General features: G+C 71.3%; 48 protein-coding genes, 3 tRNA genes and 1 pseudogene (2 of these 52 running past the window's edge). 17 read left to right on the forward strand and 35 right to left on the reverse strand.

Going from position 1 to position 55,578, the window contains the following annotated elements; genetic code table 11:
- From ACZ7M3_RS12730 to ACZ7M3_RS12755, 6 genes are all read right to left on the reverse strand, one after another.
- A protein-coding gene (locus ACZ7M3_RS12730; RefSeq protein ID WP_472062893.1) for an ABC transporter permease crosses the window boundary here: on the reverse strand, window positions 1-271 show its 5' portion. 659 nt of this gene lie to the left of the window's left edge; 271 of the gene's 930 nt are visible here — the first part of the coding sequence; its start codon is at window positions 269-271; its stop codon lies beyond the left edge, outside the window.
- A 122-nt stretch (window positions 272-393) separates the two neighbouring features.
- Window positions 394-1,266 carry a glycosyltransferase family 2 protein gene (locus ACZ7M3_RS12735; RefSeq protein ID WP_472063124.1) on the reverse strand — a complete coding sequence of 291 codons (873 nt, stop codon included), beginning with the start codon at window positions 1,264-1,266 and terminating at the stop codon, window positions 394-396.
- An 8-nt stretch (window positions 1,267-1,274) separates the two neighbouring features.
- On the reverse strand, window positions 1,275-2,054 hold the full coding sequence (locus tag ACZ7M3_RS12740; protein ID WP_472062895.1) for a CDP-alcohol phosphatidyltransferase family protein: 780 nt from the start codon (window positions 2,052-2,054) through the stop codon (window positions 1,275-1,277).
- On the reverse strand, window positions 2,032-3,093 hold the full coding sequence (locus ACZ7M3_RS12745) for an iron-containing alcohol dehydrogenase family protein (RefSeq protein ID WP_355614980.1): 1,062 nt from the start codon (window positions 3,091-3,093) through the stop codon (window positions 2,032-2,034). Before ACZ7M3_RS12745 ends, ACZ7M3_RS12740 begins: the two co-directional genes overlap by 23 nt.
- Window positions 3,081-3,833 (reverse strand): phosphocholine cytidylyltransferase family protein, encoded by a 753-nt coding sequence (locus tag ACZ7M3_RS12750; protein WP_095851348.1) that lies wholly within the window; start codon window positions 3,831-3,833, stop codon window positions 3,081-3,083. The genes ACZ7M3_RS12745 and ACZ7M3_RS12750 overlap by 13 nt, the downstream gene beginning before the upstream one ends.
- On the reverse strand, window positions 3,830-5,635 hold the full coding sequence (locus tag ACZ7M3_RS12755) for a DUF5941 domain-containing protein (protein ID WP_472063126.1): 1,806 nt from the start codon (window positions 5,633-5,635) through the stop codon (window positions 3,830-3,832). Before ACZ7M3_RS12755 ends, ACZ7M3_RS12750 begins: the two co-directional genes overlap by 4 nt.
- Before the next feature lie 360 nt (window positions 5,636-5,995).
- Between ACZ7M3_RS12755 and galE the strand changes: the two genes are divergently transcribed.
- The 4 genes and pseudogenes from galE (at window position 5,996) to idi (ending at window position 9,985) form a co-directional block, all read left to right on the forward strand.
- A complete protein-coding gene (gene galE / locus ACZ7M3_RS12760) occupies window positions 5,996-6,982 on the forward strand; it encodes a UDP-glucose 4-epimerase GalE (RefSeq protein WP_472062897.1) in 987 nt (328 codons plus the stop codon).
- Between the two features lie 128 nt (window positions 6,983-7,110).
- The gene (locus tag ACZ7M3_RS12765; protein ID WP_472062899.1) at window positions 7,111-8,049 is read left to right on the forward strand and encodes a cation diffusion facilitator family transporter; all 939 of its coding nucleotides are present in this window, start codon (window positions 7,111-7,113) and stop codon (window positions 8,047-8,049) included.
- 216 nt (window positions 8,050-8,265) lie between these two features.
- Window positions 8,266-9,018, forward strand: a pseudogene (locus tag ACZ7M3_RS12770) (methyltransferase domain-containing protein); the annotation flags it as partial.
- Between the two features lie 373 nt (window positions 9,019-9,391).
- The gene (gene idi, locus ACZ7M3_RS12775) at window positions 9,392-9,985 is read left to right on the forward strand and encodes an isopentenyl-diphosphate Delta-isomerase (RefSeq protein ID WP_472062901.1); all 594 of its coding nucleotides are present in this window, start codon (window positions 9,392-9,394) and stop codon (window positions 9,983-9,985) included.
- 40 nt (window positions 9,986-10,025) lie between these two features.
- Here the strand turns inward: idi and ACZ7M3_RS12780 are convergent, their stop codons facing one another.
- Both ACZ7M3_RS12780 and ACZ7M3_RS12785 read right to left on the reverse strand, forming a co-directional pair.
- Complete coding sequence (locus ACZ7M3_RS12780; RefSeq protein WP_351299540.1) at window positions 10,026-10,532, reverse strand: ATP-binding protein; 507 nt, start codon at window positions 10,530-10,532, stop codon at window positions 10,026-10,028.
- A 221-nt stretch (window positions 10,533-10,753) separates the two neighbouring features.
- A complete protein-coding gene (locus ACZ7M3_RS12785) occupies window positions 10,754-11,338 on the reverse strand; it encodes an HdeD family acid-resistance protein (RefSeq protein WP_358730835.1) in 585 nt (194 codons plus the stop codon).
- A gap of 66 nt (window positions 11,339-11,404) precedes the next feature.
- Between ACZ7M3_RS12785 and ACZ7M3_RS12790 the strand changes: the two genes are divergently transcribed.
- Window positions 11,405-12,193, forward strand: a complete 789-nt coding sequence (locus tag ACZ7M3_RS12790) for an enoyl-CoA hydratase/isomerase family protein (protein ID WP_472062903.1) — start codon at window positions 11,405-11,407, stop codon at window positions 12,191-12,193.
- On the opposite strand, the gene ACZ7M3_RS12795 is transcribed toward ACZ7M3_RS12790, so the two are convergent.
- Entirely contained in the window at window positions 12,183-12,818 is a 636-nt protein-coding gene (locus ACZ7M3_RS12795) for a DJ-1/PfpI family protein (protein ID WP_472062904.1), read from the reverse strand. The two genes, ACZ7M3_RS12790 and ACZ7M3_RS12795, sit on opposite strands and share 11 nt — an antisense overlap.
- 68 nt (window positions 12,819-12,886) lie before the next feature.
- The gene (locus ACZ7M3_RS12800; RefSeq protein ID WP_472062905.1) at window positions 12,887-13,840 is read right to left on the reverse strand and encodes a GlxA family transcriptional regulator; all 954 of its coding nucleotides are present in this window, start codon (window positions 13,838-13,840) and stop codon (window positions 12,887-12,889) included.
- Between the two features lie 111 nt (window positions 13,841-13,951).
- Between ACZ7M3_RS12800 and ACZ7M3_RS12805 the strand changes: the two genes are divergently transcribed.
- Both ACZ7M3_RS12805 and ACZ7M3_RS12810 read left to right on the forward strand, forming a co-directional pair.
- Window positions 13,952-14,818: an SCO6745 family protein gene (locus ACZ7M3_RS12805; protein ID WP_472062907.1), complete on the forward strand. Its 867-nt coding sequence runs from the start codon at window positions 13,952-13,954 to the stop codon at window positions 14,816-14,818.
- An 88-nt stretch (window positions 14,819-14,906) separates the two neighbouring features.
- Entirely contained in the window at window positions 14,907-17,306 is a 2,400-nt protein-coding gene (locus tag ACZ7M3_RS12810; protein ID WP_472062908.1) for a Tex family protein, read from the forward strand.
- A gap of 193 nt (window positions 17,307-17,499) precedes the next feature.
- Here the strand turns inward: ACZ7M3_RS12810 and ACZ7M3_RS12815 are convergent, their stop codons facing one another.
- Together ACZ7M3_RS12815 and ACZ7M3_RS12820 are read right to left on the reverse strand one after the other, a co-directional pair.
- Window positions 17,500-19,140 carry an ABC-F family ATP-binding cassette domain-containing protein gene (locus tag ACZ7M3_RS12815; RefSeq protein ID WP_472062910.1) on the reverse strand — a complete coding sequence of 547 codons (1,641 nt, stop codon included), beginning with the start codon at window positions 19,138-19,140 and terminating at the stop codon, window positions 17,500-17,502.
- 108 nt (window positions 19,141-19,248) lie between these two features.
- Window positions 19,249-20,274 (reverse strand): oxidoreductase, encoded by a 1,026-nt coding sequence (locus ACZ7M3_RS12820; RefSeq protein ID WP_095851359.1) that lies wholly within the window; start codon window positions 20,272-20,274, stop codon window positions 19,249-19,251.
- A 66-nt stretch (window positions 20,275-20,340) separates the two neighbouring features.
- On the opposite strand from ACZ7M3_RS12820, the gene ACZ7M3_RS12825 reads away from it, so the two are divergent.
- Window positions 20,341-21,315, forward strand: a complete 975-nt coding sequence (locus ACZ7M3_RS12825) for an FAD-dependent oxidoreductase (protein WP_472062912.1) — start codon at window positions 20,341-20,343, stop codon at window positions 21,313-21,315.
- Between the two features lie 13 nt (window positions 21,316-21,328).
- Here the strand turns inward: ACZ7M3_RS12825 and ACZ7M3_RS12830 are convergent, their stop codons facing one another.
- Window positions 21,329-23,290: a Xaa-Pro dipeptidyl-peptidase gene (locus ACZ7M3_RS12830; RefSeq protein ID WP_472062914.1), complete on the reverse strand. Its 1,962-nt coding sequence runs from the start codon at window positions 23,288-23,290 to the stop codon at window positions 21,329-21,331.
- A gap of 180 nt (window positions 23,291-23,470) precedes the next feature.
- Between ACZ7M3_RS12830 and ACZ7M3_RS12835 the strand changes: the two genes are divergently transcribed.
- Window positions 23,471-24,970 (forward strand): M1 family metallopeptidase, encoded by a 1,500-nt coding sequence (locus ACZ7M3_RS12835; RefSeq protein WP_472062916.1) that lies wholly within the window; start codon window positions 23,471-23,473, stop codon window positions 24,968-24,970.
- A gap of 95 nt (window positions 24,971-25,065) precedes the next feature.
- Here the strand turns inward: ACZ7M3_RS12835 and ACZ7M3_RS12840 are convergent, their stop codons facing one another.
- The 3 genes from ACZ7M3_RS12840 to ACZ7M3_RS12850 all read right to left on the reverse strand — a co-directional run bounded on the left by ACZ7M3_RS12840 (window position 25,066) and on the right by ACZ7M3_RS12850 (window position 27,666).
- A complete protein-coding gene (locus ACZ7M3_RS12840; protein WP_472062918.1) occupies window positions 25,066-25,542 on the reverse strand; it encodes a F0F1 ATP synthase subunit B family protein in 477 nt (158 codons plus the stop codon).
- Between the two features lie 134 nt (window positions 25,543-25,676).
- On the reverse strand, window positions 25,677-26,156 hold the full coding sequence (locus ACZ7M3_RS12845) for a macro domain-containing protein (RefSeq protein WP_472062920.1): 480 nt from the start codon (window positions 26,154-26,156) through the stop codon (window positions 25,677-25,679).
- 43 nt (window positions 26,157-26,199) lie between these two features.
- The gene (locus tag ACZ7M3_RS12850; protein WP_472062922.1) at window positions 26,200-27,666 is read right to left on the reverse strand and encodes an amino acid permease; all 1,467 of its coding nucleotides are present in this window, start codon (window positions 27,664-27,666) and stop codon (window positions 26,200-26,202) included.
- Window positions 27,667-27,932: 266 nt separating this feature from the next.
- On the opposite strand from ACZ7M3_RS12850, the gene ACZ7M3_RS12855 reads away from it, so the two are divergent.
- The gene (locus ACZ7M3_RS12855) at window positions 27,933-28,676 is read left to right on the forward strand and encodes a MerR family transcriptional regulator (RefSeq protein WP_472062924.1); all 744 of its coding nucleotides are present in this window, start codon (window positions 27,933-27,935) and stop codon (window positions 28,674-28,676) included.
- A gap of 52 nt (window positions 28,677-28,728) precedes the next feature.
- Here ACZ7M3_RS12855 and ACZ7M3_RS12860 read toward each other — a convergent pair whose 3' ends face one another.
- Genes ACZ7M3_RS12860 through ACZ7M3_RS12880 form a run of 5 tightly spaced genes read right to left on the reverse strand, consistent with a single transcriptional unit; the run spans window position 28,729 to window position 35,543 of the window.
- A complete protein-coding gene (locus ACZ7M3_RS12860; RefSeq protein WP_472062926.1) occupies window positions 28,729-30,903 on the reverse strand; it encodes a 3-hydroxyacyl-CoA dehydrogenase NAD-binding domain-containing protein in 2,175 nt (724 codons plus the stop codon).
- A 58-nt stretch (window positions 30,904-30,961) separates the two neighbouring features.
- Window positions 30,962-32,176 (reverse strand): acetyl-CoA C-acetyltransferase, encoded by a 1,215-nt coding sequence (locus ACZ7M3_RS12865; RefSeq protein WP_351298897.1) that lies wholly within the window; start codon window positions 32,174-32,176, stop codon window positions 30,962-30,964.
- A gap of 30 nt (window positions 32,177-32,206) precedes the next feature.
- Window positions 32,207-33,349 carry an acyl-CoA dehydrogenase family protein gene (locus ACZ7M3_RS12870; RefSeq protein WP_388526724.1) on the reverse strand — a complete coding sequence of 381 codons (1,143 nt, stop codon included), beginning with the start codon at window positions 33,347-33,349 and terminating at the stop codon, window positions 32,207-32,209.
- A 14-nt stretch (window positions 33,350-33,363) separates the two neighbouring features.
- Window positions 33,364-34,377: an LLM class F420-dependent oxidoreductase gene (locus tag ACZ7M3_RS12875; protein WP_472062929.1), complete on the reverse strand. Its 1,014-nt coding sequence runs from the start codon at window positions 34,375-34,377 to the stop codon at window positions 33,364-33,366.
- Window positions 34,377-35,543: a CaiB/BaiF CoA transferase family protein gene (locus ACZ7M3_RS12880; RefSeq protein WP_472062931.1), complete on the reverse strand. Its 1,167-nt coding sequence runs from the start codon at window positions 35,541-35,543 to the stop codon at window positions 34,377-34,379. The genes ACZ7M3_RS12875 and ACZ7M3_RS12880 overlap by 1 nt, the downstream gene beginning before the upstream one ends.
- A gap of 296 nt (window positions 35,544-35,839) precedes the next feature.
- Here ACZ7M3_RS12880 and ACZ7M3_RS12885 point away from each other — a divergent pair, with 296 nt between their 5' ends.
- A complete protein-coding gene (locus tag ACZ7M3_RS12885; protein ID WP_452975063.1) occupies window positions 35,840-37,012 on the forward strand; it encodes a saccharopine dehydrogenase family protein in 1,173 nt (390 codons plus the stop codon).
- Window positions 37,013-37,054: 42 nt separating this feature from the next.
- Here ACZ7M3_RS12885 and mmpA read toward each other — a convergent pair whose 3' ends face one another.
- The 4 genes from mmpA to ACZ7M3_RS12905 all read right to left on the reverse strand — a co-directional run bounded on the left by mmpA (window position 37,055) and on the right by ACZ7M3_RS12905 (window position 39,748).
- Window positions 37,055-37,201 (reverse strand): morphogenic membrane protein MmpA, encoded by a 147-nt coding sequence (mmpA, locus tag ACZ7M3_RS12890; protein ID WP_162489330.1) that lies wholly within the window; start codon window positions 37,199-37,201, stop codon window positions 37,055-37,057.
- A 75-nt stretch (window positions 37,202-37,276) separates the two neighbouring features.
- Entirely contained in the window at window positions 37,277-38,011 is a 735-nt protein-coding gene (locus tag ACZ7M3_RS12895; RefSeq protein ID WP_472062934.1) for an endonuclease V, read from the reverse strand.
- A gap of 235 nt (window positions 38,012-38,246) precedes the next feature.
- Window positions 38,247-38,573, reverse strand: a complete 327-nt coding sequence (locus ACZ7M3_RS12900; protein WP_067361390.1) for a plasmid stabilization protein — start codon at window positions 38,571-38,573, stop codon at window positions 38,247-38,249.
- 86 nt (window positions 38,574-38,659) lie between these two features.
- Window positions 38,660-39,748 (reverse strand): WD40/YVTN/BNR-like repeat-containing protein, encoded by a 1,089-nt coding sequence (locus ACZ7M3_RS12905; RefSeq protein ID WP_472062936.1) that lies wholly within the window; start codon window positions 39,746-39,748, stop codon window positions 38,660-38,662.
- Between the two features lie 258 nt (window positions 39,749-40,006).
- Between ACZ7M3_RS12905 and ssgD the strand changes: the two genes are divergently transcribed.
- Window positions 40,007-40,423, forward strand: a complete 417-nt coding sequence (gene ssgD / locus ACZ7M3_RS12910; protein WP_067361393.1) for a spore wall synthesis regulator SsgD — start codon at window positions 40,007-40,009, stop codon at window positions 40,421-40,423.
- A gap of 15 nt (window positions 40,424-40,438) precedes the next feature.
- Here the strand turns inward: ssgD and ACZ7M3_RS12915 are convergent, their stop codons facing one another.
- On the reverse strand, window positions 40,439-41,305 hold the full coding sequence (locus ACZ7M3_RS12915) for an isocitrate lyase/PEP mutase family protein (protein ID WP_472062938.1): 867 nt from the start codon (window positions 41,303-41,305) through the stop codon (window positions 40,439-40,441).
- A gap of 135 nt (window positions 41,306-41,440) precedes the next feature.
- Complete coding sequence (locus tag ACZ7M3_RS12920; protein ID WP_472062940.1) at window positions 41,441-42,121, reverse strand: GOLPH3/VPS74 family protein; 681 nt, start codon at window positions 42,119-42,121, stop codon at window positions 41,441-41,443.
- 389 nt (window positions 42,122-42,510) lie between these two features.
- Between ACZ7M3_RS12920 and ACZ7M3_RS12925 the strand changes: the two genes are divergently transcribed.
- From ACZ7M3_RS12925 to ACZ7M3_RS12935, 3 genes are all read left to right on the forward strand, one after another.
- A complete protein-coding gene (locus ACZ7M3_RS12925; RefSeq protein ID WP_472062942.1) occupies window positions 42,511-44,145 on the forward strand; it encodes an ABC-F family ATP-binding cassette domain-containing protein in 1,635 nt (544 codons plus the stop codon).
- Window positions 44,146-44,303: 158 nt separating this feature from the next.
- A complete protein-coding gene (gene ddaH, locus ACZ7M3_RS12930; RefSeq protein ID WP_470047770.1) occupies window positions 44,304-45,080 on the forward strand; it encodes a dimethylargininase in 777 nt (258 codons plus the stop codon).
- Window positions 45,081-45,281: 201 nt separating this feature from the next.
- On the forward strand, window positions 45,282-46,259 hold the full coding sequence (locus tag ACZ7M3_RS12935; RefSeq protein ID WP_472062944.1) for an acyl-ACP desaturase: 978 nt from the start codon (window positions 45,282-45,284) through the stop codon (window positions 46,257-46,259).
- A gap of 22 nt (window positions 46,260-46,281) precedes the next feature.
- On the opposite strand, the gene ACZ7M3_RS12940 is transcribed toward ACZ7M3_RS12935, so the two are convergent.
- The 7 genes from ACZ7M3_RS12940 to ACZ7M3_RS12970 all read right to left on the reverse strand — a co-directional run bounded on the left by ACZ7M3_RS12940 (window position 46,282) and on the right by ACZ7M3_RS12970 (window position 52,994).
- Window positions 46,282-49,650 (reverse strand): hypothetical protein, encoded by a 3,369-nt coding sequence (locus ACZ7M3_RS12940; RefSeq protein ID WP_472062946.1) that lies wholly within the window; start codon window positions 49,648-49,650, stop codon window positions 46,282-46,284.
- 98 nt (window positions 49,651-49,748) lie between these two features.
- Window positions 49,749-49,825: transfer RNA gene (locus tag ACZ7M3_RS12945), tRNA-Trp, on the reverse strand.
- The gene (locus tag ACZ7M3_RS12950) at window positions 49,814-51,037 is read right to left on the reverse strand and encodes a leucine-rich repeat domain-containing protein (RefSeq protein WP_472062948.1); all 1,224 of its coding nucleotides are present in this window, start codon (window positions 51,035-51,037) and stop codon (window positions 49,814-49,816) included. The genes ACZ7M3_RS12945 and ACZ7M3_RS12950 overlap by 12 nt, the downstream gene beginning before the upstream one ends.
- Window positions 51,031-52,368, reverse strand: a complete 1,338-nt coding sequence (locus ACZ7M3_RS12955) for an SDR family NAD(P)-dependent oxidoreductase (RefSeq protein ID WP_472062950.1) — start codon at window positions 52,366-52,368, stop codon at window positions 51,031-51,033. Before ACZ7M3_RS12955 ends, ACZ7M3_RS12950 begins: the two co-directional genes overlap by 7 nt.
- 28 nt (window positions 52,369-52,396) lie before the next feature.
- Window positions 52,397-52,468, reverse strand: a tRNA-Gly gene (locus ACZ7M3_RS12960).
- A 31-nt stretch (window positions 52,469-52,499) separates the two neighbouring features.
- A tRNA-Glu gene (locus tag ACZ7M3_RS12965) sits at window positions 52,500-52,571 on the reverse strand.
- A gap of 174 nt (window positions 52,572-52,745) precedes the next feature.
- Entirely contained in the window at window positions 52,746-52,994 is a 249-nt protein-coding gene (locus ACZ7M3_RS12970) for a WhiB family transcriptional regulator (protein ID WP_179436804.1), read from the reverse strand.
- A gap of 233 nt (window positions 52,995-53,227) precedes the next feature.
- Between ACZ7M3_RS12970 and ACZ7M3_RS12975 the strand changes: the two genes are divergently transcribed.
- Together ACZ7M3_RS12975 and ACZ7M3_RS12980 are read left to right on the forward strand one after the other, a co-directional pair.
- A complete protein-coding gene (locus tag ACZ7M3_RS12975; protein ID WP_472062951.1) occupies window positions 53,228-54,019 on the forward strand; it encodes a VOC family protein in 792 nt (263 codons plus the stop codon).
- Window positions 54,020-54,202: 183 nt separating this feature from the next.
- On the forward strand, window positions 54,203-54,868 hold the full coding sequence (locus tag ACZ7M3_RS12980; RefSeq protein WP_472063128.1) for a TetR/AcrR family transcriptional regulator: 666 nt from the start codon (window positions 54,203-54,205) through the stop codon (window positions 54,866-54,868).
- Window positions 54,869-54,920: 52 nt separating this feature from the next.
- Here the strand turns inward: ACZ7M3_RS12980 and ACZ7M3_RS12985 are convergent, their stop codons facing one another.
- Window positions 54,921-55,578, reverse strand: the 3' portion of a protein-coding gene (locus ACZ7M3_RS12985) for a LacI family DNA-binding transcriptional regulator (protein ID WP_452973141.1). The gene runs 380 nt beyond the window's last position; 658 of the gene's 1,038 nt are visible here — the last part of the coding sequence; its start codon lies beyond the right edge, outside the window; its stop codon occupies window positions 54,921-54,923.

Genomic DNA, 55,578 nt, shown 5'->3' on the forward strand with positions numbered 1-55,578 from the left:
AGTAGTACACGGCCGCGTTCAGCAGTGGCGTCGCCACCTGCCACAGCTGACCGAGCTTGGCCTGGCTGTACTGCGCGGTGAGTTTCGCCTGCGAGAAGGCGAGGATGAAGTGCCGCCGCCCCCACAGCTGACGCACGTACTCGACGAGTCCGGGCCGGGCGCCGCTCACCGCGAGCCCGTACTTGTCGGCCAGGTCGGCCGCGGAGAGCCCGTCATCGGGGGACGGACGGTCGCTCACCGCGACAACTCCGTCATGCGTTGTCTCACTCACAAATGGAAACTTTCGTCTTCATGATGCGCACGGCCTGGTCGGGTAGGGGCTGAGAGCACGGGACACCGGAGTACGGCGAACGTGCTCCCCGGAACGAGCTTGTCAGACGGCGTAGCCGCTTGTCAGATGACAGGAGGACGACCGAGGCGGGTCAGCCGCCACACCGTACGCCACTTCATGGGACGCCGGGGTCCGCAGGAACTGGTCCAGCCCTCCTTGAAACCGCCGAACCACGCCTTCAGGGCAGGTCCCGAGGGACGGCGGGCCAGGGTCAGGAGCATCCAGACGCCGAGGTAGACGGGGACGAGCGGTGCGGGAAGGTTTCGGCGCGCGAGCCAGACGCGGTTGCGGGCCACCATGCGGTGGTAGACCGCGTGCCGGGAAGGGGCGGTCGTGGGGTGGTACAACACCATGTCGGACCGGTAGTCGATCATCCAGCCCGCGTCGAGGGCCCGCCACGCCAGGTCGGTTTCCTCGTGGGCGTAGAAGAACTCGTCCGGAAGTCCGCCGACCTCGGCGAAGACCTTCGTACGGACCGCGTTGGCGCCACCGAGGAAGGTGGTCACGCGCGACGAGCGCATCGGGTCGGAGGCGCGCAGCCGCGGTACGTGGCGGCGCTGGGTCTCCTTGGTCTCGGGGTCCGCGATCCGGAAGCTGATGATGCCGAGCTCGGGGTCGGCGGCGAAGGCCAGGCGGCACAGCTCGGCGGTGTCGTGGGTGGCGAGGAGGCCGTCGTCGTCGAGGAAGAGCAGGACGTCGACGTCCGTGCCACCAGGGCCGAAGGCCTCGATGCCCACGTTGCGGCCGCCCGGTATGCCAAGGTTCTCCGGCAGCTCTACGGTGCGTACGCCGTCGGGGACGTCCGGGACGGGCGAGCCGTTGCCGACCACGACCGCCTCGACCCGGTCGCCGTCCTGCTTGGCGACGGAGTCCAGCAGGGCTCGGAGCTCGTCGGGGCGGTTGCCCATGGTGATGATGACCGCGCCGACCTTCATCGCCGTACTCACTTCAGCCTGCTGGAGGCGAGGATGGACACGAGGTGCAGCACGGTCTGGAGGATGGCGATGCCGGCCAGGACCGCGACGCCGAGGCGGCTGAAGAACAGGTCTCCGCGCACCGAGTCCACGACGGCCAGCACCAGGATCAGCAGGGACGCCTCGATCCCGAGCACCAGCCGGTGGAACTTCAGCGCGGCGGCGGCCCTGCGGGCCAGCGCCATGCCGGACGAGCGCGGCTCGGACGCCGACTCCTTGACCGGCGGCAGGCCGCCCTGGTGGCGGGCGACACCGACGAGGTCGGTCTCGGCCTTGATCAGGATCGCGCCGAGCGCCGCCAGGGTGCCGAGGAAGGCCCAGAGCCAGTCGATCCGTCCGGAACCCCACGGATCGGCGGCGCGCAGGCCGAAGCCCACGAGCACCGCGGCGTCGGTCAGATAGGCACCGACCCGGTCCAGGTAGACCCCGCCGAGCGAGAACTGCTTCTTCCAGCGCGCCACCTCACCGTCGACACAGTCGAGCAGCAGGTAGAGCTGGACCATGATCACGCCGAGCACGGCGCCCGGGATCCCCGGCACCAGCAGGGCCGGGGCGGCGAGCACGCCGAAGACAGTCATCAGGTACGTGAGCTGGTTGGGCGTGATCCTGGTGTTCACCAGGTAGCGGTCGCAGCGCAGCGAGATCTCTCGCATGTACAGGCGTCCCGCCCAATGCTCACCGCTGCGCCGGTCCTTCACCCCTGCGGGATGAACGACGGGGCGGAGTTCAGCTACTGATGGCCTTGGCATAGTCGGAGTAGATGTCCTTGATCTGGTTGGTTTTCAGGTCGAGGTGTTCGAGGATCGTGTACCGGCCCGGCCGGGTCTGCGGAGCGAACTCCACGACCTGTACGAACTCGTCCACGGTGAACCCGATCTCCTCGGGCAGCACCGGCAGCCCGTGCCGGTGCAGCACCTCGGCCATGTACGCCGACTCCTCGTGCGCCCCCCGCAGGTACATCGCGAAGGCCGCGCCCAGACCGCACTGCTCGCCGTGGCTGGCCGCGCGCTTGGGGAAGAGGAGGTCGAAGGCGTGGTTGATCTCGTGGCAGGCGCCCGACGAGGGCCGTGAGTCGCCCGACACCGACATGGCAATCCCGCTGAGGACCAGTGCCTCGGCGAGCACCTGGAGGAAGTCGTTGTCGCCGATGCCGCCGGGGTGGCGCAGTACGGCCTCTCCGGCCTGGCGTGCCATCGCGGCCGCGAGACCGTCGATCTTCTCGCCGTTGACGCGATTGGCCAGCTCCCAGTCCGCGATCGCGGAGACGTTGGAGACGGCGTCGCCGATGCCGGAGCGCACGAACCGCACGGGGGCGTCCCGGATCACATCGAGGTCGATGACGACCGCGATCGGGTTCGGCACACCGTAGGAGCCGCGGCCCGCGTCGTTGTCGAGGGTCGCGACGGGCGAGCACAGGCCGTCGTGCGCGAGGTTGGTGGGCACGGCGACCAGCGGGAGGCCGACGCGCGCCGCGGCGAACTTCGCGCAGTCGATGATCTTGCCGCCGCCCAGGCCCACGACCGCGTCGTAGTGGCCGGCCTTGATGGCACCGGCCAGTCGGATCGCGTCGTCGAGGGTGCCGCCGCCGACCTCGTACCAGGTGGCGTCGGGCAGGGCCGGGGCGATCCGCTCGCGCAGCTTCGCGCCGGAGCCGTTGCTCACCGCGACGGCGAGCTTCCCGGAGTGCGAGATCCGCTGGTCGGAGAGCACGCTCGCCAGGTCGTCCAGGGCACCCGGGCGGATGTCGACGACGACCGGCGAAGGGATGAGCCTTGTCAGTACTGGCACGCGATCTCCCGTCCCTTGGCGAGGTCGTCGTGGTTGTCGATCTCGACCCACTTGACGTCACCGATCGGCGCCACGTCGATCTTGAAGCCGCGGTTGACGAGCTCCTGGTAACCGTGCTCGTAGAACTGCTGCGGGTCCGTCTCCCACACCGTCTTCAGGGCGTCGGCCAGGTCGGCGGCGGCGTCGCCCTCGATGAGGGTGACGCCGATGTACTCGCCGGTGGCCTCGGTGGGCTCCATCAGCTTGGTGATCTTCCGGACGCCCTTGTCGGGGTCGACGACGACCTTCATCTCCTCGTCGGCGAGCTTCTTCACCGTGTCGAGGGCGAGGATGATCCGCTTGCCGTCGCCGCGGGCGGCCAGCAGCGTCTTCTCGACGGAGACCGGGTGCACGGTGTCGCCGTTGGCGAGGATCACACCGTCCTTGAGGGCGTCACGGCCGCACCACAGGGAGTAGGCGTTGTTCCACTCCTCGGCCTTGTCGTTGTCGATGAGGGTGATCTTGAGGCCGTACTTGGCCTCCAGGGCGTCCTTGCGGTCGTACACGGCTTCCTTGCGGTAGCCGACGATGATCCCGACCTCGGTCAGACCGATCTCGGCGAAGTTGCCGAGGGTCAGGTCCAGGACCGTGATGCTGTCCTCCATGCCCTCGGGTCCCACCGGCACGAGAGCCTTTGGGAGGCTGTCGGTGTAGGGACGCAGACGCCGTCCGGCGCCGGCCGCCAGCACGAGGCCGATCATGCGGGTTCTCCTTCATCGTGTACGGCGGGGGCCCCGGAGGACACCCAGAAGCGGATGCTCTCCACGAGCACCAGCAGCGCCACGGCCACGGCGAGCACCGTGAGCGCGACCTTGAACTGTGCGGCGGTGAGCAGCACGGCCAGGACGGTGACCAGCAACGTCCTGCCTTCGTGCCCGCCGATCGCCCGCACCAGCCAGTGCGGGGGGGCTCCGGCGTTGCCGCGGATGCGGTACACCGTGTCGTAGTGATGGTAGGCGACGGCGGCCACCAGGCCGAAAGCCGCAGGAAGTGCTCCGTTCACATCGGCTTTGGCCGCCAGTACCAGAACGGTGAGGTATTCGGCGGCGCGGAAGAAGGGGGGCACCAGCCAGTCGAGGGGGCCCTTGAGAGGGCGCGCGACCGCGCGGCCCGCGCAGGCCGCGTAGACGAGGGCGCCGACGATCATCTGCCAGTTCCCGAACTGCCGGAACGACACGTCGACCAGCAGGATCACGGTGCCCAGTGCGGCCCAAAGCGGCGCGGAATAAGCGCGGACCCTCGCCCTGCGGACCGGTCCCGAGGCCACGGCCTCGGCGATGGGGCCCGAGTCGGCGAGGTCCGCCAGCGCCTGCGCCGCGCGGTCGGTCCGCCGCGCCTTGCGGGTCAGCGAGCGCAGTACCCGGCCCGCCGTGGTGTACGTCGCGGCGAACGCGCAGCCGACGAGCAGCGCGTAGAAGGTGATGCGGGGGGTCGTCAACGCCGTGAGGACGGCGATCATCGCCCATCGTTCGCCGATGGGGAGCACTATCATCCGGCGCACCCAGACCGTCCAGCCGACGCTGTCGAGCTTGTCCGAGAGGGCGGCGGTGGGGCTGGTGTTGGCGGTGGCGTCGTGGTTCGCCTCATTGAAGGAGAAGTCCACGACGTGCCGGCAGGTCTGGAGGATCATCGCGCCGAGCGCCAGGGCCCATACGTCGTCGCCGCCGCGGGCGGCTCCGAGGGCGAGGCCCGCGTAGTAGGCGTACTCCTTGGCGCGGTCGAAGGTCGCGTCCAGCCAGGCGCCGAGCGTCGAGTACTGGAGCGAGTAGCGGGCGAGCTGCCCGTCCGTGCAGTCCAGGACGAAGGAGAACAGGAGCAGCAGCCCGGCCGCGACGAATCCGGCGCGGCTGCCGGTGGCGGCGCAGCCCGCGGCGATCAGCGCGGTGAGCAGGGAAGCGGTGGTGACCTGGTTCGGGGTCAGGCCGCGACGGGCGCACCAGCGGGCGATGTAGCGCGAGTACGGGCTGATGCAGTACGTGGTGAAGAAGCCGTCGCGGGCCTTGACCGCGCTGCGCAGGCGCACGGCCTCGTCGTCCACGGCGGAGACGGCCTGCCGGGCCTCGTTGCGCTCCTGCGGGTCGGTGGGGACCACGGCGACGAGCGTGCCGAGCTCGGGGCGGACCACGGCGACGCCGTCCGCGTCGAGGGCCGCGGTGAGGCGCTCGGCGAGGTTGTCGGTGGCGACGGCGAGGCCGCCGGAGGCGGAGCTCTCACGGGCCACGGCACGGGCCAGCGCCCGGCGGGCCTCGGGCTGTACCGATACGGCGCCGGGCAGTGCGGAGGCCGCGAACCGTGGGTCCGTGAGGCCGAGGCGCAGTGCGTGCGGGTGCCCCACGAAGCGGGCGTCGACGACGGCGACCCGCTGGTCCGCCGGTACGGCGGCCAGCAGTGTCTCGGCGTCACCGGCTTCGCCGGCGAGCCGCACGTCGAAGCCGAGCGACCGCAGATCGCTCTCGAGCGACGATCCGGGGACCGGCTGGCCGGTGAGGATGGCGGTCGACAGCGAACTCACTCCCTGGGTGCCGACGCGGCCTCGCGCCGGGCGTGTACGTGGTGGGAAGGCCCCGGCCCCAGGCCCGAGGGGGCTCAGGCCGCTGGGCGGCATGTCGGCAGAGGCTATCGGATGATGAGAAGCAGGCGTTCACCGCCCGTTCACTGCGCGATCAACCACATCTGCGTAGCGCCTCCGCCGCGATCATCATCCGTGATCCGGGGGTCCCGCCACAAACCCGCACTCGCAGAACGCACTATTCACGTCATTGATCACGACTCCCTTCCAGACCGTCCCGTAGCGGGGCAGGGCGGTCGGATCGGTGGCCGGCCGTGGCGCCACCGGCCGCGGACCGACATAGGGTGATCGTCCATGACATGGCTGATCACAGGCGGGGCCGGATACATCGGGGCACACGTGGCGCGGGCGATGGCGGAGGCCGGGGAGTGCGTCGTCGCCCTCGACGACCTCTCGGCCGGGGTTCCGAACCGGCTTCCGGAGAGCATCCCGCTGGTGCAGGGCTCGTCGCTGGACGGGGACCTGCTCAAGCGGGTCCTCGCGGAGCACGCGGTGACGGGTGTGGTGCATCTCGCCGCGCGCAAGCAGGTCGGCGAGTCCGTGGCCCAGCCGACGCGCTACTACCAGGAGAACGTGGGCGGGCTCGCGACGCTCCTGGAGGCCGTCGCCGGGGCCGGCGTCAAGCGCTTCGTCTTCTCCTCGTCCGCCGCCGTCTACGGCAACCCGGATGTGGACCTCATCACGGAGGACACCCCCTGTGCGCCGATGAGCCCGTACGGCGAGACGAAGCTCGCCGGGGAGTGGCTGGTCCGCGCGGCGGGCCGGGCCCACGGCATCGCGACCGTGTGCCTGCGCTACTTCAACGTGGCGGGTGCGGCCACGCCCGAGCTGGCCGACACCGGCGTGTTCAACGTGATCCCGATGGTCTTCGACCGCCTCACCCGCGACGAGGCCCCGCGGATCTTCGGCGACGACTACCCGACGGCGGACGGCACCTGCGTCCGTGACTACATCCACGTCGCCGACCTCGCCGAGGCACACCTCGCGGCGGCCCGGCGGCTGGCCGGCGGCGCGAGCGGCGACCTCACGGCGAACATCGGCCGCGGCGAAGGGGTCTCGGTACGTGCACTGCTCACGCTGATCGGCGAGGTCAGCGGGGACACCCGGCGACCGGTCGTCGAGCCGCGCCGGCCCGGGGACGCGCCGCGCGCGGTCGCCTCGGCAGAGCTGGCCGCGCGGGAACTCGACTGGAGCGCGCGGCGCGGGGTCCGGGAGATGGTGGAGTCGGCGTGGCAGGGATGGGTGCTGCATCACCCCCGGGCACTGGATCAACGATCTTGACCATGCTCCGACCTGCGGATCGTTTCCGCAGGTCAGAGCATATGACAACGGTGTTCAGTGCCGCGTTGCCCGATACCCCCCACCCGTAGTTCACTGTGATCCCGGGCAGAGCACAGGAGGCGGCTTCCATGGGGGCTGGACACGATCACGGGCACGCCCATGGCGCGCCCGCCACCGGCACGGCGGCAGCCGCGTACCGCGGGAGGCTGCGGGTCGCGCTGTCGATCACGCTCACCGTGATGGTGGTCGAGATCGTCGGCGGTCTCATGGCCGATTCCCTCGCGCTCGTGGCCGACGCGGCGCACATGGCGACGGACGCGGTGGGGCTGGGCATGGCGCTCCTCGCGATCCACTTCGCCAACCGGCCACCCAGCGGCAACCGCACGTTCGGCTACGCGCGGGCCGAGATCCTCGCCGCGCTCGCCAACTGTCTGCTGCTGCTCGGTGTCGGCGGCTACGTCCTGTATGAGGCGATCCACCGCTTCGTGACACCCGCGGACACCGAGGGCGGTCTGACCATCGTCTTCGGTCTGATCGGTCTGGTCGCGAACACGATCTCGCTCACGCTGCTGCTGCGCGGCCAGAAGGACAGCCTGAACGTGCGCGGCGCCTTTCTGGAGGTGGTCGCGGACGCGCTGGGTTCGGTGGCTGTGATCATCTCCGCCGCGGTCATCATGACCACCGGCTGGCAGGCGGCCGACCCGATCGCCTCGATCCTCATCAGCATCATGATCGTCCCGCGCACCTGGAAGCTGCTCCACGAGACGCTCGACGTGCTCTTGGAGGCGGCGCCCAGGAACGTCGACATGGCGGAGGTGCGCGCCCACATCCTGGCCCTGTCCGGCGTCGAGGACGTGCACGACCTGCACGCCTGGACCATCACGTCGGGCATGCCGGTCCTCTCCGCCCATGTGGTCGTCAGCTCCGAGGTCCTGAACGCCATCGGCCACGAGAAGATGCTCCACGAACTCCAGGGCTGTCTGGGCCACCACTTCGACGTGGAGCACTGCACCTTCCAGCTGGAACCGAGCGGGCACGCGGAGCACGAGGCGAGGCTCTGCCACTGACAGGCTCCTGATCCAGCGGGCTCTCAATTCGCGGGTGCGGCCGGCGGCTCCGGTGCTAACGTGACCGCCGATCCGAGGAAGAGGTGGGTTGATGACTGTCGAGTCCGGTGCCGCTGCGCGCGGCCACAGGTGCGTCCCCATCCTCCGGGTCCACGGCTGACCCACGCCGAGCGGCGTGCGCGGCGGCCCGGGCCCCGCATCCAAAGGTTTCCCACGTTGTCCGAGCATCACGACTCTTCCGACCGCGACGCCCGCCACAAGGCCTTCTTCACCCTGCGCCACCGACTGCCCCGGCAGAGCCCCGGCTCCGACGCCACCACCCGTCACCTGCTCTCACTCGCGGGCCCGCTGCCCGCCCGTCCCCGCGTGCTCGACCTGGGCTGTGGCCCCGGCCGCTCGGCGCTGCTCCTGGCCGCCGAGGCCGCGGCCGAGGTGACGGCAGTCGACCTGCACGAACCGTTCCTCGACGAACTGCGGACGGCCGCCGAGGCCCGAGGTCTCAGCGCCTCGATCGACACCGTCCACGGGGACATGGGAGATCTCACCCACCCCGACGGCTCGTTCGACCTGGTCTGGGCCGAGGGCTCGGCCTATCTGATCGGTTTCGACACCGCCCTGCGCCACTGGCGGCGACTGCTCGCCCCCGGCGGCACGCTGGTCCTCACCCACTGTGTGTGGACCACCGACACGCCGTCCGACCAGGCTCGCGCGTTCTGGGAGGACGACTCGTTGCGCACGACCGACCAGGACACCCGGGTCGCACGCGACGCCGGGTACTCCGTACTGGGGGTGTACCGCCAGCCGGAGTCCGACTGGGACGAGTACTACGACGCGCTCGGCGTCCACGCCGACGTGGCCGATGTCACCCGGCCCGGCATGGCCTGGGCGGTGGCGGGCGCCCGGGCGGAGATCGCCATGCGCCGCGAGCACGGGAGGGAGTACGGCTACGTGGGCTATGTCCTGCGTCCGGTCACCGTCGGCGCCTGACGCGTCCCGTCCGCCCGGTGCCCGCGTCGGTGCCTGCGTCCGTCACCGTACGGCGGGTGCGCCGCGCACCGCGGTGAACCGGCCTCGGACTACGGCATCCGGCCCGGGTTCGGCGGGCCGGACGAGCATCGGCTCCGGGGGCCGGGCGAACATCTGATGGCCCCTGTCCTGGACGGTTCCCCGTCCGTGGCACCGGGCACGATCAAGTGTCCGGCCGCTTTCGGTGACCGACGGACGTCGGCCGCGTGTCCCGCTCCGGGCTCCCGGAGCGGGACATGCGGGGAGCCGCGAAGTGCCGGGAGTGCCGGTTTCGTACGGCAGACTTGGGGCTCGAAGACCGATGCGAAGGATGGGTATGCCGATCACACCTGCCACCGCGACGCACAGTTCGTCGAACGGCACCGTTGAAGCGATCTTGCTCGAGTTGGTCGACGAGGACGGCAACACGATCGGCACGGCGGAGAAGCTCGCCGCCCATCAGCCACCGGGACAGCTGCACCGAGCCTTCTCCGTGTTCCTCTTCGACGAGCACGGCAGGCTGCTGCTCCAGCAGCGCGCCCTGGGCAAGTACCACTCCCCCGGTGTCTGGTCCAACACCTGCTGCGGCCACCCCTACCCCGCCGAGGCGCCCTTCGCGGCGGCGGCCCGACGGACGTACGAGGAGCTCGGCGTCTCGCCCTCGCTGCTCGCGGAGGCGGGCACGGTCCGCTACAACCACCCGGACCCGGAGTCGGGCCTGGTGGAGCAGGAGTACAACCACCTCTTCGTCGGCATGGTGCAGTCGTCGCTGCACGCCGATCCGGAGGAGGTCGGGGACACCGCGTTCGTGACCGCCGCCGAGCTCATGGAGCGGCACGCGAAGGACCCCTTCTCGGCGTGGTTCATGACGGTCCTGGACGCGGCCCGTCCGGCGATCAGGGAGCTGACGGGCCCGTCCGCCGGCTGGTGACGGACCCGTCCTCGCGAAAACTCCCCGAGAGCGCCAAGCCCTAGATGATGCTCGCAGTGAGCGGCAGGGCGGCCCAGATCACCTTGCCGCCACTCGCCGTGTGCTCGACGTCGCACACCCCGCCCGACTCCCTGGCGACCTCCCGCACCAGCAGCAGCCCCCGGCCGCCGGTCTGGCCGTGGTCGGCCTCCAGGGCGGTGGGACGGTAGGGGTGGTTGTCCTCCACCGAGACCCGCACCCACTCGGCTCCCACGGCCACCTCCACGGCGAGCATCGGGGACAGCAGTGCCGCGTGCCGCACCGCGTTCGTGACCAGTTCGGAGACGATCAGCAAAAGCCCGTGGACGAGGTCGTCCGAGACGGGCACTTGTTGACGGAAGAGCAGGTCACGAACGGCGTGTCGTGCCTGCGGAACCGAGGCGTCGATGGCGGGAGCGGTGAACCGCCACACCCCCTCGTACGGCAGCGGACCCGGCGGTCTCCGATCGGGAGCCACATCCCCGGCGCCTTCAGGGCGGGAGTCGAACCCCCGCCCGTGGTTCTCCATCGTCCGGTCGCCACCCTTGCGCTCGATTGTCACCACACGTCGAGTGTTGGTAACGCGCTGGTCCGGACCGCATCCCTGACCAGAAGTCAGCGACTATCGACGGCTTCTGACCGTTGACGCATGACATGGTCGGCCGCGCGACCACTCCTGTCCGCGTGGTGTCTACTTCGAGAACTATTCGGGTTGTACGGGTTGGGCGCCGGGCTCGCCCGTTTCGTCCGTCACCGGTCGCGTCCCGAGACCAGATGCACGATGCGCCGCCCGCCGAAGCCGGTGGCGATCAGGCCCAGCCCGTCGAAGAGCAGCGCGAGCGAGAAGAAGCAGCCGATGACGTACTTGCTGCTGCTCGGCCAGTTGTTCAGCACCAGGATGCCGAGGAGCAGGTCGAAGGCGCCCTGCAGGAGGGTCCAGCCGAACTGCGCACCCCGCACCACGAGGCTGCCGACCACCCGGAACACCCCGCCGGTCAGGAACAGCAGGGCCGCGAACATGGTGAGCGCCTCGGCCGCCGCGTCCGGGCGGCGGATCACCACCACTCCGGCCGCGATGTTCAGGGCCGCGACCACCACCCCGAGCCAGAAGAAGTTGGTGCCGCGGGCCTGAACGGCGTGCAGCAGTCCGACCGCGCCGCCGATCAGCAGCAGCCAGCCGAACAGGATCATCGAGGTCAGGGTCGCCACGCCGGTGTAGACGAGCCCGACGAGCCCCGCGAGCACCAGGATCACGCCGAACGCGGCGGTCCAGCTGAAGCCGCGGGTCAGTTTCGTGGTCGCGTCGCTCGGCGCCCTGTCCTTGGTTCCGGCCATCAGCGCCTCCTCGCGCCCGACCCCTTCTTGATCGTACGTTCGAGGGTTGCGGATAGCATCCGGCGTATGGAGCCGCAGCTGCTGCACAGCGTGGGCGACGGGGTCGCCACCGTCGTCATTCACCACCCGGCCAAGCTCAACGCCATGACGGCCGACATGTGGCGGGCGCTGCCGCCCCTGCTCGACGGGCTCGCCGCCGACCCGGACGTCCGCGTCCTCGTGCTCACCGGCGAGGGCGGCACCTTCTGCGCGGGGGCCGACATCTCGACGCTGCGGGGCTCCTCGGACGAGGCGCAGGGGCTCGCCGTGAACGCCGAGGAGGCGCTCGCCGCGTTCCCCAAGCCGACGCTCGCGGCGATCCGCGGGTACTGCGTCGGCGGCGGGTCCCAGCTCGCGGCGGCCTGCGATCTGCGGTTCGCGGAGGAGGGTGCTCGGTTCGGAGTGACGCCGGCGAAGCTGGGGATCGTCTACGCGGCCTCGGCCACCCGGCGGCTGGTGTCGCTGGTGGGTCCGGCGACCGCCAAGTACCTGCTGTTCTCCGGCGAGCTGATCGACACCGAACGGGCGCTGCGCACGGGTCTGGTCGACGAGGTGCTGCCGGAGGGCGAACTCGACAAGCGGGTCGGGGAGTTCACCCGCGTCCTGGCCGCGCGGTCGTTGCTGACGCAGGCGTCCGCCAAGGAATTCGCCCATGGGCGGACCGACCGGGACGCGTACTGGGCCGAGCAGGCGCGCGGGAGCGACGACACCGCGGAGGGCGTCGCCGCGTTCCTGGAACGCCGGCCGCCGCGCTTCACCTGGACCACGCCGGCGTCCACCACGACCGCCGAGTCGTCCACCGCGACTACTCCATGATGAAGCGGCTCTTCGCCCGGAACTCCGCCACGAGATGTGCGGGAGCCTTCTGGGGGGACCCGGCGTCGTAGGGCGGCTGCGGGTCGTACTCCGTCAGCAGCTGTACGGCCTGGGCGTGTTCGTCGCCCGCGATCCGCCCGAGCAGGGCGAGCCCCATGTCGATGCCGGACGACACGCCGGCCGCGGTCACGTACTTCCCGTCGAACACCACCCGCTCTCCGGTCGGCTCGGCACCGAACCGCTCGAGGTGGTCGAGGGCCAGCCAGTGCGAGGTGGCCCGGCGGCCCTCGAGCAGCCCTGCGGCGGCCAGCAGCAGGGAGCCGGTGCACACGGAGGTCGTCCAGGTGCTCGTGGCGTCGGCGGCGCGCAGCCAGTCCAGCAGGACCCGGTTGTCCATCTGCGGGGTCTGGCCCGGTCCGCCGGGAACCACGACGATGTCCGGGTGCGGCACCTCGGCCAGGGTCTTGTCGGCGGTCAGGGCCAGATTGCCGCTCTCGTTGCGGACGGGACCGGTCTCCTCGGCGACGAAGACGGTCTCCGCGTCGGGCAGGCGGCCGAGGGTCTCGTAGGGTCCCACGGCGTCCAGGGCGGTGAAGCGGTCGAAGAGGACGATGGCGATCTGCATCGGGTTCCTTTCCACGGTTGGGTGGGGCAGGCACGGCAGGTACGGGCTGGTCGACGGGTGGGGGCCGGTCACCCGGTGGGGGCGGGGCGGAAGCGGCGCCGGTACTCCACCGGTGCCGTGCCGAGCGTCTTCACGAAGGCACGGCGCATCGCCTCGGGGGTGCCGTAGCCGCAGGCGCGGGAGATCTCCTCGACTCCGTCGGCGGTGTCCTCCAGGAGGCGCCGGGCGTGTTCGAGGCGGACACGGTCGACGTACCGGCCCGGGGTCATGCCCGTCTCGGTCTGGAAGGCGCGGGCGAAGTGCCGCGGCGAGAGCCGGGCGCGGACGGCGAGCGACTCGACGGACAGGTCGTCGCCGGGGTGCTCGGTGATCCACTGCTGGACCTCGCGGAGCGGTTCGCGCCGCGCCGTCTGCGCGGCCAGCTGGGCGCTGAACTGGGCCTGGTTGCCCGGGCGCCGCAGGAAGACGACGAGGTGGCGGGCAACCGTCAGGGCGGCCTCCCGGCCGAGGTCCTCCTCCACGAGCGCGAGGGCGAGGTCGATGCCGGAGGTGACGCCGGCCGAGGTGGACACCTGTCCGTCCCGCACGTAGATGGGGTCGGGGTCGACCTCGATGGCCGGATGGTCGCGGGCGAGCTTGTCGCAGTACGCCCAGTGGGTCGTCGCGCGGCGGCCGTCCAGGAGGCCCGCCTCGGCGAGCGGGATGGCGCCCGTGCAGACGGAGACCAGGCGCTCGGCGCGCGGCCCGTGCGCGCGCAGCCAGTCGGTCAGCCGGGGGTCGGGGCGCCGGGTGCCCTGGCCGCCCGGGACCAGCAGGGTGTGCGGGGCGGGCGCGTCGGCAAGGGTGTGGTCCGGGACGAGGGTGAGGCCGCTGGTGGTACGCACGGGTGCGCCGTCCAGGGAGGCGGTGTGGATGCGGTAGGAGCCGCCGCGGAAGGCCTCGGCGCCCGCGAAGACCTCCACGGGGCCCGTGACGTCGAGGCTCTGCACATCGTCGAAGAGGACGACCAGGACGGTTCGCATGGTCTCGATTCTTGGCGTGCGGGGTGATGGCCGCAACGACGAGTACCCCACCTTTCCTGCCATCGCTCCTCTCGTCTTCCCTGCGTACCGACCAGTCGGTAACCTTCGGGCATGACCATACCTCTGCCGGAGCGCGCCGGGCGGCGCTGCCACAACGCCCTCAACCCGCTGCACTCGACGCACTACTTCTCGCCGGATCTGGGCCGGGAGCTGGCCGACGTCGGGATCGAGGACAGCAACGGCGCGTACTTCGCCGTGCGGGCCGCCGCCATGGGGCCGGTGGGTCCCGGCACGGTGACGGCGACGTTCTACAACTTCCGCCACGAGCTGGTGGCCCGGCATGTGCCCGAGGTGTGGAAGAAGGCCTCCCCGGAGACCGTCCTCGCGGCACGCGCGCGTGCCGTCGACGCGACCTGGCGACGGCTCCTCGGCGAGGACGTCCTCGCCTCCAAGGAGGTCGCCGAGGCGGCGGAGCTCGCCCTGCGGGCCGCGGAGGCCTGCACGAGGACCGCGCGCCCGCTGTACGCGGCGCACGCCGACCTGCCCGTGCCCGACGCGCCGCACCTCGCCCTCTGGCACGGCGCCACACTGCTGCGCGAGCACCGGGGCGACGGTCACCTCTCGGCGCTGCTCGACGCGGAGCTCGACCCGGTCGAGGCGCTGGTGAGCCACACCGCGACCGGCAAGGGCATGGCCCCGAAGTGGGCACTGGGCACGCGCGGCTGGTCGCGCACGCACTGGGAGGCGGCGGTCGAGCGGCTGCGCGAGCGCGGACTGCTGGACGCGGAGGGCGAGTTGACCGAGGCGGGGGTGGCCCTGCGTCAGGAGATCGAGAACCGCACGGACCGGCTGGACCGTGCCCCGTACGAGCATCTGGGCGCCGCGGGCGTGGAACGCCTCACCGAGCTGGCACGGGGCATCCTGATGCGGGCGCTGGCCGCCGGCGCGTTCCCCGAGGGCATGACCGGCAAGGGCTGACAGCGCCGATCGGCGCCCTGATCCCCCATTGTCGGTGTCACCTGCCACAATTGCCGCGCAACCTCAGTGGAGAAGGCGGTACGGGATCGTGACGACACCCCTCGTAGGGTCCATCGAAGGCAGGATCGCCGAGGAGCTCGGCGTACGGGAGCGGCAGGTCAAGGCCGCCGTCGACTTGCTCGACGGCGGGTCGACGGTGCCCTTCATCGCCCGCTACCGCAAGGAAGCGACCGAGATGCTCGACGATGCGCAGCTGCGCACCCTCGAGGAGCGGCTGCGCTATCTGCGGGAGCTGGAGGAGCGGCGCACCGCGATCCTCGAATCGGTGCGCGAGCAGGGCAAGCTCACCGAAGAGGTCGAGGCGCAGATCCGGGGCGCCGAGACGAAGGCGCGGCTCGAGGACATCTATCTGCCGTTCAAGCCGAAGCGGCGCACGAAGGCGCAGATCGCGCGCGAGGCGGGCCTGGAGCCGCTGGCCGAGGGCCTGCTCGGCGACCCGTCGGTCGACCCGCTCGCCGCCGCGGCGGCCTTCGTCGACGCCGACAAGGGCGTCGCCGACCCACAGGCCGCGCTGGACGGCGCCCGGTCGATCCTCACCGAGCGGTTCTCGGAGGACGCCGACCTGATCGGCGAGCTGCGCGAGCGCATGTGGGTGCGCGGCCGCCTGGCCGCCAAGGTGCGGGACGGCAAGGAGGAGGCGGGCGCCAAGTTCGCCGACTACTTCGACTTCGCCGAGCCCTTCAAGGAGCTGCCCTCGCACCGCGTCCTCGCCATGCTGCGCGGCGAGAAGGAGGAGGTCCTCGACCTCGTCCTGGAACCCGAGGAGCCCTCCGAGCAGCCCGGTCCCTCCTCGTACGAGGGAATCGTCGCCCACCACTTCCAGATCGGCGACCGCGGTCGTCCCGCCGACAAGTGGCTCACGGACACCGTCCGCTGGGCCTGGCGCACCCGCATCCTCGTGCACCTCGGCATCGACCTGCGCCTTCGGCTGCGCACGGCCGCCGAGGACGAGGCGGTGAACGTCTTCGCGGCGAACCTGCGGGACCTGCTGCTCGCCGCCCCGGCGGGCACCCGCGCGACGCTGGGCCTCGACCCCGGTTTCCGTACGGGTGTCAAGGTCGCCGTGGTCGACGCGACCGGCAAGGTCGTGGCGACGGACGTCATCTACCCGCACGTCCCGGCCAACAAGTGGGACGAGGCCATCGCCAAACTCGCCCGTCTCGCCAAGGAGCACGCGGTCGAGTTGATCGCGATCGGCAACGGCACGGCGTCCCGCGAGACCGACAAGCTCGCCGGTGAACTCATCACCAAGCACCCGGAGTTGAACCTCACCAAGGTGATGGTGTCCGAGGCGGGGGCTTCGGTGTACTCGGCGTCCGCGTTCGCCTCGCAGGAGCTGCCCGAGATGGACGTGTCGCTGCGCGGCGCCGTCTCCATCGCTCGCCGCCTCCAGGACCCGCTGGCCGAGCTGGTGAAGATCGACCCGAAGTCCATCGGCGTCGGGCAGTACCAGCACGACCTGTCCGAGGTGAAGCTCTCCCGGTCCCTGGACGCGGTGGTCGAGGACTGTGTGAACGGCGTGGGCGTGGACGTGAACACGGCCTCCGCCCCGCTGCTCGCGCGCGTCTCCGGCATCACCTCCGGGCTCGCGGAGAACATCGTGGCGCACCGCGACGCCAACGGCCCCTTCACGTCCCGCACGACCCTCAAGAACGTGGCCCGGCTCGGCCCGAAGGCGTACGAGCAGTGTGCGGGCTTCCTGCGCATCCGGGGTGGGGACGACCCGCTGGACGCCTCCAGCGTGCACCCGGAGGCGTACCCCGTGGTTCGGCGGATGGTGAAGACGGCGGGTAGCGAGGTCGCCTCCCTGATCGGCAACACCGGTGTGCTGCGCTCGCTCAGGCCGACCGACTTCGTGGACGAGACGTTCGGTCTGCCGACCGTCACGGACATCCTGAAGGAGCTGGAGAAGCCCGGGCGCGACCCGCGGCCCGCTTTCAAGACGGCCACCTTCAAGGAGGGCGTCGAGAAGATCTCCGACCTGGCCTCCGGGATGGTGCTCGAAGGGGTCGTCACGAATGTGGCCGCGTTCGGGGCCTTCGTGGACATCGGCGTCCACCAGGACGGTCTGGTGCATGTCTCGGCGATGTCGAAGACGTTCGTGAAGGACCCGCGCGATGTGGCGAAGCCGGGTGACATCGTCAAGGTGAAGGTGCTCGAGATCGACATCCCGCGCAAGCGGATCTCTCTCACGCTGCGGCTCGACGACGAGGCGACTCCGTCGGATCAGCAGGGTGGGGGTGGGCGTCCGCAGCGGGGCGGGCGGCCTCCGCAGCAGCGCCAGCAGCAGCGTCAGGCGCGGGGCGGGGCGGGCGGAGGTGGTGGCGGCGGCGGTTCGCGGCAGGCCGCTCCGCCGCCGGCCAACAGTGCGATGGCCGACGCGCTGCGTCGCGCCGGGTTGGTGGACCCGAAGAAGGGCCGTCGTTGAACCGCGGGTAGGTCGTGGCTGGTCGCGCAGTTCCCCGCGCCCCCCAAGGGGGCGCGGGGAACTGGGCCCACGCTCCTGGAGTGACCGTATGGTCGGCTCGCGCGTCCTCACCTGGGAAGCCACGGAGAGCAAGGGGCTCGAGACCTCTTGGATCATGTCCGGCGCCCGCTCTCTGCGGGCGCGCGGGCGTAGGTCAGCGCTCCGTCACCTTGCCCGCCGCCACTTCCAGCCGGCGCGTGGTGTGGACCGCGTCGAGCATGCGGCGGTCGTGGGTCACGAGCAGCAGGGTGCCCTCGTACGAGTCGAGCGCCGCCTCCAGCTGTTCGATCGCCGGGAGGTCGAGGTGGTTGGTCGGCTCGTCGAGGACGAGGAGGTTGACGCCACGGCCCTGGAGGAGGGCGAGGGCCGAGCGGGTGCGCTCGCCGGGAGAGAGGGTGGCCGCCGGGCGCAGGACGTGTTCCGCCTTGAGGCCGAACTTGGCCAGCAGGGTGCGGACCTCGGCCGGTTCGGTGTCGGGGACGGCTGCGCCGAACGCGTCGAGCAGGGACTCGGAGCCGTGGAAGAGTTTGCGGGCCTGGTCGACCTCGCCGACGATGACGCCGGAGCCGAGGGTCGCGTGACCGGCGTCCAGCGGGACCCGGCCGAGCAGGGCGCCGAGCAGGGTCGACTTGCCCGCGCCGTTGGCGCCCGTGACGGCGACCCGGTCCGCCCAGTCGATCTGGAGGGTCGCGGGGCCGAAGGTGAAGTCGCCGCGCCGCACCTCGGCGTCACGCAGGGTGGCGACGACGGCGCCAGAGCGCGGTGCGGCCGCGATCTCCATCCGCAGCTCCCACTCCTTGCGCGGCTCGTCGACGACGTCCAGGCGCTCGATCATGCGCTGGGTCTGCCGGGCCTTGGACGCCTGCTTCTCGCTGGCCTCGCTGCGGAACTTGCGGCCGATCTTGTCGTTGTCGTTGTTCGCCTTGCGCCGGGCGTTCTTCACGCCCTTGTCCATCCAGGAGCGCTGCATCTGGGCGCGGCCTTCGAGGGCGGAGCGCTTGTCGGCGTACTCCTCGTAGTCGTCGCGGGCGTGCCGGCGGGCGGTGTCGCGCTCCTCCAGGTAGGCCTCGTAGCCGCCGCCGTAGAGGGTGATCTGCTGCTGGGCGAGGTCGAGTTCGAGCACCTTGGTGACCGTGCGGGTCAGGAACTCGCGGTCGTGGCTGACGACGACGGTGCCCGCGCGCAGCCCGGAGACGAAGCGTTCGAGCCGCTCCAGGCCTTCCAGGTCCAGGTCGTTGGTGGGCTCGTCGAGGAGGAAGACGTCGTAGCGGGACAGGAGCAGGGAGGCGAGTCCGGCGCGGGCCGCCTGGCCGCCGGACAGGGACGTCATCGGCTGGTCGAGGTCGACGCCGAGCCCGAGGGTGTCGGCGACCTCCTCGGCGCGCTCGTCGAGGTCGGCGCCGCCGAGGTCGAGCCAGCGCTCCAGGCTCTCCGCGTACGCGTCGTCCGCGCCCGGCGCGCCGTCGACGAGTGCCTGCGTCGCCTCGTCCATCACGCGCTGGGCCTCGGCCACACCGGTGCGCCGGGCCAGGAACTCCCGGACGCTCTCGCCCTCCCGCCGCTCCGGCTCCTGCGGCAGATGACCGACGCTCGCCGACGGCGGGGACAGCCGCAGCTCCCCCTCCTCGGGCGTGAGCAGTCCGGCGAGCATCCGCAGCAGGGTGGACTTGCCCGCGCCGTTGGCACCGACGAGTCCGATCACATCGCCGGGCGCGATCACGAGGTCGAGCCCGGAGAAGAGCGAGCGGTCGCCGTGTCCGGCGGCGAGGTTCTTGGCGACGAGAGTGGCAGTCATCAGGAGGCCGATCCTAACGGCCCGGCCGCCCCGGCTGCGCCTCCGTTTCCGTGCGGGGCCACGCCCCGGTTTCCGTGCGGGCCGCACCCCCGTGTCGGTGCGGCCCGCTCAGTGGGCCATCGCCTCCACCAGCACACTCCCCGAGGTCCGCGCCACGAGAAAGGACTCCCCCTTCACGGCCTTGGCGTCCAGGGCGATCCGGTGTCTGCCCGCCTCCAGGATCCCGTCGAAGACCTCCTGCGTGTGCGTGCGGTACAGCCGGTCGAGGCGGTACGCGGTGATCTGGACCCGGCAGGTGGAGGTGACCTCGATACCCGCCTCGCCGTCGGCGGCGACCAGGCGGGTGAGGCGGCGCAGCTCGTGGGGACTGCGGTCCAGGGCGTGCTCGATCTGCGCGACGAGGAGCGGGACGACGGGGGCCAGGCCGTCGACGTAGGCGACCTCGACCCCGGCACGCTCGAAGGACTGCCGTACGGCCGCGCGCTCCTGTTCGCCGATGGCGCGCCCGAAGGCCACCGCGCCGTACCCGCGGAGTTCCTCGGCCGGGACGTCGGTGGCGTCGCGGGTGATGTCGGCGCCGATACCGATGGTGCGCAGGGCGGCGGCGAGCTTGGCGAGCACGGCGACCCTGGCGCCGATGAGCAGGACCCGGCGGCGCGCCCCGGGGTCGCCGAGGAGCAGCGAGTTCAGGGCGCTGCGGTACTCGGCGCCCTGGAAGCGGAACGGCCCTATCCCGTGATAGCCGTTGAGCTCCAGATCGGCGTGTTCGCCGGTCTGCCAGGCGAAGTCGCGCCACACGTAGTCGTCGCGGGAGTCGTCCTTCTCGATGACGGCGGTCACGGCACCGCATTCGATGCCCTCGCACTCGGGGCAGCCGTAGATCACGTAGCGGCCGTCGTCGAGCGGCGCCTCGGCCTCCAGGAGGAGGCTTCGGACCTGGGCGGTGAAGATGGCGGGTGGTACGTCGGAGGCGAGCGGGGACACCGCGTCGAGGTCGGAGAGCTGGTACAGCAGCGGGCGGCCGTCGACGATGAAGTCGACGAAGTCCCGGTGCACTTGGTAGTCACCGTTGGCGAGGACTCCTCCGGCACGCATCGCCGGTGCCAGGCCAAAGGTCGCGTACTCGGCAGACATGCTGTGAGTATCCCCAGACTGGGAGTGATGTGAGCACGGCATGACATATTCCGCTAACGTCCCGGCATGGACAACGTGCCCAGCGGTGACGTGATCGTGGTCGGAAGCGGTGTCGTCGGTCTGACGACGGCGATCGTCCTGGCCGAGCGCGGCCGGCGGGTACGGGTGTGGGCGCGGGAGTCCGGCGAGCTGACCACCTCGGCCGTTGCCGGCGCGCTGTGGTGGCCGTACCGCATCCGGCCGAAGGCGCTCGCGGGCGAATGGGCCCTGCGATCACTCTCCGCGTACGAGGAGTTGGCGGCCCGGCCCCGGGAGACGGGCGTACGACTGGTCGAGGGCGTACAGGGCGAGACGCGGCTGGACGCGCTGGAGCCGTGGGCCGCCCGGGTGCCGGGGCTGCGCGCGGCGACGGCCGAGGAGTACGCGGGTACGGGGCTGTGGGCGCGGCTGCCGCTGATCGACATGCCGGTGCATCTGCGCTGGCTGCGCGAGCGGTTCCTGCGGGCGGGCGGGACGATCGAGACACGGACGGTGACGGATCTCGCGGAGGTCGAGGCGCCGGTCGTCGTCAACTGCACGGGTCTCGGCGCCCACACGCTCGTACCGGATCCGGCCGTACGGCCCGTGCGCGGACAGCTCGTGATCGTGGAGAACCCCGGGGTCCATACCTGGCTCGTGTCGACGGACTCGGACGCCGGGACGACCACCTATGTCTTCCCGCATCCGGACCGGCTCGTGCTGGGTGGTACGACCGACGACGATGACTGGTCGCTCACGCCGGATCCGGCGGCGGCCGAAGCGATCGTCGAACGGTGTGTGGCGCTGCGGCCGGAGATCGCCGGGGCGCGCGTGCTGGGCCATCGGGTGGGGCTGCGGCCGGTGCGTGACACGGTCCGGCTGGAGCGTGAAGTACTGCCCGACGGGCGGGTGTTGGTGCACCACTACGGCCATGGCGGCGCGGGCGTCACGGTGGCCTGGGGCTGCGCGCGGGAGGCGGCCGGGCTCGCGCTGGGCGAGGAACCGGCCGCCGTGCGCCCTTGAGGGGGTCAGTGGATCAGCGGGTCTCCCCCGGGACCCGGAGGGCACTGCTCGGATCGCGTACGCCGTCGAGGCCGGCCGTGCTCGCGGCGGCGGCGGAGCCCGTGGTCGCCCTGGTGAAGGCCTTGGCGCCGCCGACGAACGGCACGTGGGCGGACGTACGGGACAGGTCCAGCGTGAGGGTCGGAGTGGTCGACGGGGGGTCGATGAGGTCCTTGTCGGTGCCCGCGACGATCAGGGCGAGCCGGTGGCCCGCCGGGACGACGTGGTCGGTGGCGGCCAGGTCGAGCGTGATCGTGTAGGCCTTGCCCGGGGTGAGCGGGACGCCCTTGAGGTCGGAGGCGTAGTTGCCGAGGTCGGCCCAGCCGCGGCTGAAGACCGTGGCGGCGACGTCGGTCTTGTTCGCCTGGGTGACCTTGTAGCAGGAGCTGTCGCCGGTCGTGCTCGGACCCCAGCAGGTGCGGTCGGTGAGGGTGGTGATGCCCTCGCCGCCGTCGGCGTAGTCGCGGATGGTGTCCGGGCCCAGGTCGACCAGGACCGCGGAGAGGTGGGCGGTCGAGGTGGTCGGCGTGGCGGTGACGGTCACCTTGGAGGAGCCGGACAGACGCAGGTCCTGGGTCAGCGGCTTGGTGACGAACCCGGCCTTCTCGGGGGTGGACCGGTCGATGTGGGCGGCCCAGTCGGTCTCGCTCAGCTGCGGGTCGTCGGTGAAGGTCTCGCTACCGGAGCCCGTACGCAGGCCGAGGGTGCCGACGCCCGCCTGGGCGCCGGCGCCGGGGCGGAGTGTCGTCGTCTGCGTCCCGCGGGGCGGCCAGACGCCGGCGGTGGCCCATTGGTCGGGGTGGCGCTCGATGTCGGCCATGGGCTCGTCGTCGATGCCGTTGTCGTAGCCGAGGAGTTCGTGGTCGAACCAGCGGTGCAGGGTGTCGACCCAGGCGGTACGGCGGAAGTCGAAGGGGTCGACATGGCCGGTCTGGGAGAGCCAGATCTTGCGCTCGACGCCGTTCTTGGCGAGGGCGCTCCACCACTGGCCGAAGTTCTTGGTGCGGACGTTGAGGTCCTGCATGCCGTGCACCAGGAAGACGCTCGCCCTGACCTTGCTCGCGTCCTTCACGTAGTCGCGCTCGGTCCAGAACTTGGTCCAGTCACCGGTGCGCGGCGCCCCGTCGACGAGCTTCTGCTGCACGGCGGCGCACTTGGCGGTGGCCTCGGGGCTGTCGACGTAGCCGGAGAGCCAGTCCGGGCCCGAGTCGTACAGCGGGGCGCCCTTGGCGAAGTAGTAGTCGTACCAGGAGGAGATGGCGCTGATCGGCACGATGGTCTTCAGGCCCTTGACGCCGGTCGCGGCGACACCGTTGGCGATGGTGCCGTCCCAGCTCTTGCCGATCATGCCGGTTCTGCCGTTGGTCCAGCTCGCCTTGGCCCGGTCGGCGCCGGTACGCGTCGTGTAGCCCTTGGCCCGGCCGTTGAGCCAGTCGACCACGGCCTTCGCGGACTGGATGTCGGAGCGGCCGCCGACGTCCACACAGCCGTCCGAGCGATTGGTTCCGGCCAGGTCGACGCCGACGAAGGCGTAGCCGCGCGGCACGAAGTAGTTGTCGTAGAACAGTGGCATCTGGACGACGTCGCCGTTCGCGTCGTACGTCTTGAGCTGGCTCTCGTTGCCGCGCCCGCAGCAGGAGTAGTACGGGCTGGCGTCCATGATCACGGGAACCTTGCGGCCCTGCTGGGCGAGTTCGCGGGGCCGGACGATGTCGACGGCGACGCGGTCGGTCTTCCCGTCGCCGTCGCCGTCGAGGCCGGTGTCCACCCAGACGGACTCGCGGATCGCCTTCTCGTACGAGTAGACCGGGGTGCTCTCCCGGGGCGCGCCGTGTGCGGCGGCGGGGGCGAGGAAGACGGCCATCAGGGCGGCGGTGGCCGCCGTCGCGAGCGATCTCCAGGTCGTGAAGCGCATACGGCGCGCTGGTTTCGGCATGCGCGGAAGGTACCCCGGTCAACTCCGGTGCAAAAGAGGGTCCGTGGAGGCAGCCGGGCCCGAATCGGTCATGTCGGCCGAATGGCGATCGTGTGACAGGAGGGGCGATGGACAGGGTGACGGCACAGGGAGTCAATAGGCTCCGAACCGTCCTCGTTCCCCCATGACTTGGAGCTCTCCGTGCACCGCAGACTCATCGCCCCGGGCGCGCTCGCCGTCTCCTTGCTGCTGGCGATCCCGGCATCGGCGGCGGACTACACCCCCGGGGCGCCCGGTATCGGCGACCCCTACTACCCGGCCTACGGCAACGGCGGATACGACGTCTCGCACTACGACCTGCGGCTCCAGTACCAGCCGGCCACCGACGAGTTGCAGGGAACGGCGACCGTCCTGGCCACCACCACGCAGGACCTCTCACGCTTCGACCTCGACTTCCTGCTCGACGTGAGCGAGGTGCGGGTCAACGGGGCGAAGGCCTCGTTCACCACCTCGGGTCAGCACGAGCTGGAGATCACCCCGGCGACTCCGCTGCCCAAGGGCACGCCCGTCACGGTCGTCGTCCGTTACAGCGGGGTGCCCTCGACGAAGAGCGCGTACGGCTTCTCGACCTGGCACCGCACTGCGGACGGGGCCGTCGCGGCGGACGAGCCCGAGTCGGCCTGGTGGTGGTTCCCCAGCAACGACCATCCGAGCGACAAGGCCACGTACGACGTCTCGGTGGCCGTGCCGGACGGTACGCAGGCGATCTCCAACGGCACGCTCCAGTCGACGAGTTCACGACTCGGCTGGACCCGCTACAACTGGCGGTCCAACAAGCCGCAGGCGACCTATCTCGCCACGCTCGCCATCGGGAAGTTCGACATCACGACGGGCACGACGGCAGGCGGCGTCCCGGTCGTCAACGCGTACAGCAAGGACCTCGGCGACAACGACGGGGCCGCGCGGGCGAGCGTCGAGCGGACCGGGGAGATCGTCGACTGGCTGACCGGCTACTTCGGCCCGTACCCCTTCAGCTCGGTGGGCGGATACGTGCCGAACACCACCACCGGGTACGCGCTGGAGACCCAGACCCGCGTCTACTACAGCCCCCGGCAGTTCGCGAACGGCTCCAACACCTCCGTGGTCGTCCATGAGCTGGCGCACCAGTGGTACGGCGACGACGTGTCCCTGAAGGGCTGGAAGGACATCTGGATCAACGAGGGCTTCGCGCGGTACGCGCAGTGGCTGTGGTCCGAGCACGAGGGTGAGGGGACGGCGCAGGAGCTCGCGGACTACGTGTACGCCTCGCATCCGGCGGACGACGCCTTCTGGAAGGTCGCGCCGGGCGACCCCGGTCCGGACAACCAGTTCGACACCGCGGTCTACGACCGGGGGGCGGTGGCGGTGCAGGCGCTGCGCAACGAGGTCGGGGACGACACGTTCTTCGCCATCCTGAACGGGTGGCCGCGGGAGCACGCGTACGGGAACGCGTCGGTCGGGGACTTCCAGAAGTACGCGGAGAAGGTGTCGGGCAAGTCGCTCGCCACGCTCTTCGACACCTGGCTGTTCGAGCCGTCGAAGCCGGCGACGGCCGCGGCGCGGGGTGCGTCGATCGCGGTGGCTCCGGCCACGGCGGGGGCTCCGGCGCGACCGAGGTCGTGGAAGAAGATCGCGGCGACCGATTCCGTCCACTCCGGCTGAACCGGCGCAGCGGGCCCCTCAGCGAGGCCTTCGCCCACTCGCCCGCCCCTCTCCCTTTCCGGGGCGGGCGAGTGGGGGCCGTTCACGTACGGGCGTCAGTTGCCCTGCTCCACCGGGGCCGCGATCCGCTCGCCCACGATGCGGCTCGCCAGCTCCGAGGCCAACTCCGATACGGACATACGGAGTTCGGCGTCGGCCGCCGCGCACTCGGACTCGATGCGGGCGCGACCGTCGGCCACCACGGCGTCACGTTCGCGCTGCCCGTCCGCGCGGGCCTCGGCGATCAGGGCGGAGCCCTGTTCGAGGGCCTGCTGACGGACGCGGGCGGCTTCGTGGCGAGCCTCGGCCAACAGGGCCTCGGTCCCGAGACGCTCACTCTCGGCGCGGGCGCGCACGGCTTCGGCGCGCTCCTTGGCGCCGTTGATCGCGTCGTCCCGCAGTTCGAGCGCCCGGTTCATCCGCGGGAGCACGCGGGCGACGAGCACGTAGATGAAGGCGAACAGCGCCAGGGCGTAGCCCAGGTCCTGAACCTTCGGGTTGAGTGGACCTATCGGGTAGGGGATGAGTTCCATGGCCGTGACTTACCCGCTCATGCGTGCGAACCAACGCGCATCTGCGCCAGAGTTGACCGAAAACAGCCCCTCCGACCGACTCCGGCGGCCCGCCGTCGGCGCGCGAAACCGCGCACTCACCCTTCGGGTCCCGCTCACTCCCCGTGGTCGTACACCGTCACCGCCACCCCCCGCTCCGCCAGCCGTCGCATGACGAGCGGCTCCACCCGGGACCAGTTGCCGCCGGCCAGACCGCAGCCGATGCGGGGCATGTGGACGGACGCGTCGAGTTCGGCGGCCTTGGTTTCCACGTGGGCGAGGCCCGCATCGATCGCCTCGTAGCGGACGGGGACCCCCTTGCTGCCCGTCCTGATGCCCCGCTGGCCTATCAGGTTCGCCACCCACACGTACTTCTCGACCTGGACGAACTGGGTCGCGCCCAGCCCGAAGTCGTTGTGCGCCCGGTCCCGGTGCCACGCCCGGTACGCCGCCTCCGGCTCGGGCCAGCGGCGGGAGAGGGCAAGGACGAAGCCCTTCCCCCAGCCCCCGATGTCATTGCAGACATGGACGATCAGCTTGACGCCCTTGACCGACGGAACGGTGGCGTCACCCCGGACATACGTGATCCCCGACATGACGCCACCGTAGGCGCCGCCACTGACAACGGCGTCCGACCTGCTACTTCGTCAGCTCGCTCAGTTCCTGGTCCGTGGCCCTCGAGACCCGGTGGCGGATCGCGAACCAGCCGCCGACCAACAGGGCCGCGATCACCGGGATGAGGAGCAGGGTCTTGCGGCCGACCTCGGGGTCGTTCCCCATCAGGCCGAGCACGGCCAGCAGGAAGGCGATGGTGACGATCTCGGTCACGGGGCTGCCGGGGAGCCGGAAGGACGGGCGGCTGACCAGGCCCTCCTTGGCGCGGCGGACGAACACCAGGTGACAGACCATGATGATCACCCAGGTGCTGATGATGCCCAGGGACGCCACGTTCAGGACGATCTCGAAGGCCTGGCTGGGCATGAGGTAGTTCAGGCCGACGCCGAGCACACACACCGCGCAGGTGAGCAGGATGCCGCCGTACGGGACCTGGTTGCGGTTCATCTTCGCGGTGAACCGGGGCGCGGAGCCCGCCATCGCCATGGAGCGCAGGATGCGTCCGGTGGAGTACAGGCCGGAGTTCAGGGACGACATGGCCGCGGTGAGGACGACCAGGTTCATGACGTCACCGGCACCCTGGACGCCGATCTTCGACAGGACGGTGACGAAGGGGCTCTCGTCGGCCGAGTAGACCGACCCGGGCAGCAGCAGCGCGAGCAGCACGACCGAGCCGACGTAGAACAGGCCCACGCGCCACATGATCGAGTTCACCGCGCGCGGGACGACCTTCTCCGGCTCGGCGGTCTCGCCCGCGGCGACGCCGACCAGCTCCAGGGCCGCGTACGCGAAGATCACGCCCTGCATCACCAGGACGACCGGCATGATCCCGTGCGGGAGCAGACCGCCGTGGTCCGTGATGACGCTCAGGCCGGGCTTCTGGCCGCCCACGTCGTGGTGCGTGGCCAGCAGGAAGATGCCGACCAGCATGAAGGAGACGAGGGTGGCGACCTTGACGATCGCGAACCAGAACTCCATCTCGCCGAAGATCTTCACCGAGATCAGGTTGACGGCGAGGACCACCGCGAGGGCGATCAGCGCCAGCACCCACTGCGGGATGTCGGTGAAGAAGCTCCAGTAGTGCGTGTAGAGCGCGATCGCGGTGATGTCGGCGATGCCGGTCGTCGACCAGTTGAGGAAGTACATCCACCCGGCGACGTACGCGCCCTTCTCGCCGAGGAACTCGCGCGCGTACGACACGAAGGACCCGGAGGACGGCCGGTAGAGGACCAGCTCGCCGAGCGCGCGCACGACGAAGAAGGCGAAGACTCCGCAGACGAGGTAGGCGATCGCCAGCGCGGGTCCCGCGCTGTGGAGGCGGCCGCCGGCGCCGAGGAAGAGTCCGGTGCCGATCGCGCCGCCGATGGCGATCATGTTGACGTGGCGGGCCTTGAGGTCCTTGCTGTAACCGGCGTCACCCGCGTCCGCGGGCGTGCGGGCCGCGTCGGTGCGGGATGCGGCCTTGGCCGTGTCTACGGCGTCCTTGCTCACGCGTGGATCTACTCTCTGGTGCGCCCACGCACCGAGTACGCGGGTTTCCGGATGTGCCTCGGCCCGCTCCACCCCTGACGCGGCGCAGACCAAGGAGCCACCTTCCCCGAGGGATCCCCCCGATGCGATGGCACAGCTCACACCGCGGAACATCTCACATGGTGATCAAAGGGTGCAGAACTCGTCGACAGCGCTTTCACAGGACCGGTGAGACAGCAATACTGTTGCACCTGATCGCTGCACCATCGAAGGGGCGAGGACCTGCCATGACGACGGACACCGAGGAGCCGACGCTCACGGTCGACGAGCTGGCGGCACGCGCGGGCGTCACGGTCCGTACGGTCCGCTTCTACAGTTCCAAGGGGCTGCTCCCGCCGCCCGTGATCGGACCCCGCCGGGTGGGGCACTACAGCCAGGAGCATCTGGCCCGGCTCGCGCTCATCGAGGAGCTGCAGCGCCAGGGCATGACGCTGGCCGCGATCGAACGCCATCTCCAGCAGCTGCCGGCCGACCTGAGCGCCCGGGATCTCGCCCTTCACCGTGCCGTGGTCGCCTCCTGGGCGCCGGACGCGGCGGAGGACGTGACACGCGAGGAACTGGAACGGCGGGCGGGCCGCCGCCTGGGCGAAGAGGACCTGGAGCGGCTGGTCGCGATGAACATCATCGAGCGGGCCGAGGGCACATCCGACAGCTTGGACGGCTCGGACTCCCCGGGCTCCCCGGACTCCTTCCGCGTGGACCCGGCGCTGCTGGCGCTCGGCGTCCAGCTCCTCGACGTACCGCTCGCGCACGAGTCGATCCTCGCCGCGCGCGGCGTCCTGCTGGAGCACTCCCGCGCGGCGGCACGCGAGCTGTCCGCGTTGCTGCGCGCGGCGGTGGGCGAGCACGAGTCGGTGGCGGCGGTGAAGTCCCTGTCGGCCCACATGCAGCCGCTGGTGGTGCAGGCGCTGCTGACCACGTTCCAGCGCTCCCTGAAGGCGGAGCTGCGGGAGTGGCTCAAGGAGTCCTGAGCCGCTGAAGACTCCTTGAGCCACACCCGCGCGCCGCCTGCTCTGCGCTACGTCAGCTGTCGCTGAACCTCTCGCCCTTCTCCGCCTTCTCGACGAGCAGCGCGGGCGGCGTGAACCGCTCCCCGTAGCGCTCGGCGAGTTCACGCGCGCGTGCCACGAATCCGGACAGACCTCCGTCGTAGCCGTTGATGTACTGGAGCACGCCGCCGGTCCAGCCCGGGAAGCCGATCCCGAAGATGGACCCGATGTTGGCGTCGGCGACGGACGTCAGCACGCCCTCCTCCAGCAGCCGGACGGTGTCCAGCGCCTCGGAGAAGAGCATGCGCTCCTGCATGTCCTTGAACGGGATCTCGTGGCCGGGCTTGGTGTAGTGCTCGCGCAGGCCGGGCCAGAGCTTGCCGCGCTTGCCGTCCGCGCCGTACTCGTAGAAGCCCGCGCCGCCGCTGCGTCCGGTGCGGCCGAACTCGTCGACCATGCGGTCGATGACCGCCTCCGCCGGGTGCGTCTGCCAGGTGCCGCCCGCCTCCTCGACGGCCTGCCTGGACTCCTTGCGGATCTTGCGCGGCAGGGTGAGCGTCAGCTCGTCCATCAGGGAGAGGACCTTGGCCGGGTAGCCCGCCTGGGCCGCCGCCTGCTCGACGGAGGCGGGCTCGATGCCCTCGCCGACCATCGCGACGCCCTCGTTGATGAAGTGGCCGATGACGCGGGAGGTGAAGAAGCCGCGCGAGTCGTTGACGACGATCGGGGTCTTCTTGATCTGCCGTACGAGGTCGAAGGCGCGCGCCAGTGCCTCGTCGCCGCTCCGATCGCCCTTGATGATCTCGACGAGCGGCATCTTGTCGACGGGCGAGAAGAAGTGCAGTCCGATGAAGTCGTCCTGCCGCTCCACACCCTCGGCGAGCACGGTGATCGGCAGGGTCGAGGTGTTGGAGCACAGCAGCGCGTCGGGCTCGACGACGTTCTGGATCTCCTGGAACACCTTGTGCTTGAGGGCCGTGTCCTCGAAGACGGCCTCGATCACGGCGTCGCAGCCGGCCAGGTCGTTCGGGTCGGCGGTGGGCGTGATGCGGGCGAGCAGTTCGTCGGCCTTCTCCTGCGTCGTACGGCCCCGGGAGACGGCCTTCGCGCAGAGCTTCTCGGAGTAGGCCTTGCCCTTGGCCGCCGCCTCCGCCGACACATCCTTCAGGACGACGTCGATGCCGGCGCGGGCGCAGGAGTAGGCGATGCCCGCGCCCATCATCCCCGCCCCGAGGACGGCGACCTTGCGGACCTTGCGCGGTTCGATGCCCTGGGGGCGGTTGGCGCCGGAGTTGACCGCCTGGAGGTCGAAGAAGAACGCCTGGATCATGTTCTTCGAGGTCTGCCCGGTGACCAGCTCGGTGAAGTAGCGGGCCTCAATGGTCTGCGCGGTCTCGAAGTCGACCTGGGAGCCCTCGACGGCGGCGGCCATGATGTTGCGCGGGGCCGGGTAGGGGGCGCCGTTCAGCTGCTTCCTCAGGTTGGCCGGGAAGGCGGGCAGGTTGGCGGCGAACTTCGGGTTCGACGGCGTGCCGCCCGGGATCTTGTAGCCGGGCTTGTCCCAGGGCTGCCGCGACTCGGGGTTGGCGTCGATGAAGGCGCGCGCCTTGGCGAGCATCTCCTCGGAGGTGGCCGCCACTTCGTGGACGAGCCCGTTCTCCAGGGCCCGCTGCGGGGAGTACTGGGTGCCCTGGAGGAGCACCTTCAGCAGCGCGTCGGTGATGCCCATGAGGCGGACGGTGCGGGTGACGCCGCCGCCCGCGGGCAGCAGGCCGAGGGTGACCTCGGGCAGGCCGATCTTGGAGCCGGGGGCGTCGAGGGCGACGCGGTGGTGGGAGGCGAGGGCGATCTCGTAGCCGCCGCCGAGGGCCGCGCCGTTGATGGCGGCCACGACCGGCTTGCCCAGGGTCTCGATGCGGCGCAGGGAGGACTTGATGGCCATGCCGGTGTCGAAGGCGTCCTGGGCGTTCTCCGGACCTGCCTTGATCATGTCCTTGAGGTCGCCGCCCGCGAAGAAGGTCTTCTTGGCGGAGGTGTAGATGATGCCCCGGATGGAGTCCTTCTCGGTCTCGGCGCGTTCGGCGATCGCCGCGATCGAGTCCTTGAAGGCCTGGTTCATGGTGTTGGCGGACTGGTTGGGGTCGTCGAGGACGAGGGTGACGACACCGGTCTCGTCCTGTTCCCAGCGGATGGTGGTGCTCTCGGTCATGAGGAGGGTCTCCGTAGAAGCCGTTTAAGCCGTGGAAGTCTGGGGGTCCCGCCGGGGGTTACAGGCGCTCGACGATGGTCGCGATGCCCATGCCGCCGCCCACGCACAGCGTGGCGAGGCCGTAGCGCTTGTCCTGGCGCTCCAGTTCGTCGACGAGGCTGCCGAGGATCATCGCGCCGGTGGCGCCGAGCGGGTGGCCGAGCGCGATCGCGCCGCCGTTGACGTTGACCTTGTCGAGGGAGAGGCCCATGTCCTTCACGAAACGCAGGACGACCGCGGCGAAGGCCTCGTTGATCTCCACGAGGTCGATGTCGTCGATGGTCAGCCCGGCCTTGGCGAGCGCCTTGCGGGTCGCGGGCGCCGGGCCGGTGAGCATGATGGTGGGCTCGGAGCCGGAGACGGCGGCGGCGACGATCCGCGCGCGCGGGGTGAGGCCGTGGCGCTCGCCGACCTCCTTGGAGCCGATGGCGACCAGGGAGGCGCCGTCGACGATGCCGGAGGAGTTGCCCGCGTGGTGGACGTGGTCGATCTCCTCGACCCAGTGGTACTTCTGCAGCGCCACGGCGTCGAAGCCGCCCAGCTCGCCGATGTCCGCGAACGAGGCCTTCAGCTTGCCGAGCGAGTCGGCGGTGGTGCCGGGGCGCATGTGCTCGTCGTGGTCGAGGACGACGAGCCCGCTGCGGTCCTTCACGGGGACGACGGACTTCTCGAAGCGGCCGTCCTTCCAGGCGGCGGCCGCGCGCTCCTGGGAGAGGGCCGCGTACTCGTCGACGTCCCGCCGGGAGAAGCCCTCGATGGTGGCGATGAGGTCGGCGCCGATGCCCTGCGGCACGAAGTTGGTGGCGATGTTGGTCATCGGGTCGGCGAACCAGGCGCCGCCGTCCGAGGCCATGGGCACACGGGACATCGACTCGACGCCGCCCGCGAGCACCAGGTCCTCCCAGCCGGAGCGGACCTTCATCGCGGCCAGGTTGACGGCTTCCAGGCCCGAGGCACAGAAGCGGTTCTCCTGGACGCCGGCGACCGTGTCGGGCAGTCCTGCGGCGATCGCGGCGATTCGCGCGATGTCGGAGCCCTGGTCGCCGACCGGGCCCACGACACCGAGCACGATGTCGTCGATCGCGGCCGGGTCCAGGCCCGGCAAGCGGCGCTGGATCTCGTGGATGAGGCCGACGACCAGGTCGATGGGCTTGGTGCCGTGCAGGGCGCCGTTCGCCTTGCCGCGCCCGCGCGGGGTGCGGATCGCGTCGTACACGTACGCTTCGGTGCTCACTGATAAGCCTTTCGGGGAGGGTGCGGAGGATCAGCCGAGCAGGGAGCGGCCGATGATCTCCTTCATGATCTCTGTGGTCCCGCCGTAGATGGTCTGGATGCGGCCGTCGACGAAGGCCCTGGCGACGCGGTACTCCGTCATGTAGCCGTAGCCGCCGTGCAGCTGGAGGCAGCGGTCCGCGACGCGTTTTTGCAGTTCGGTGGCCCACCACTTGGCCATCGAGGCGTGCACGGCGTCGAGTTCGCCGTTCGTGTGGTCGACGACGCAGCGGTCGAGGAACGTACGGGTGACGGCGCACTCGGTCGCCATCTCGGCTATCTCGAAGCGGATGTGCTGGAGCTTGGACAGCGGGCGTCCGAAGGCCTCGCGCTCCTTGACGTACTGGGTGGTGATCTCCAGCAGGTACTCGGCCGCCGCGATCCCGGCGACGGCGATGCCCATGCGTTCCTGCGCGAGGTTCGTCATGAGGTGCACGAAGGCGCCGTTGAGCTCCCCGAGCAGGTTCTCCTTGGGGACGCGTACGTCGTGGAAGAACAGCTCGGCCGTGTCCTGCGCCTTCTGCCCGATCTTGTCGAGATTGCGGCCACGCTCGAAGCCTGCCATGCCGCGCTCGACGACGAGCAGAGACAGACCGTGGGCGCCGCCCTCCGGGGTCGTCTTCGCGACGACGATCACCAGGTCGGCGAGGATCCCGTTCGAGATGAAGGTCTTGGAGCCGTTGAGCAGCCAGTGGTCGCCCCGGTCCTCGGCGTGCGTCCTGATGCCCTGGAGGTCGGATCCGGCGCCGGGCTCGGTCATCGCGATCGCCGTGATGAGTGAACCGTCGCAGAACCCGGGCAGCCAGCGCCGCTTCTGCTCCTCGGTGGCCAGGTCCGTCAGATATGGCCCGATGATGTCGTTGTGCAGCCCGAGGGCGAGACCGGCGGCCCCCGCGCGCGTGAACTCCTCGGCGAGTACCGCGCTGTAACGGAAGTCGGCGTTGCCGCCGCCTCCGTACTCCTCCGGTACGGCGAGGCCGAGCAGCCCCTGTTTCCCTGCGGCGCGCCAGGCCTCGCGCGAGACGATGCCGTCCTTCTCCCACTGTTCGTAGTACGGCGTCACCTCCTTGGCGAGGAAGGTGCGCACGGTCTCCCGGAACGCGTCGTGCTCGGCGCCGAAAATCTGCCGCTTCATGCGCGAATGCCCTCCTAGAGCCAGCTCTTGACGGTCTCGACCAGCCGGGCCGGCTCCGGCCCCACGGGAGTGATGTTGAGCGTGTCGACCCCGGCCTCCCGGAAGGTCTCGACACGCTCGCGCACATAGCTCTCCGGCCCGCACAGCGAGATCAGCTCGCAGAACTCGGCCGGTACGGCGGCCTCGGCCTCCTTCTTCCGACCGGAGAGGTACAGCTCCTGGATGAGCCGGGCCTCCTTCTCGTAGCCGTAGGCCACCGCGAGGTCGTTGTAGAAGTTCTTGCCGGGGGCGCCCATGCCGCCTACGTAGAGGGCGATTTTGGGGCGCGCGAGCTCCCGTACGGCCGCCGCGTCCTCGCCGATGGCGAGCAGGCCGCCCGCGACGGTCCGCAGCGGGCCGAGCGCCGGGTCCCGCAGTGCGGCGCCCTCCGCGAGGGGGCCGCCCCACACCTGGTGGGCCTTCTCCGGGATGAAGAGCGTGGGCAGCCAGCCGTCGGCGAGTTCGGCGGTCATCCGGACGTTGGCGGGGCCCAGGGAGGCCACGTACAGCGGGATGTCGGGGCGCACCGGCTTGGTGAGGAGCTTCAGGGGCTTGCCCAGGCCGCCGGGGCGGGGCATGTCGGTGATGCCGTGGTGGTCGATGACCTCGCGGCGCAGGATGCGGCGGGTCAGCTCGATGGCCTCGCGGGTGCGGCCCAACGGCTTGTCGTACGCCTTCCCGTGCCAGCCCTCGACGACCTGCGGGCCCGAGGCACCGAGCCCCAGCATGGCGCGGCCGCCCGAGATCGCGTCGAGTCCGGCGGCGGTCTGCGCGAGGAGCGCCGGAGTGCGCGAGTAGACGTTGAGGATCCCGGAGCCGATCTTCATGCGCTCGGTGCGGGCGGCCAGATAGCCCATGATCGTGGGCGCGTCGAAGCCGTAGGCCTCCGCGACCCAGACGGCGTCCAGACCCGCCGACTCCAGGGCGGCGACCTCGTCGGCGGCCTGCCGGGGGTCGCCCGCGTAGTCGAGCGGGAGGGAGAGCTCCATCAGTCGCCGTCCTTCATCGAGTCGTCCTTCACGAGGTCGTCCCGCGTCAGCCGTGGTACGTCCCAGTCGCGGGCCACGTCCGCGGTGTCGGCGCCCGGCAACGCGGGGCCCGTGCGGACAGAGGTGCGGGTCAGGGAGAAGCGGGGTGCAGGGGCGGGCTGGGTGATGCCGCCGTGGTCGGTGAAGGTGCCGCGGGCCGCGAGGTGGGGGTGGGCCGGGGCCTCCCGCAGCGACAGCACGGGGGCCACACAGGCGTCGGAGCCCTCGAAGACCGCGGTCCACTCGTCCCTGGTGCGGGTCTTGAAGCGGGCGGCGACCGCCTCGCGCAGCTCGCCCCAGCGGGCCAGGTCCTTGCGGGCGTCGGCGTACTCCTCGATGCCAAGCAGTTCCACGAACTCGGCGTAGAACTGCCGCTCCAGGGCGCCCACCGCCATGTACTTCCCGTCGGCCGTCTCGTACGTGCCGTAGTACGGGCAGCCGCCGTCCAGGAGGTTGGCGCCGCGCCGGTCCTGCCAGCCGCCCGCGGCGAGCATGCCGTGGATCATCGAGGCGAGGTGCGCGGCACCGTCGACGATCGCCGTGTCCACGACCTGCCCGGCGCCGGTGGCGCGTGCGTGGTGGAGCGCGGCGAGGACACCGACGACGAGATAGAGCGAGCCGCCCGCGTAGTCGCCGACGAGGTTCGCGGGGACCGTGGGCGGCTCGTCCGGCCTGCCGATCATGCCGAGGGTGCCGGTGAGCGCGATGTACGCGATGTCGTGCCCGGCACGCGAGGCGAGCGGGCCCTGCTGGCCCCAGCCGGTCATCCGGCCGTAGACGAGCCGGGGGTTGCGGGCGTGACAGGTCTCGGGGCCGACGCCGAGGCGCTCGGCGACGCCGGGGCGGTAGCCCTCGACGAGGATATCCGCGCGTTCGACCAGATCGAGGACGCGGGCGGGGCCGTCCTCGGCCTTCAGGTCGATCACGACCGACCGCTTGTTGCGGTTGGTGATGTCGTACTCCGGGGCGACGGGGAGCCCCGTGCCGCCGGGCCGGTCCACGCGGACGACGTCCGCGCCGAGGTCGGCGAGGAGCATGGCGGCGAACGGGCCGGGGCCGATGCCCGCCAGCTCCACCACGCGCACTCCGGCCAGCGGGCCGTACGCCGGCGTCCCTGCCACTGCCATCGAGCCCCCAGTACTGTGACACCACTGATGTGACATCAGAGATGTTAAGAACGTGTTCCATGCCGGGCAAGCCCCCAGCGAGCAAGCGCTTAGTTAAATCCCGGGTGTCGGATCATGCCGAAAGGGCATGAAACAGGGCACGTCAGCGACGTATGCCGGCGCACGGCCGGCGTGCGTTCCCCAGCACGGCCACGGCCACCTCCGACCTCTATGTCGACCTCGTCGTTCGGCTGCTCGTACCTCACGCTAGCCTCAGCCACCGACAACGGCGCTTCGCGCACGACAGATGGGGTGTCATGAGCAGGCTGAACGGGACGGCTCGCACGTACGACATCGTGCTCTTCGGAGCCACCGGGTTCGTCGGGGCCCTCACCGCGGAGTACCTCGCCGCCCACGCGCCCGAGGGGCTGCGCTGGGCGATCGCGGGCCGCGACGAGGAAAAGCTGGCGCGGCTGCGGGAGCGGCTGTCCGGCGCCCCCGACGTGCTCCTGGCGGATGTCGCCGATCCGGCGTCGCTGCGCGAACTCGCCCGCGGCGCGCGCGTGGTGGCGACGACCGTCGGGCCGTACATACTGCATGGCGAGGAGCTGGTCGCCGCCTGCGCCGACGCGGGCACCGACTATCTGGACCTCACCGGCGAGCCCGAGTTCGTGGACCTGATGTACGTCCGGCACGACGCACGGGCGCGGGAGACCGGGGCCCGCCTGGTGCACGCCTGCGGTTTCGACTCGATTCCGCACGACCTGGGCGCCTACTTCACGGTCCGGCAGCTGCCCGAGGACGTGCCGCTGCGGATCGACGGTTTCGTCCGCGCACAGGCGATGTTCTCGGGCGGCACGTTCGCCTCCGCGCTCACCCAGTTCGCGCGCGGGCGGCACATCCTGGCCGCGGCGCGGGATCGCGGGCGGCACGAACCACGGCTGGTCGGACGGCGGGCATACGCCCCGCTGAGCACGCCGCGGTTCGCCAAGGAGGTCGGGGCATGGGCGCTGCCGCTGCCCACCATCGACGCCCAGATCGTGCAGCGTTCGGCGCGGGTGCTGGAGCGTTACGGGCCCGACTTCCGCTACCGCCACTACGCGGCCGTCGAACGGCTGCCGGTCGCGGTGGGCGGGGTCACGGCCGTCGGCGCGGTGTTCGCGGCGGCCCAGGTGCCGCCGGCGCGGCGCTGGCTGTCCGACCGGATCAAGCCGGGCGAGGGGCCCAGTGCCTCGCGGCGGGCGAAGAGCTGGTTCTCGGTGCGATTCGTGGGCGAGGGCGGCGGGCGCCGCGTGTTCACGGAGGTCGCGGGCGGCGACCCCGGCTACGGCGAGACCGCCAAGATGTTCGCGGAGTCCGCGCTGTCGCTCGCCTTCGACGACCTGCCGGAAACGGCCGGACAGGTCACGACGGCGGTGGCGATGGGCGACGCGCTCATCGAGCGGCTGCGCGGGGCGGGGATCACGTTCCGGGTGGCCGCGTCCCGGTAGGGCCGTCCGGAAGTCCTCTAAGCCCTGTCCGGCGGACAGGCCTTAGAGCGGCCAGCCCAGCACCGTGTAGATCATCCCGCCGATCCAGCCGACCCCGGCGAGGACGGAGAGGACGAGCGCGGCCATCACGGTGCGCTCGACGGGCTGGGTGGCGCCGGTGGCGGGCTTCGGGGAACGGTGCGTCGTCATGCCCGACAGCCTGCCGATCATGACGGCGCCCCCGCATCCGTACAGGTACTCAGAACACGTACTCAGGGCACGCACTCAGTCAACGGGTGAGGCTCCTGAGGGAGTTGTCTCCTTCAGGGCCCGTCGGCACAGGGAGTCCGCGCTTCGGGTGGTCTGCGGGAGACGGTACTTCGGGGTGAGCGCGAGGGTGTGCGCACAGGCGTTGTCGAGGCTCACCCGGTGGCCGACCGAGACGAAGACCGGCTTGACGCCGTCCTGGGTGCGCAGTGCCCGACCGACCTCCTCCGGGCCCGTCGGTTCGCCCGCGAGCAGCGGGGAGGCGCTGCCGCGCCGGGCGCCGGGCTCCTCGTAGGAGAAGGTGAACGGGTTCTTGGCCACCCCGATCGTGGGGAGCCCGGTGAGTACGCCGAGGTGGCTGGCGAGGCCGAAACGGCGGGGGTGGGCGAACCCGTAGCCGTCGCAGACCACGAGACCCGGCGCGCACGGCAGCGCGTCGAGCACGGCCAGCACGGTCGGGATCTCGCGGAAGGCGAGCAGCCCGGGGACGTAGGGGAAGGAGACCTGTCCGACGGCGGTGGCCTCGGCGACGACGGCGAGGGTCGCCGCGTCGAGCACGACGGCCGCGGCCACGACGACGTCCCGCTCGTCGTCGTACGCCACGTCGACGCCCGTCACTCTGCCGGTGCCGGGCGGCGGCCCGGGTTCGTCGAGCACCACGCGCCCCCGCAGTTCGTCCTGCACGGCGCGGGCCTGCTCCTCGGTCGCGGGCCAACCCGCGGGAATCGGTACGGTGTTCGACGAGATGTTCATGGTGCCGACGAGCCTAGGGCCTGTCCGGCGGATCAAGTCGCAGGAAACGGACCGTGCCTCATCAACGCTGGTGAGCGGGGCTTGGTGCGTGCAGCTGCAAGGCGGAGGAGGGAGTCATGGCGGAGCCATGGCGACCGACGACAACGCCGCAGATGGGCGTGCCAAGCCCCGCGTCTGCGGCATGATCCGCCGGACAGGCCCTAAGCCCACAGCGCCGGAAGAGGCCTGGGGGCGGTCACTTGTCGCCCAGCGCGCGCCTCAGCTCCTCCTTGTTCATGTCCGACCGGCCGTGGATGTCGCGGCGCTTGGCCTCCTCGTACAGCTGGTCGTACGTGGGTCCCTGAGCACCCTGGTGGGAGCGCAGGCCGCCGCGCCTGCCGGAGGAGATGTCCTCGGTGGACGTGCGGCTCGCGGTCTTCGACTCGCCGGCCCGGGCGCGCTCCTTGTTGACGGTGCGCGCGGCGATCTCCTCGGCGCGCTCCCTGCTCTCTCCCCGGTCGAGAGCGCTCTCCTTGATGTGCTCGTACTGGCGTTCCCGCTTGGGACTGGAGCCACGGGGCATGGCGGCTCACTTCCTTCCGTGTCGCCGATCGCTTGCCTGCGCGTAGGCGACACGGGTACCCCGCTCGCCCCGGGGCACGCGGCGAGTCAGCGCTCCAGACGTGCCACCCGGCCCTTCTCCCCGGACGCCCAGCAGCCCAGGTCGGGGGTGCAGTCCACGGTGTCGTACGAGCCGGTGTCCAGGGTGCGCCAGGTGCGGCCGCCGTCGGTCGTGAGGTCGGTGCCGGTCGGGCCGACCGCGAGCGCGGAGGTACGGCTGTGCGGGAGCCAGGCGACACCGGAGCGGTAGGCGGGCGGCGGCTGGGCGGCGGGGGTCCAGGTGCGCCCGCCGTCGGGGGTGACGGCGGCCACCTGGGGCGATGCCTGGTCGGCGCGGTAGTCGCCGCCGACCGCGAGGCCGTGGGCGCGGTCCCGGAAGGCGAGGGCGAAGACGCCACGCGCCGGGTCGCCCGCCGGGATCGGCGTCTCGGCCGCCTTCCAGGTCAGTCCCCGGTCGGTGGAATGCAGCACACGCGCGTGTGCGCCCCCGCCGGTGGCCAGCCAGGCATCGTGCGATCCCGCGCTCACGAGGCACTGTCCACTGGCGGCGAAGCCCGCCTCGCCGTCCTGCGCGGCGGGCATGCCGTCGCTGGGCAGCACCTTCCAGGACCGTCCGCCGTCGCTGGTGGACAGGATGCGGAACCTGCCGTCCACGGGGTCGCTCATCGCGAGGCCGTGGCGCCGGTCGAAGAAGGTCAGACAGTCGTAGAAGGCCTTCGCGTCGGTGTTGCGGAAGGACTCGGTCCAGGTCGCGCCGCCGTCGTCGGTCCTGAAGACCCGGGAGGCCTCGCCCTCACCGATGGCGAGGACCACCGCGCGCCGCGCGTCGAACGCCTCGATGTCGCGGAACTCCAGGTCGGCGGCGCCGGGCGGCGAGACGTTCCGCCAGCTCGCGCCGCCGTCGGTGGTGCGCAGGACGGTGCCTTTGGCGCCGGCCACCCAGGCGGTGTCCCGGCTGACGGCCGACAGTCCGCGGAATCGTACGTCGCTGCCGCTGTCCTTGAGCGCCCAGTGGGCCGCCTTCCCCGCCTCGTGTGCCTGCGCCGGCGTCGCCGTCAGCGCGGCGGCGAACGCCGCCGCGCACAGTCCCACGGTGACCGCCCGACTCGTACGTCTCGACTTCCCCAAGCCCCTCATGGCGGGCGAAGCTAGCCCACTCCCCCGGCGCCGTCCAGATGGCCTCGGCGGGAACCCGGGGGCCCCGGTTGGTGTCCTCTCCGATATCGCGGGCATGTCGGAACGAGAAATGGATCACTACGTGTCACCGAGGTGAATGAAGTCGGTGACAGAGGTCACTTGGGTTTCAGGTGCACTGAATGGCTCATTCCGTCGTCTCATACATTGCCTGGCCTCATCCGCCCGGAGTTCGTCCAGCCGTCACAAGGGAGCAAGGCGTTGTCCACCGTCATCGAGCAGCCCGTAGAGGCCCGCCTCGTCGCCGCCGCCCCGCGGATGCCGAGCATTCCCGCAACGCTCCACTACGACCGGAGCGACCCCTTCGCCGTCCGTATGACCTTCCCCGCCCCGGCCACGCTGGAGGGCGTGGAGGTCTGCTGGACGTTCGCGCGCGAGCTGCTCGCGTCCGGCATGGAGGACTCCGTGGGGTACGGCGACGTACGGGTGCGGCCGTACGGCTACGACCGCACCGTGCTGGAGTTCCACGCCCCCGAGGGCACCGCCGTGGTGCATGTGCGCTCGGGCGAGGTGCGGAAGTTCCTCCAGCTCACGACCGAACTGGTGCCCGTCGGACTCGAGCATCTCCAGGTCGACCTGGACCACGACCTGGAGGAGCTGATGCGGGGCACCTGCTGAGCGACGACCCCGGCGTCAGCGAGCGCCGCCCAGCAGGGTGTTGAGCTCGGCGTAGTCGAGTCCACCGGTCAGCGAGTCGTAGGTCCCCGCGCTCAGCAGCTCCCGCGCGGCACGGCGGACCACGGCGTGCGCGGCCTGCGCGATGCTCGACCCCGTGCTGATCCGGGCGACCCCGAGCGCGGCCAGTTCGGCGACGGACGGTGCGCCGGGACCGACCAGCACATTGAGTGGGCCCTCGACACCCGCCACGAGCGACTTCACCGTCCCCGGGTCGACGGCCCCGGGAACGAAGATCCCGTCGGCTCCGGCGGCGAGGAAGGCGGCGGCCCTTTCCAGGGTCTCCTCGACCCCTCCCGCGCCCCTCAGAACGGTGTCGATGCGCGCGTTGATGAACAGCGGGACACCCGCCGCATCGGCTGCGGCACGGGCCGCGGCGATACGCTCCGCCTGCTCGGCGACCGGACGCAGCGGGCCACGGCCGCCGTCGCCGACCCCCTCGCCGTCACCTTCGCCCTCGTACAGCGCGTCCTCGATGTTCACGCCCACGGCGCCGGCGGCGAGGGCCGCGCGGATCGTGTCCCCGACGCCCGCGGCGTCCTTCGCGTAGCCGCTCTCGATGTCCGCGCTCACCGGGACCTTGACCCCGGCGGCGACGCGAGCGACCGCGCCGAGGGCCCGTTCCCTGTCCAGCCGGTCCCCGTCGGCCGTTCCCAGGTCCCAGGCGAGCCCCGCGCTGGTCGTCGCCACGGCGGCGGCCCCCGCCTCCTCGACCAGGCGCGCACTCGCCGTGTCCCAGGCGTTCGGGAGGACGAGTGGGCGGCCGGGGATGTGCAGGGCGCTGAAGGCGAGGGCCGTTTCGTGGGTGGGGTTCTGGTTCGTCATGGGGACGATCCCATCACCGGGGGCGGCGCGGGGGCTGGCAGAAATGCGACATGTGCGTGGGAGGCCGGGAAGCATGGTCGGGGGCGGGACGCCGGGGGTTGCTCGCGCAGTTCTCCGCGCTTCATCCCGGGCGCCTCAGCCCCCCGTTGCCGCGCCCGAGGCCGATGCCGCCGTGGCCGCCACGACGATCGCGGCGCGCACCTCCTGGATGACCTTCTTCAGCGCCGGTGCCGCCGCTCCGCTGCGGTCGGTCAGCTCCTCGATGCGCTGCTTGTACAGCTTGCGGTCCTTGCCGGACGCCAGCGTGCGCAGTTCGGCCGCGGCGGCGAGGGCGACGAGGGCCGCGTCGCGGTCGGAGACCTCCTCGACGGGCACGGGCCCCTGCAGCACGGTCCGTGCCTCCTCCCGCAGCGCCTCCACCGCGGCCACCCGCTCCAGCTCGTACTCCACGGACGGGAAGAGCCCGAGCACCCGCTTCTTCTCGGCCCGCAGGTAGCCCTCGGCGGCGAGTTGCGCGCGGACCGCGTCCAGGGTGACGCGCGCCCGCAGGGTCACCCACGCCTTCCACTTCCGGGGCCGGGACTCCTCCACCAGTTCCAGGAGCCCGTCGAGGACCAGGTCCCCCGTATGGGCGTCGACGTCGACCGGTGTGGCGATGCCGTCCACGTCGGCGAGCAGTCCGCGCTGGGCGAGCTCCGTGAGAGCGCCGGCGCGCACCAGATGGTGGAGGTGGGTCGCCCCCGTGACCTTGAGCCTCGTGGTGTCCCAGGCCAGCAGATAGAGCCGGGCGGGCAGCGACAGCGAGCCGTTGGGCACGGCATCTCCTTCGGGGTCGAGGTCGGGGCCACGTTAGGGCCTGTCCGGCGGATCATGCCGCAGACGCGGCGTCGATGAGGCACCGCCTGATTCCTGCGACCTGATCCGCCGGACAGGCCGTTAATGCGTTGACAGCGTTCAGGGCCGTTCCTACGGTGTACAGCGGTCCTGTTGTCGTCGATTGGAGAAGGACGTTGCTCGTCTGAGGTCTGAGACACCGCGTCACGCAGTGGGCTTTCGTCGCTCCCGTGTGCGCAGCGTGCGACCTCGGCGTATGAGCCGTCCTCCGGTGTACGGGGCCTTCTTTCCGCCCTCCTGACTGGATCGTCGTCACCTCGCGGTGTCCCGAACGCGTGCCCCTGACCGCACCCAGTAATCGCGAGGCCCTCATGTCTTCTTTCCCCACCTCCCTCAGCTGCACCTCCCTCTCCTTCGCCTGGCCGGACGGAACCACCGTCTTCGACGACCAACAGATCGCCTTCGGCCCCGGCAGGACCGGGCTCGTCGGCGTCAACGGATCAGGGAAATCAACCCTGTTGAAGCTGATCGCGGGCGAACTGACCCCGGCCGACGGCACGATCCGCGTCACCGGCGAGGTCGGCTATCTGCCGCAGAACGTCACGCTCGACACCGCCCTTCGGGTCGACGAGGCGCTCGGCATCGCCGCCACGCGTGCCGCGCTGCACGCCATCGAGGCGGGCGACGCGGCCGATGAGCACTTCGACGTCGTCGGCGACGACTGGGACGTCGAGGAGCGGGCGCTCGCCATGCTCGGCGAACTCGGACTCGGACACGTCGAGCTGGACCGCACCATCGGCGAGGTCTCGGGCGGCGAGTCGGTACTGCTGCGCCTCGCCGCGCTGCTGCTGCGCCGACCGGACATCCTGCTGCTGGACGAGCCCACCAACAACCTCGACCTGTACGCGCGCCGACGGCTGTACGCGGCCGTCGAGGCCTGGTCCGGGGTCATGGTCGTGGTCAGCCACGACCGCGAACTGTTGGACCTGGTCGACCAGATCGCCGATCTGCGCTCGGGCGAGGTCACCTGGTACGGGGGCAACTTCTCCGCCTACGAGGAGGTCCTCGCCGACGAGCAGGAGGCGGCGGAGCGCATGGTGCGCGTCGCCGAGGCCGATCTGAAGAAGCAGAAGCGCGAACTGGTCGACGCACAGGTCAAGCTCGCCCGTCGCAAGCGCTACGGGCAGAAGATGTTCGAGCAGAAGCGCGAGCCGAAGATCGTCATGGGTGCGCGCAAACGGGCCGCCCAGGAGTCGGCGGGCAAGCACCGCATCATGCACGAGGAGAAGCTCGCCGAGGCGAAGGACCGGCTCGACGACGCGGTGGAGGCCGTACGGGACGACGACGAGATCCGTGTCGACCTGCCGTACACGGCCGTACCGCCGGGCCGCACCGTGCTCACGCTGGAGAACCTGGAGCTGAAATACGGCGCGCGCGTGGAGGGTGTGTTCGATCTGCGCGGGCCCGAGCGGATCGCGCTGATCGGGCGCAACGGCGCGGGCAAGACGACGCTGCTGCGGACGATCGCCGGGGAGCTGGAGGCCGTGTCCGGCCACGCGCTGGCCCATGTGCCGCATCGGTTCCTGCCCCAGCGGCTCGATGTGCTCGACGGGGAGCTGACCGTGGCCGAGAACGTGGCCCGTTTCGCGCCCGCCGCCACCAACAACCGGGTCCGGGCGCGGCTCGCCCGCTTCCTGTTCAAGGGGGCGAAGGCCGACCAGCGGGCGGCGACGCTCTCCGGCGGCGAACGCTTCCGGGCGACGCTCGCGGCGCTGATGCTCGCAGAGCCCGCGCCGCAGCTCCTGATGCTCGACGAACCGACCAACAACCTCGACCTGGCGAGCGTCCGCCAGCTCACCACGGCGCTCGAGTCCTACGAGGGCGCGCTGATCGTCGCCAGCCACGACCTGCCGTTCCTGGAGTCGATCGGAATCACACGCCGGCTGCTGCTGGAAGGAGGAGAACTGAAAGAAACCACGGCGGAAGCTGTCGGGTATCCGACATAGCGCCGGGCCCGGAGGCTGACTAACGTCACTTTCGGGCACCGCCCCGTGTCACGTTCGGACGCGGGTCCGGTCGGGGGGTGCCGAGTCGGGGGCTGTTGTGCGCGCGAACGGCGCTGCATGATGTGCGCCGATGCACCCTGCCGATTCGGAGACCGCACGTGCCCAGCCAGAAAGCCCTCATCCGCAGGCCCAGTCCCCGTCTCGCCGAGGGACTGGTGACGCACATCGAGCGCGAGAAGGTGGACGTCGACCTGGCCGTCGAACAGTGGGAGGCGTACGCCGAGGCGCTGCGCACGCACGGCTGGGAGACCGTCGAGGTCGATCCGGCCGACGACTGCCCCGACTCGGTGTTCGTCGAGGACGCCGTGGTCGTCTTCCGCAATGTCGCGCTGATCTCCCGCCCCGGCGCCGAGTCCCGTCGCGCCGAGACCGCCGGGGTCGAGGAGGCCGTGGCCCGGCTGGGCTGCTCGGTGAACTGGATCTGGGAGCCGGGCACCCTGGACGGCGGCGACGTCCTGAAGGTCGGCGACACGGTGTACGTGGGCCGCGGCGGGCGCACCAACGCGGCCGGGGTCCAGCAGCTGCGGGCGGCCCTCGAACCGCTCGGGGCGCGGGTCGTGGCCGTACCCGTGAACAAGGTGCTGCATCTGAAGTCGGCGGTCACCGCGCTGCCAGACGGGACGGTGATCGGCCATGAGCCTCTGGTGGACACACCCTCGCTGTTCCCGCGCTTCCTGCCGGTGCCGGAGGAGTCCGGGGCGCATGTCGTGCTGCTCGGCGGCGGGAAGCTGTTGATGGCGGCCAGCGCCCCGAAGACGGCGGAGCTGCTCGCGGGCCTCGGTCACGAACCGGTTCTCGTGGACATCAGCGAGTTCGAGAAGCTCGAGGGGTGTGTGACATGCCTCTCGGTACGGCTTCGGGAGCTGTACGTCTGAGCACGCCCGATCCCTGCTGGGACCCCCACTGATCAGGCACTCTTTACAGCGAACTTAACCTACGGTTTCGTAACCTACGGTTACGTAGCCTACGATGCCGTAGGTTTTGTCTCCCGCTCGGTGACCCGCCGAGCAACACACCCGGCAACACCCGCAGTAACGCGAACTCGCTCAGTATTTTCACGTCCCCCTGGAGCACCCGTGACGATCACTTCTCCCCACCTTGGCAGCCCGTCCGCCGCCTGGACCGACGCTCGGCTGCTCTACGCGTTGGAAGAAGTGGTCGAGACCGAGCTCAACCGCCACCTCAAGGTGGCCAAGGACTGGATGCCGCACGAGTACGTGCCGTTCAGCGACGCCCGGAACTTCCCCGGCTTCTTCGAGGACGGCGAGGCCTGGAACAAGGGGCAGTCCAAGGTCACGGAGATCGGCCGGATCGCGCTGGTCGTCAACCTGCTCACCGAGGACAACCTGCCGAGCTACCACCACGAGATCGCCGCGCTCTTCGGCCGTGACGGCGCCTGGGGCACCTGGGTGCACCGCTGGACCGCCGAGGAGGGCCGCCACGGCATCGTGATGCGCGACTACCTGCTCGCCTCGCGCGCCGTCGACCCCGACAAGCTCGAGGCGTCCCGTATGGCACACATGAACGAGGGCTTCGAGTCGGACAACCGCCACTCGATGCTGCACACGGTCGCGTACGTCGCCTTCCAGGAGCTCGCGACCCGCGTCTCGCACCGCAACACCGGTCACCAGTCGGGCGACCCGGTCTGCGACCGCATGCTGGCGCGCATCGCGACCGACGAGAACCTGCACATGGTCTTCTACCGGAACCTGCTCAAGGCCGCGTTCGAGCTGGCCCCCGACCTGACCATGCAGTCCGTGCGCGACGTCATCGTCAACTTCCGGATGCCCGGGCACGGCATGCCCGGCTTCGAGCGCGCCGCCGCGCAGATGGCCATCGGCGAGGTCTACAACATGCGCATCCACCACGACGACGTGCTGCAGCCGGTGCTGCGCCACCTGAAGGTCCTGGAGATGGACGGCCTCGGCCCCGAGGGCCTGCAGGCCCAGGAGGAGCTCGGCTTCTTCATGGGCGGCCTGGACGCGGAGGCCTCGAAGTTCGACGAGAAGCTCGCGGCCCGCAAGGCGCGGATGGCCGCGCGCGCCGCCGGCTGACCCCTCTCCGGTCGAAGCCGCCTCACTCGTACGCCGTCACCTGGTCGAGCGCCGCGTCCCGCACGTCGGCCACCGGGTGACGGCGCAGCGCTCTCAGCTGCTCCCGCCAGGGCGCGGCCCAGCCCGTGCGGGCGCCGATCGCCCCGGTGACGGCCGCCGCGAGCAGCCCCTCGCCGTGCCCGCCGTGCGCGCCCAGCCGCCGCACCACCTCCAGCAGGACGTCGGGATCCCCCTCGTGTGCCCGCCGTCGCAGTCGCTCCCCGAGCTCCTGGGCCGTCCGTGCGGCCAGCGCCGGGCGTCCCTCGGTGAGCGCGGCCAGGCGCTCCAGGTCCCCCGGTTCCCCGTCCAGGTCCAGGTGGAACGCCGTGATCGCGGCCGCCTGCGGTACGAAGGCGTCGTACCCGGCGAGCAGCTCGCCGGCGGCGAGGGCCGCCGGCCGGATGGGTCGCGGGGCCGTTCTGGCCCGCTGGGCGAGGCGCACCACGAGGTGGTCGACGCGCCGCCTGGCCGGTCGGTCGCGACGCTCGCCGGCATCGGCGCGGCCGATCCCCTCCGTCACGGCGGCCGTCTCCGCCTCCGCCAACGTCCGCAGCGCCTGCTGAAGGCCCCGGCCGCCGCGTGGTGAGCCCGCCGCCGCGGTCACCAGACCATTGGCCGCCGCCTGCCAGCTGATGCGTCCCGTCAGATCGGTGACGGCGTCGGCGAGGACCGTCGGCGACTCGGGGGACCAGGGCGCCCAGCGGGCCAGGGCGTCGAAGGCGAGGGTGGCGGTCTCGGGGTCTTCGGTGGACGACACCTCGCGAACCAGCCCGGCGTACCGCTCGCGTTGGGGCTCGGGCAGGTCCAGCGGGGTGACGCGCAGGATCGCGGTGCGCAGTACCGGCTCGGCGCCCGCGGCGTCGCGCAGCATGCCCCAGACCGGTTCCTCGGCGAGCAGACCGCCCGCGAAGGCCACGATGGCGGCGCGGACGTCGACATGAGTGCCCGGCGCCGCGTACGCCTCGGTCAGCAGCGCCGCAGCCCGTGGCATCGGGAGCCGTACAGCGGCGAGCCGGGCGGCCTCCTTGCGGCTGGTCACCTTGGCGCGCGGCGCGAAGAGCACCGCGCGCAGTTGCGCGGCCAAAAGCGAGGGTGCCGCGTACCGGGAGGCCTGCGTGGCCGCGTAGACCGCGACCCGGGCCCGCTCGCCATCCGCGTGCGCCAGCAGCTCGGGCAGCGCGTCGGCGGGCCGGTCCGTCCGGGCGAGTGCGGCGAGCGCCGCCTCGGCGAGCAGCACGTCCGGGGACCCGGTCCAGTGGCGAACGAGATCGGTGCCGCTGCCCGGGACGAGTGCGGCCTGCGCGACGGCTGCGGCACGCTCGAAGAGCGGCAGCGCGGCGTCCTCGGCCTGGTCCGCCAGCTGTCGTGCCACCGCGCGCTGTTGGCGTGGCACCCAGCGCCGTACGTCACGGTCCACCGGTACGGTCCAGGGGGTGCCCTTGGTCAGGAAGCGGCCGTAGGGAGGAGTCTCGGCGAGCAGCGGGTCGAGCAGGTCGGTGCGGCGCCGGGTGACGATCCGCAGGACGGGCCCCTGCGCGCCCGCGGACGGTTCGAACGCGAGGACGCGGGCCACCCGTTCGTCGCGGGTCGCGGGGGGCTCGAGCCACAGTTCGATCGCACGGCGCATGGTCGCGTCGTTGCCGTACCGAATGGCCTGCCAGAGGAGTTCCTGCAGTTCGGGCATGCCGGCGGCGCGCCGCCCGACCGCGCGGGCGAGCGTGAAGGCGAGGCTGTAGTCGGCCTTTTCGGCGCCCGCCTCGATCCAGGGGCGCAGGGCGTCGTACACCTGGTGCTCCTGGCCGCGCCGCAGGGCCGTGTCGAGACGGCCGAGGTCGGCGCGACCGGTGTTGCCGGATATCCGGACCAGGGTGCGCAGGGCCCAGTTCACCAACTCCCGACGCCCGCCCGCCGCGTGCTCGCGCAGTACGGACAGGGCGAGGTCGCTGAGATTCTGCCGGGTGGCGGGCGAGGAGTCGCGGGCCTCGACGGCGTCCGCGGTGATGCGGTCGAGGTGCGGCTCGGCGTCCTCGGTGAACAGCGCGGGCCGCACCCCGGACAGTGCGCCGAGCGCGGCCGAGCGCACCGGGTCGTGTTCGTTGCGCAGCCGGGTCATCTCCTCCAGGACGGAGGTGACGGCCGCGTGGTCGCCGGAGCGGGCGGCGTTGCGGATGAGCAACGGCCAGGCCTCGGCTCGGTCTTCGGCGGCCGGTCGGCGGGTGGCCTCGACGAGCCGTTCGCGTGCTTCCGCGACGGGCAGGAAGGACTCGGCGAGCAGCAGGGAGTTCCAGAGGGCGCCGTGCTCGCGTGCGACGGCCGCCATGCGTCGGGCCTCTTCGGCGGCACCACTGCGTGGCAGCACCTCGAGGATGAACGCGTCGATGGTGACGTGTCCGGCTCCTCGGCCTTCCAGCGCGGCCCGGTAGAAGGCGAGGCGTCGCGCCGGCGGCAGCGCCTTGACGAGCGGCGCGAGATCACCCCAGTCGGCCAGGACCCTGCTGAATGCCAGGAGTTCGGGCGCGTCGGAACGGGCCAGCCTGCGCAGCACGGTGGGCCTCAGGGACCTATAGCGGCGCGCGGCGAATCCGGTGGGGCTGAGCAGCAGGCGCAGCAGCAGGCTCGGGTCGGCCGCCGCGAACCGCGGGAAGTGGTCGTGCAGCGGGAGGGGCAGGGTGGCGGGCCCGAAGCGTTCGAGAAGGTCGAGCACGCGCAGGGGCTGCGTCGCGACCGTGGCGGCCACGCCCCGGGCGTACCGGCCCCACCAGGTGTCCCGCAGGGCCTCGGGGAGCGCCGCCAGCTCACCTTCGGCGACGTCGAGAAGGGTGCCGGGATGCCGCTTGGCGAGGAGCTTCCAGCCGGTGACGGCGTGGAAGAGCTCGGGCAGCAGCCGAGCGACCGTCTCCGGCGCGCAGCCCGGCAGCAGACGGGCCGCCTCGGCGTCGCCCCAGTCCCGCCGCAGCCCCGGCAGCAGCCGGTCGGCCAGTGCCGTGCGCCGTCCCGCGACGATCGCGCGCAACAGCTCCCGGCGGACCGCCTCCGGGGCGTCGTCGAGCGCCGACTCATAGGCGGAGTCGGGCACTTGGAGGCTGTCCGCGACCTGGAGGGCGTGTCCGCGCACGTAGGCGTCCGGGTCGGCGATGCGGTCCGCGATCCACTCGTCGTCGCGGCCGACGGCGGCCGCGACGACGGCGATCCCCCGTTCGTACGGTCCGCGGGATTCGAGCTCCTCCAGCACCGGCCGCAGCGGAACCAGCTCCCCCACCCGCAGGGCGAGTTCGCGCATGCGCTGGGGGAAGGGCAGCGGGTCGAGGGCGTTGAGCAGACTTTCGGCGTGCCGCTGCGGGGTGCGATCCATGCGGGGATTGTGCCCTGCTGAAGCGCGCGCGGCGTACTGGTTTCCCGGTGCGCTCCGGCGAGCCGGGGCCATCGTCGGAAACCCCTGAGGGGAAGGGGGGCGGGGCGGCTGGATTCGAACCAGCGTGTTCCGGTTTTGGAGACCAGGTGCGCCTGCCTCTGCGCTACGGCCCCGCCCTTGAGTCCGAGCGTAGCGGCACCGTGCGGTGGACGCTGCGTACGGCGGCGACGTCGGCCGGGACCGACGGCATCGGGATGTGTGCGCTGAGCGCGTCCAGGCGCCGCTTCACACTGGTCGCGATGGACTGCCCCAGCACGAACCGGGTCGCGGTCGCGGCGCGCGGGGCGGTGTCGAGGAGGCGGTGGGCCTCGCGGCTGCGCATGCCGGTGTGGGCGAGGACGAGGTGGGTGAGGCGGTGTTCGGCGCTCGCGAGGGTGTGCGCGATGTCGGTGGCCGCCGTGAGGTCGACGCGGTTGTCGGCGGCGCCGAGCACCGCGGCCGCCCGCACCCGCCCGAGGTCGAGCAGGGTGACCCCCGCCGCGGTCGCCGCCGCCACCAGCCGGGCAGCGGCGCTCGAGCCGATGCCGTTGCTGGCGACGGAGAGCCGGGCGAGCCGTCCGTGCGGTGCCCGCGCCAGCGCGTCGGCGAGACGCAGCGCGCCCGCGTCGCCCAACCCCGCTGCGGATACGTAGAGTTCGTCGACCGCGCCCTCGGCGATGAGCGCGGACAGCGGCACCGCGCCCGCCGCGCCGAGCGGATTGCCGCCCACGAACAGCCGCTCGACGCGGCGGCCGTTCTCCGTCGCGGCGAGGAGGGCGTCGGCGAGGACGACGGCGCCCGTCGCGTCGAGCCTGGTCTGCACGAGGTCCAGTGTGCGCAACGACCGTGCGGACTCGACGAGTTCGGCCGCGGCCCGCCCTCCCTCGCTGCCCAGCGGGTTGCGTTTGAGCCAGACGCCCGTGACGACCCGCGGCGAGGCGCGCAGGTTGTCGGCGATGCGGCAGGCGCCGCCGGCGGTGATCCCGTTGCAGCCGAGATACAGCGTCTCGACCTCGGCACGCGCGGCGACCGCGGCGGCACCCTCGTCGCCGAGCCCGTCGGTGCCGAGCAGCAGATGCCGTACGGGAGAGGGCCTGTCCGAGACGCCCGCCATCTCGGAGAGAGCCTCGGCGACCAGCGCCGCGCCCCGCGCTCCGAGCCCCTGCTTGCACAGGTCGAGGCGCCCGTCGGGCAGCGCCGTACCGGCCGTGAAGTCCAGTCGCTCGCCGGCCGGACGGCCGTCGCGCAACCAGTCGAGCAGCGGGGCGAGTTCGGCCAAGGGGCGGGGTGCGACCGGCGGTACGCCCGCGAACCGCGGGTCCGGCTTCCGCTCCGGCTCGGTCACCATTCCGCCGCCCGGTAGTCCTTGAGGAACACCCCGGACACGGGTGCGCCCGCCTCGCCCCGCACGATCGGGTCGTACACCCGGGCCGCTCCGTCCACGATGTCGAGGGGGGTGCGGAACCCCGCGCCCGCCATCCGCTCCTTCTTGGGAGCGGGGTTCTCGTCGGTGATCCAGCCGGTGTCGACGGCGCACATGTGCACGCCCTGTTCGGCGAGTTCGGCGGCGCTGGTGCGCGTGAGCATGTTGAGCGCGGCCTTGGCCATGTTGGTGTGCGGGTGGCCGGCCATCTTGTTGCGTACGGCGAAGCGGCCCTCGACGGCGGTCACGTTGACGACATATCGCCGCGGGTGGGGCGAGGCGAGCAGCAGGGGCAGCAGCCGGTCGCAGAGCAGCGCCGGGGCGAGCGCGTTGACCAACTGGGTCTCCAGGACCTCGGCCGGGTCGAGTGCGCCCAGCCGGGCCGACCAGGAGTTCTCCGGGGAGGGGTCGGGCAGCAGCCCTGCCTCGTCGGCCTCCCGCAGCGCCGCGGGGAGCGCCGAGGGACCACCACCGGCCAGCACCCGCATCGGTGTGAACCCCGGTGCCTCCCGGGCCCCTTCGGGCAGTACGGCGCGCTCCCCGGCGGCCAGCAGCGCGTACGAGTCGGCGGGCCGCCGTACCGTCTGCGCGGCGTTGTTGACCAGGATGTCGAGGGGCTCGCCCTCCTGCCTCAACTGCTCGCAGATCCCCAGCACCTGGCGCGGATCACGGAGATCCACCGCCAGCACCGTCAGCCGGTCCAGCCACTTCGCGCTGCCCGGTTCGGCGCGGAAGCGTCGCCTGGTGTCGTGCGGAAAGCGGCTGGTGACCAGGAGTTCGGCGCCGTCGCGGAGCATCATCAGGGCCAGCTGGAAGCCGATCTTGACCCGGCCTCCGGTGAGCAGCGCGCGACGGCCGCTCAGGTCGGTGGTGAGCGCACGCCGGGTGGTGTTGTCGGCGGCGCATGCCGGGCACAGCCGGTGGTAGAAGGCGTCGACCTGTCGATAGGGCGTCTTGCAGACATAGCAGGAGCGGGGCTTCACGAAGAGGCCGCCGTCTCCGCGACGGGCGAGCGGTGCGTCCTCCCGCCGGTCGAGCGCGCCCGTCGCGGTCGCGGCCATCACGGCCGCGTCGGCGGCGGAGAGTTCGGCGCCGCGCACCTTGCGCCTGCGCACCCGACCGTCTCTCGCGAAGGACGCGGCGACCTGTTCGGCGCGCAGCCTCACCGGGTCGTCGACGGGCAGCGCCCGCAGCTTGCCGACCGTACGGTGGAACGCCGCCAGTTCGTCCTGTGTGATCGCGCCGCCGTCACCCATGTGTCCCCGCCCCGCGTGTGCGCCGCCGTGGTCCTGACCGGATTCGAACCGGCGTATCCGCCTTGGACGGGCGGTGAGTCTGCCTCTGCTCCACAGGACCCTGCTGTCCCGGTCCGCCCGGCCGGACGCAGCCCGGACGACCGGATTCGAACCGGCGTATCCGCCTTGAGAGGGCGGCGAGTCTGCCTCTGCTCTACGCCCGGGTGCGCCACGGCGATCCTAACCACCGCCACCGGTTCGCCCCACCGAATTACGGCAGGGCTCCGGACCAGGGCAAGGCGCCGCCCGGACACGGCTGTTCACGGCGTCCGGCGCGGGGCCCGGCGTCGCAGGGGCCGGTCTCGGCGTTGTTGGGGCCGGTCTCGGCGTCGTAGGCGTCAGTTCTGGTCCGAGCGCCGGAGGCTGAGCCGTTCCTTCTCGGACAGGCCACCCCAGACCCCGAAGCGTTCGTCGTTGTTCAGCGCGTACTCCAGGCAGGCGGAGCGCATCTCGCACATCCCGCAGATGCGCTTTGCCTCACGCACCGAGCTGCCCGGCTCGGGAAAGAAGAAATCGGCCCCGGTCTGCGCGCACAACGCCTGCTCCTGCCAGGCGGAGTCGGCCGGGGTCATGGTGTCGGTGTGCATGACGAGAATCGTGCCGCGCGGCGAAAAACGTTCGATCAACGTGGGATCAACGCCACGTTCCGAGGTGCCAGGCGGCTCGCCGCAAAGTATGAAAACAAAACAAACATAACCGATCACCCAGGGTAATCGCAATGGTCTCTCCTGCCCGCGGCGGGAGTCCTGGCGGCGATTGTCAGTGGGCGGTGCCAGACTCGGCACTACAGGCAACGGGACCCCTCAAAGGAGGGCACAACATGCTCACCACCCGTTTTGTCACCGGCGCTCCGAACTGGCTCGATATCGGCACCCCCGACATCGAAGGCGCCACATCCTTCTATGGCGGCCTCTTCGGCTGGCAGTTCCAGTCGGCAGGGCCCGACTCCGGCGGCTACGGTTTCTTCCAGCTCGCCGGAAAGACCGCCGCGGGCGGTATGCAGACCACCGAGGAACAGGGCCCGCCTTCCTGGACGGTGTACTTCCAGAGCCCCGACGCGCAGGCCACGGCCAAGGCGGCCGAGCAGGCCGGCGGCAGTGTGATCGTCCAGCCCATGGATGTCATGAGCCAGGGTCACATGGCGATTCTCGGGGACGAGGCGGGTGTGCCCTTCGGCATCTGGCAGCCGGGCCTGACCAAGGGCATCGACGTGGCGGGTGACCCGGGTTCGCTGTGCTGGGTCGAGCTCTACACCCCGGACGAGCCGGCGGCCGCCGCGTTCTACAACTCCGTGTTCGGCTGGGAGACCTCGGCCACTCCGTTCCCCGGCGGCACGTACACCTGTATCAACCCCGCCGGGGCGGAGGAGTCGGACATGTTCGGCGGCGTCGTCCCGCTGGCCGACGACCCGACCGAGGCCCAGCAGGGCGCGTACTGGCTGCCGTACTTCGAGGTCACCGACACGGACGCCACCGTCAGCAAGGCCCAGGAGTTGGGCGGCACGGTCCGTATGCCCGCCACGGACCTGGAGGGCGTCGGCCGCATGGCGAAGCTCGCCGACCCGTACGGGGCGCGCTTCGCGGTCATCAAGAGCGCGGCTCGGGAGAGCTGAGCGTACGAGCGAGGCCGGTGGGGCTCTTGCACGTGGGCCCCACCGACCCTCTCCCCGGTCCTGCCCCGCCCTGCTCCGCTCTGCTGCACCCTGTCCAGAAAACGGGGATAACTCCCCAGTTCTCGATTCGGCGATACCATCAGTTCCGGGGAGCGCTCCCCGGAACTTCCGAGAGGCGACATGATGAAGGTCGACGTGAACGGGCCCGATCCGGTGCGGCGGCGCGACGCGCGGCGCAACCGCGAGCTGCTGGTCGAGGCGGCTCGCGAGGTGTTCGCCGCGCAGGGCCTGGACGCGCCGCTCGATGTCATCGCACGCCGGGCCGGTGTCGGCAACGCCACGCTCTACCGGCACTTCCCCAGCCGCGCCGCGCTGGTCGACGCGGTCTTCAGCGACTCGCTCACGCAGACCATGGACGCCGGAGAACGGGCCCGGACCGCCGAGGACGCCTGGGCGGGTCTGCTGGGATACGCCGAAGAGGTCTTCGAGGGCCTCGCCGCCGACCGCGGTGCCAACGATCTGATGACCACCCATCTGGAGGGCGTCCACTCCCTCGACTCCGTGCACGCCCACAACCGGGAGACGGTGGAGGTGCTCCTGCGCCGCGGCCGCGAACAGGGCACGGTCCGCGACGATCTCACCACCGAGGACCTCCTCGTCGCGCTGGCCGTACTCGGCCGCGCCGTCCCGGCCCTCACGAGCACCGCCCCGGACGCCTGGCGCCGCCCCCTCGCCCTCCTCCTCGACGGACTGCGCGCCTCCCCCACCGCCGCCCCGCTGCCCGAGCCGTCGCTCACCGCGCCCCAACTCGGCACGTTCCTGGGCAACTTGGGGCCACACCGGGACTGACGGCACGGAACGGAGGCGAACCCGAGCGGGCGGGCGCACCACGAGGACGGTCCTACGCGGAAACCCGTCGCACCAACGTCGTCGGCAGCACCACGCCCGCCGGGCCACCGTCCGCCCCCTGCTTGCCCGCCCGGCGATCGAGGTCCCGCAGCAGCAGTCGAGCCATCAACCGGCCCATTTCCTCTATGTCCTGACGGACCGTCGTCAGGGGTGGGTCCGTCTGTTCGGCGACCGGCAGCATGTCGTCGAACCCGATCACGGCGACGTCGTCCGGCACCCGCCGCCCCCGCTCGCGCAGCACCCGCAGGGCTCCCGAGGCCGTCAGGTCGTTCGCCGCGAACACCGCGTCGACGTCCGGGCAGCGCTCCAGCAGCTCCCGCATCGCACGCTCGCCGCCCGCGGGCGTGAAGTCGCCCTCGACGACGAGCCGCGGATCGGCGTCGCCCATGACGTCCCGGAAGCCGTCGAGCCGGTCGACGGCGGAGGTCTGGTCGAGGGCGCCGGTGATGTGCGCGACGCGGGTGCGGCCGAGTCCGACGAGATGGCGTACGGCCTCGCGGGCGCCGCCCCGGTTGTCGCTGTCGACATAGACGGCCCGCCGCGCGCCGTCGCCCCAGTCGGGTCGCCCGCCGAACACGGTCGGCACGCCCGCGCCGTGGATCAGCTCCGGCAGCGGGTCGTCGAGGTGCAGCGAGAAGACGAGCGCGCCG

It is taken from the genome of Streptomyces sp. NPDC111656, assembly GCF_055656965.1.

Excerpts from the sequence above, each read along its gene's own strand:
- ACZ7M3_RS12735 (WP_472063124.1), bottom strand. The coding sequence starts at position 1,266 with ATGAAGGTCGGCGCGGTCATCATCACCATGGGCAACCGCCCCGACGAG.
- ACZ7M3_RS12740 (WP_472062895.1), bottom strand. The coding sequence starts at position 2,054 with ATGCCAAGGCCATCAGTAGCTGAACTCCGCCCCGTCGTTCATCCCGCA.
- ACZ7M3_RS12750 (WP_095851348.1), bottom strand. The coding sequence starts at position 3,833 with ATGATCGGCCTCGTGCTGGCGGCCGGCGCCGGACGGCGTCTGCGTCCC.
- galE (WP_472062897.1), top strand. The coding sequence starts at position 5,996 with ATGACATGGCTGATCACAGGCGGGGCCGGATACATCGGGGCACACGTG.
- ACZ7M3_RS12765 (WP_472062899.1), top strand. The coding sequence starts at position 7,111 with ATGGGGGCTGGACACGATCACGGGCACGCCCATGGCGCGCCCGCCACC.
- idi (WP_472062901.1), top strand. The coding sequence starts at position 9,392 with ATGCCGATCACACCTGCCACCGCGACGCACAGTTCGTCGAACGGCACC.
- ACZ7M3_RS12780 (WP_351299540.1), bottom strand. The coding sequence starts at position 10,532 with ATGGAGAACCACGGGCGGGGGTTCGACTCCCGCCCTGAAGGCGCCGGG.
- ACZ7M3_RS12785 (WP_358730835.1), bottom strand. The coding sequence starts at position 11,338 with ATGGCCGGAACCAAGGACAGGGCGCCGAGCGACGCGACCACGAAACTG.
- ACZ7M3_RS12790 (WP_472062903.1), top strand. The coding sequence starts at position 11,405 with ATGGAGCCGCAGCTGCTGCACAGCGTGGGCGACGGGGTCGCCACCGTC.
- ACZ7M3_RS12795 (WP_472062904.1), bottom strand. The coding sequence starts at position 12,818 with ATGCAGATCGCCATCGTCCTCTTCGACCGCTTCACCGCCCTGGACGCC.
- ACZ7M3_RS12800 (WP_472062905.1), bottom strand. The coding sequence starts at position 13,840 with ATGCGAACCGTCCTGGTCGTCCTCTTCGACGATGTGCAGAGCCTCGAC.
- ACZ7M3_RS12805 (WP_472062907.1), top strand. The coding sequence starts at position 13,952 with ATGACCATACCTCTGCCGGAGCGCGCCGGGCGGCGCTGCCACAACGCC.
- ACZ7M3_RS12815 (WP_472062910.1), bottom strand. The coding sequence starts at position 19,140 with ATGACTGCCACTCTCGTCGCCAAGAACCTCGCCGCCGGACACGGCGAC.
- ACZ7M3_RS12820 (WP_095851359.1), bottom strand. The coding sequence starts at position 20,274 with ATGTCTGCCGAGTACGCGACCTTTGGCCTGGCACCGGCGATGCGTGCC.
- ACZ7M3_RS12825 (WP_472062912.1), top strand. The coding sequence starts at position 20,341 with ATGGACAACGTGCCCAGCGGTGACGTGATCGTGGTCGGAAGCGGTGTC.
- ACZ7M3_RS12830 (WP_472062914.1), bottom strand. The coding sequence starts at position 23,290 with ATGCCGAAACCAGCGCGCCGTATGCGCTTCACGACCTGGAGATCGCTC.
- ACZ7M3_RS12840 (WP_472062918.1), bottom strand. The coding sequence starts at position 25,542 with ATGGAACTCATCCCCTACCCGATAGGTCCACTCAACCCGAAGGTTCAG.
- ACZ7M3_RS12845 (WP_472062920.1), bottom strand. The coding sequence starts at position 26,156 with ATGTCGGGGATCACGTATGTCCGGGGTGACGCCACCGTTCCGTCGGTC.
- ACZ7M3_RS12855 (WP_472062924.1), top strand. The coding sequence starts at position 27,933 with ATGACGACGGACACCGAGGAGCCGACGCTCACGGTCGACGAGCTGGCG.
- ACZ7M3_RS12860 (WP_472062926.1), bottom strand. The coding sequence starts at position 30,903 with ATGACCGAGAGCACCACCATCCGCTGGGAACAGGACGAGACCGGTGTC.
- ACZ7M3_RS12870 (WP_388526724.1), bottom strand. The coding sequence starts at position 33,349 with ATGAAGCGGCAGATTTTCGGCGCCGAGCACGACGCGTTCCGGGAGACC.
- ACZ7M3_RS12875 (WP_472062929.1), bottom strand. The coding sequence starts at position 34,377 with ATGGAGCTCTCCCTCCCGCTCGACTACGCGGGCGACCCCCGGCAGGCC.
- ACZ7M3_RS12880 (WP_472062931.1), bottom strand. The coding sequence starts at position 35,543 with ATGGCAGTGGCAGGGACGCCGGCGTACGGCCCGCTGGCCGGAGTGCGC.
- ACZ7M3_RS12885 (WP_452975063.1), top strand. The coding sequence starts at position 35,840 with ATGAGCAGGCTGAACGGGACGGCTCGCACGTACGACATCGTGCTCTTC.
- mmpA (WP_162489330.1), bottom strand. The coding sequence starts at position 37,201 with ATGACGACGCACCGTTCCCCGAAGCCCGCCACCGGCGCCACCCAGCCC.
- ACZ7M3_RS12895 (WP_472062934.1), bottom strand. The coding sequence starts at position 38,011 with ATGAACATCTCGTCGAACACCGTACCGATTCCCGCGGGTTGGCCCGCG.
- ACZ7M3_RS12900 (WP_067361390.1), bottom strand. The coding sequence starts at position 38,573 with ATGCCCCGTGGCTCCAGTCCCAAGCGGGAACGCCAGTACGAGCACATC.
- ACZ7M3_RS12905 (WP_472062936.1), bottom strand. The coding sequence starts at position 39,748 with ATGAGGGGCTTGGGGAAGTCGAGACGTACGAGTCGGGCGGTCACCGTG.
- ACZ7M3_RS12915 (WP_472062938.1), bottom strand. The coding sequence starts at position 41,305 with ATGACGAACCAGAACCCCACCCACGAAACGGCCCTCGCCTTCAGCGCC.
- ACZ7M3_RS12925 (WP_472062942.1), top strand. The coding sequence starts at position 42,511 with ATGTCTTCTTTCCCCACCTCCCTCAGCTGCACCTCCCTCTCCTTCGCC.
- ACZ7M3_RS12940 (WP_472062946.1), bottom strand. The coding sequence starts at position 49,650 with ATGGATCGCACCCCGCAGCGGCACGCCGAAAGTCTGCTCAACGCCCTC.
- ACZ7M3_RS12950 (WP_472062948.1), bottom strand. The coding sequence starts at position 51,037 with ATGGTGACCGAGCCGGAGCGGAAGCCGGACCCGCGGTTCGCGGGCGTA.
- ACZ7M3_RS12955 (WP_472062950.1), bottom strand. The coding sequence starts at position 52,368 with ATGGGTGACGGCGGCGCGATCACACAGGACGAACTGGCGGCGTTCCAC.
- ACZ7M3_RS12970 (WP_179436804.1), bottom strand. The coding sequence starts at position 52,994 with ATGCACACCGACACCATGACCCCGGCCGACTCCGCCTGGCAGGAGCAG.
- ACZ7M3_RS12975 (WP_472062951.1), top strand. The coding sequence starts at position 53,228 with ATGCTCACCACCCGTTTTGTCACCGGCGCTCCGAACTGGCTCGATATC.
- ACZ7M3_RS12980 (WP_472063128.1), top strand. The coding sequence starts at position 54,203 with ATGAAGGTCGACGTGAACGGGCCCGATCCGGTGCGGCGGCGCGACGCG.